The following is a 57304-nucleotide window of genomic DNA, read 5'->3' on the forward strand; positions in this document are numbered from 1 at the left end:
CGCACCGCCCCGTTGGGCGGTCTGGGCCGCGCACCTGACCACGTTGCTGGTCCTGCCGAGCGGGCTATGGCGTATCGCCATGGTGCTCGGCCACCCCTCCGGCTATACAGAGGCGGGCTTCGTGCCGTTCGATACACCCGGTGCCAAGGTGTGGATGCTGACGCTCAGCGTGGTCTGCGAGCTGGTCGCGTTCCTGACGCTCGGCTTGGTACGGCCGTGGGGCGAGGTCGTGCCCCGCTGGATACCGCTGATCGGAGGGCGAGCTGTCCGGCCGCTGGCCGCCGTGATCCCTGCCGCACTCGGCTCGGCGGCCCTCACCCTGATCTGGACCAACTTCCTCTTGTGGTGGACGTATCCGCACGACGACATGACACAGACCGGAAGGCTTGTCGTCGGCATCCTCTACCAGCCATTGGTGCTCTGGGGCCCGCTCGCCGCAGCCGTAACCGTTTCCTACTACCGCCGCCATCGAGCCGCGCAGCATCGGATCTCGGCGGGCTGAAAGCCCAACCTTGCGGCGGGCGGCTCAGTGCGGTGAGGGCACGGTCCTCCTCTCGTCCGCGGACAACTCTCGTTGTCCGGCGCTTTGACCCGTCTGACCTGGGCGGATCGCATTGGGGTCGCGCGGACAACGCTCCCTACCGGCAGTGTCAGGGCCGCGGAGCCCAGCCGGGGAACACTCGACGCCCCGCGAAGACACAAGTCCGGCCTGCCAGATGGCCGGTGCATGCCAGTACCCATGCCCGCGAAGCCTTCGACGGCATGGCCGTGAACAGAGGAGACGTCATGCTCAAACGCATTCTCGCCACATCGGCCGCTCTCGGTGCCGCCCTGGTCGGCACCCTGTCCCTGGCCCCCGCCGCCTCCGCCCAGGAGTCCGGATACGCGTGCCGGTCCGACAACACGCCGAACCATTCATGGGCGAACTGGGGAGGCGCCAACATAGACGCCTGCATCGCCCGCAACGGCTCCCAGATCATCGCGGGGATCGGAGTCAACAACGTGTTCGCGTCCGATCCCTGTGCCCAGCTCGTGGACGCGGATACCGGAAGATGGCTGTACGACTTCGGGTGCGTCGACAAGCGGACCGGCAGCTGGGTCCCGGCCTTCTCCGGAAACCACTACTTCAACTACCCCTCGATCGACCTCGCCAAGACCGGTCGACAGGTGGTGGTGCAGGTCGGCTTCTGGGCCGATTTCGGCTCTGGGGCGCAGTACTACATGAACGTGCAGAGCCCGCGGATCATCTTCTGACACCCGTGAGAACGTCGACGGAGGCCGATCCCCACGCGCTCCCGTTCCCGTACGGGGACGACCGGGCGGCACGATAACAACGGTACGGCCCTGGACGTCACCAGCGCCTCCGTCGTACAGCAGACAACAGTGCGCTGGCCCCGGGCTGATACACGGGGCCAGCGCATCCGTCCTCAACGGGGAACGGGCCCCGGTAGGCGAACGCGGCTCGAACCTTGCGTCAGGGCACAACCGCCCAGCGGGGCCGCGTGCACCCGGAAGGTGTGCTTCTCGGCAAGGCGTCCTGGAGCGGCCACGGAGAGCTAGCCGCTCGGCGGTTACCCGGCCGGGCCGTCGGTGTACTCGTCGCTGATCGTGCGAAGGCCGTGAGTTGGAGCTCCGACCAGGTAGACGGTCGGCTTGGTGACGTCCCGAAGCCGCCTCGCGGGTTTGAGCCGGGTGCCGCGGTTGACGAACCGGGTGACGAGTCGTGTCCTACCGGCTCGTAGCACGGCCAACCGCCCCTGCCACGTCCTATACGTCCTACTCCTCCGGCTCCCAGGCACGGAGCAGGTCCCACAGCCCTGCATCTCCGTCAACGCGCAAGGAGTCGGCCGGGATACGGTCGTACAAGGCAAGGACCAGCTCACTGGCCGTGCCGTGGAGAGAGATACCTGCTGCCTCCGAGTCCTCGCCGGTCGCGGCAGCGGGCGCGGGGATGCGGGTGGAGCGCGCGCCGTCGCCGTCGACCGTGAGGCGCCAGGAGGGGCCCTCGGCGGTGTGGAAGTCGAAGGCCGTGGGCTTGTGCGGCCAGGCGCTGTGCGTCGCGACGCAGGTGAACAGGAACTCCTCGACACCGTCGAGGGCGACCTCGGCCGGAAGCGGCTGCGGGGCGCCCGCGGCGAGCAGGGCGTCGTAGGTGTGCACCGCGCTCTCCTGAACCCGGTGCCGGGCGACTCCGCCAGAGGTACGCGGCGTCTGCAGGCCACTCCACCAAGCCCAGCAACCGCCCTCCGGTCCTGCCTCGCGCAGGGCGCTCAACAGAAGCTGCGTCGACGCGGCCAGCCAGGCCAGCAAGGCCTCACGCTCCTGCGGCACTTCCAGAGCGGCGCGCGCAGCGACGGCCTCGGCCGGGGGAGCGTCGGCGGGCCCCGCGGCGACGATGGCCGCCCAGAAACGGTCTCCCCCACCCAGGTGCTTCACCAGATCGAACAGCGTCCACTCGGGGCAGGTCGGCACCTGCGCGTCGAGACTGGGCGCGGCGGCGACCGCTGCGCGGAAGGCGGTCGACCGTTCATCGATCAGTCGCAGCAGGTCAGGGAACTCAAGATTCTTTTCCACGCCGGATGTCTATCACCGTGCCCCGGCGATCGGACAGCGATTTTCACAAGTCGCCGCCGGTTGGCCATCCGGACGCCGCCCTCGCCTACCACCGCTCGTGTGACAAGCCGCGCACTGCTGCGAGGACCCTGGCGGTGGCGGTACGCCAGGCGTCGTGCCTGTGGGTGCTCCGGCCTCGCCGCGCGGCCGGGCACCTCGGCGTTCTTTCCGGCGCTGCCGCAACAGGGCGCTGGCTGCCCTAGCGGCTGATCTTCCCAGCCCGATCCTCGCTGACGTGAGTGGGATGCACCGTCACACCGCGTTCTGCTGGGTCGCCTACGCTCTACGTGACTGAGACGAGTACCACGCTGCTCGCGGCGAAGTGGAAGCTGAGGGAGGGGAGGACGGAAGACTCACGGCTGAAAGCCTGTGAGCGGTGGCCGATCTGAAGAGGGCCGCTAACCAGCCGACTCCACAGTCAAGTCACCGTTCGTTGTCGACAGATCCAAGCGGTACTTGCCCGACGGGTCGTTCTTGAACGCCACCTTTTTGTCGCCGTGGGAGTTGTTCGCTGAGATCCGGTAGGCGGCGGGCGGGGCCGTGACCGTGAGGCTGCCGCTCGTCGTGCGGGCCCTGATGTTCTGCGCAGTGGCTGTCTCGATCGTCACCTCGCCGTTCGACGTCTGCGTGTCGATGTCGCCGTCCTTGGCGCCCTTGACGTTCACGTCACCGTTGGACGTGCGCAGCTTCACCGGCCCCGTTGTCCTGTTCACCACGATCTCGCCGTTGCTGGTGTGCACGTCGACCATACCGACAGCGGTCAGCGTCACACTGCCGTTGGAGGTTCCTCCCGTCACCGCAAGACCGGCGGGGACCTTGACGACGTAGTCGACGCCGCAGTGCTTGCCGCAGCCGGCGAGCGTCAGGACGCCGTTCTCGACGCTGAACGAGGTACCACTCGGCTTGTCACCACGGTAGTTGACCTTGCGGTGCACAGAGGTCGTTGAAACACCTGCTGAGGCGTCCACCTTCACCCCGCCGTTCCCGGTGTCGAGACGGATCGAGGTGATCTTCTGGGGCACCTTGGCGTCGTCCTCGAAGGTCTTGTCCTGGTCGAGGGTCGAGCACGCGGAGAGCCCTCCGGTAGTGAGAGCGGCCATAGCCACTGCTGCAAGGAGAGGCGTCTGCCGACGTCGCATGAAGTTCCCCCGTTTGGAGCGAGTTGGATCGATGAACGGTCACCGCGACTGTACGCAGCCACGGTCCGGCCCACACTGGGGGAAACCCCCCAATGCGCCGGGCGGGCTGACCTGCACGGTAACCACAGCCGCCGCGCGGAGATCGCCTGAACTCATTGTCGCGCTCCACCGGAAGAGGCTGCGGCGCCCAGCTCACCAGGGCTGCGCAAAGCGGGGGCGATGCGCTCGGCCCGCGCCAAGTCGTCCACTCCTTCAGGAGGTTGGTGCCTGGCTTTGTCACCGGTCTGAAGGGGCGGCCCCTGGGAGAGGGTTTGGTCGGTGAGCGTCTGGAGGCTGTAGCGGCGCGTGGGGCGGAACTTTGGGCCGTGGGGGAGGAGCTGGCGGATGTGCCGGTCGGCGGCTTGCAACAGGGCTGCCACAAGGTTTCAAGATTGCTTGACCTTGCCCCGGCAGCGAAGGCGACAGTGTCTTGACAGATCACGTGGGCGAGTGATGGGTGCTCGCCAACCGGCAGGACGAACAGGTGAGGAGTTCGGGTGACGGCGGCCTGCGTCATTTTTGATATCGGTGGCGTGCTGGAGATCACGCCGACAACCGGATGGGTGCAGCGGTGGGAAGAGCGGCTGGCGTTACCGCGGGGCACCGTGGATGAGCGGATGCGTGATGTGTGGCAGGCCGGGAGTGTCGGCCACATCAGCGAACACGACGTGCAGTGGGAGGCGGCAAGCCGTTTGGGGCTTGACGTGCCGCAGGTGGAGGCCTTCATGGCTGATCTCTGGGCGGAGTATCTGGGCACGCCCAACGAGGAACTCATCGCCTATGTACAGGGGCTGCGGGGAAGCTGCCGACTGGGCATCTTGAGTAACAGCTTCGTGGGTGCCCGGGAGCGGGAGACGGCGCTGTACCGCTTCGATGAACTGGTCGAGCAGATCGTGTACTCGCACGAGATCGGCATCGAGAAGCCGGATCCAGGTGCCTTCGAGGCCGCATGTGCCAGCCTGGAAGTACGGCCGGAGGATTGTCTCTTCATCGACGATTTCGCCGTGAACGTTGAGGCTGCCCGGGCGGCGGGCATGCAGGCGCATCTGTTCGAGGACAACGCCGGCACGATCACGCGGATCACAGCTCATCTGGACGCTGGCGCCCGGGGGGCAGGGCGTGTCCCGCTCGGTTGACGTCGGTCTGGCCGGCGTTGATCGGTTGGGGTCAGGTAGCGTGTGGCTGTGGAGCGTGGACAGGTACCAGGTGGCCCGCTGAGCGATGATGAGTTCGAGGACTTCAAGGCGTTGCTTCGCCGGTATTGCGCGTACGAGCTGGACCAGTGGGACTGTCTTCAGACCCCGACCCCGTACGGCCCTGCGTACGTGATGTTCAGCAGGGCGCTGCCGCCTGGCGTCACGGATGAGGTGTTCCATGAGTTCTAGCCTCACTGGGCAGGGGCTGAGGAAGGATCCTTCCGCGACCGTCGTACCGGGAGAGTGGCGGGCCTCGTCCCGGATCGTCGTCGACGCCGAGCGCCCAATGCTCTTGGTCAGTCCTGACGCTGAGCGTCCGTGTCTGCGTCCGCGAAGGAATCGGCTTGTGACTTGACTTCCTCGGAGCTTTCCGGCTCGCCGGTAGTGAGCTTCTTGGCCTTGCGGGTGGTGTCGTCGACGGCGTCGCCGAGGAGGTGGAGGGGATCGTTGCCGGGCTGCGGCGCCATGGTGACTCCTGCGTCGTGGCTGCGTAGGGACAGTGATGCCGGGTGCCAGCTCAGCACAACCGGGGGCTCAATTGTGGGATGTGACCGTTTCTGCAGGGAGTGCATCGCCAGGTCATGCCACGCGGGCCAACAATGAGCGCAACGACTACACCCGGGGCGACGGCGTCAACGCCCCCGCGCCGACCTCGATGCCTCGCTGTTCCTGCGCGGCTACCACTCCTGACCCCGGGCGCCGAGCCACCGGGATCGGCGATGGCCGGATGTACGGGAATCCCACGCAGCGGGCCAGAGTTACTGACTGTGACAGCTATGCCGACGGGCTGATCCGGGGCCCGCCGCCGGGAAGGGACGGGCATGAGTCTTCGTCAGTTCGAGTACGCCCTGGCCGTCGCCGATGCGGGCTCGGTGACTGCGGCGGCCGAGCGGCTGCACGTCGCCCAGCCGTCGGTGTCCCAGCAGATCCGCGGCCTGGAGCGGGACCTCGGCGTGGAGCTGTTCGCCCGTACGCCGAGCGGATTGGTCCCCACCGTGGTCGGGCGCGCCTTCCTGCGGGAGGCGGAGGTTGCGGTGAGCGCGTCGCGGCGGGCCAGGGCTACCGCGCGGGCCGGTGCCGACGAGCTGGTGGGCGAGTTGGTGGTCTCGGTGCAGATGGGTTTCGGCACCCGGCAGTTGCCGGGCGCCCTGAGGGCGCTGCGCCGCCGTTTCCCGAGGCTTGAGGTCACCGTCTTCGAGGAGCCCAGCTCCGCCGAGCTGGACCGGCTGTGCCGCCGGGGCGTGCTGGACCTCGCCTTGATGGCGGCGTGCGAGCAGAGCCCCGACGACGCCCACAAGCTCGGTGGCGAGGAGTTCGTCGTGGTCCTGGGTGCCGGGCACCGGCTGCTCGCCGCGGACCGGGTCGAGCCGCGCGACCTGGAGGGGGAGCCGTGGGTGAGGTTCGACCGCGACAGTGCGCTCGACGCCGTGCTCCTGAACGCGCTGAGGGACAACGAGCTCGCCCCGGTCACGGCCGCCCGCGTGTCGCAGGCCGCGACCGCCGTGCGCTGGGCCGCCCACGGACTGGGGGCGACGCTTGTCCCCGCCTCGGCCGTGCCCCGGGGGCATGAACACCTGGTGCGGCCGGTGTTCCCGGCCGTCACACAGCCCGTGATCGCGGTGCTCCGGCCCGGGGCCGGGCCGGCAGAGACGGCCCTGCTCGCATTCCTGCGACAGGAGAATTGGTCCCCGCTGATTTCTCATTGACGGATGCCCGGAAGTGGCGTTCCCGTAATTCCGTCGGACGTCAGCTCCTGGGGAATTCACCGCCGTCCACGTAGAGATTGCTGCCGGTCAGCCAGCTCGCCTGGTTGGAGACGAGGAACAGAACCGTGTGGGCGATGTCCTCGGGGCGGCCGTCCCGTCCCAGCGGGGTGGTGGTCTCCGCGCCATTCCGGCCCGAGGCCGAGTTCAGCCCTGCCCACTGCTCCCGCGTCGCCTCGCCGCCGGGGGTGGCGACCCTGCCGGGAGAGACGGTGTTGACGCGGATGCCGAGCGGGGCCAGTTCCAGGGCCAGACCCCGGCTGTAGTTCTCCAGGGCCGCCTTGGCCGCTGTGTAGTGCAGGAACGATCCGAGCGGGGCGAGGGTCGCGGCCGAGGAGACATGGACGATCGCCCCCGAGCGCTGCTCTCGCATACCCGGCACCAGCAAGGCGTCCAGTCGCACCGAGGCGAGGAAGTTCAGGTCCAGCGCGTCCTGCCACACCTCGTCGGGGATGTCCGACGCTCCCTCGTACGGCTGCGCTCCACCCGCGTTGTGGATCAGGATGTCCACACCGCCCAGGCTTGTCCGCGCGGCCGCGGCGATTGCTTGGGCTCCGGCCGGGGTCCGTACGTCGGCCTCCACGAAGGCGGCCCCTTCCGGCACCGGGGCCGTCGCCGACCTGGCGGTCGTGAGTACTTGGGCGCCGACGTCCAGCAGCTGGCGGACGACCGCCGCTCCGATTCCTCGGGTTCCGCCCGTCACCAGCGCCCGCTTTCCCTTGAGTTCCCGCGTCGTCGATTCGTTTTCGATGCTGGTCATCTCGCCGTTCCTTTTCTTCGCGTCGTGAACTGGTTTCACGGTAGGTCCGGAAAGGAACGAGAGGCAAAGACGAAATATCAGCAGGGCCTATAGGCAACTCCTATGGCAGCGAGGTCACTTGAGGGCTGTTGCTGTTCCGCGCTCGGCGGGCTCCTTACCCGGCTCTGCGTCTACTGGTACGTACGAGCGGAGTGGAACGCTGTTGGTTCCGTAGTTGGGGACGCATACCGCTCTACGTATCGGCGTGCTGGGCCGTGACATGGGGTGTGCCTGGCGGCCCTGGCAGGGGTTATGCGCGAGGCGTTGGGGGAGGTATGCGGCAGGGGAGTTGGTGGAGGCCGAGGCGGGGCGCGCCGACCCCCATTTCGCTTCGGACACGTCGGCGATCATGCCATCCGGTGATCTGGCGCGGTCATAATTCGCGATCGTCTGGCGGACGGGCGTCGTGGGATCGCGCCGCACCTGGCCGCATCCGCGGACCCCGGATCGACGTGCCGCTTGTCCTCCCGCGGGCGAGTGCTCGCCGGTTGCGATGGGGCGGGTGGGGCCTGCGCCGACAGGGGGTGTTGCTGCGCTGGGCGCTGTCGATCGCCCAAGGGGCGGCGTAAATACCTTGAAGCGAGACGGTCCGTCTTGCTAGGGTGGGTTCATGGCTTTTCTCTACTTCTTCGTCTGAGTCCGGGCACGGCCGATGCCGCCGTTTCTGCTGCCCGTAGACCCTTCGTACGCCCAGGGAAAGTCACATGCGCGACCGCGCCCATACCGTCATGCCCACCGCTGCCCCCGCCGTCGTGGCGCAGCTATCCGTCAAGGAAGTCACCAAGTCCTACGGCACCCGAACCATCCTCGACCTGGTGTCCTTCACCATCCGCCCGGGTGAGAAGGCGGCCGTCATCGGCGAGAACGGCTCCGGCAAGTCCACCCTGCTGCGTCTGCTCGCCGCAGCCGAGACGCCGGACAGCGGGCAGATCACCGTCAGCTTCCCTGGCGGCACGGGCCACCTTGCCCAAACCCTCGTCCTTGGCGCGCACTGCACCGTGCAGGACGCCGTCGACCACGCTCTCGCCGATCTGCGGTCCATGGAAGCCCGGTTGCGGGAGGCCGAGGAGAGTCTCGGTGAGGCGACGGACGGCGAACTCGCCGCCTACGGTGACCTGTTGACCGCGTACGAGGAGCGCGGCGGATACGAGGCCGACGCCCGGGTGGATGCCGCGATGCACGGACTCGGGCTGGCCGCGATCACCCGTGACCGGCTGCTCGGCTCCCTGTCCGGCGGCGAGCAGTCCCGGCTCGCCCTCGCCTGCGTTCTGGCCGCCGCTCCCGAACTCCTGCTTCTGGACGAACCGACGAACCACCTGGACGCGACGGCCGTACGCTGGCTGGAGGACCACCTGCGCGCACACCGCGGCACCGTCGTCGCGGTCACCCACGACCGCGGCTTCCTGGAACGCGTCGCCACCACCATCCTGGAGGTCGACCGCGACGAACGCACCGTGCACCGATACGGCGACGGCTGGGCCGGCTACCAGGCCGCGAAGGCCGCCGCCCGGCGCGGCGCGGCACAGCGCTACGCGGACTGGGCCGAGGAAGTGGCCTCTATACAGGCCCTGCTGGAAGCCGCGGGACGGCGGCTGGCCACCACCGGTCACGACCCCAAGCAGGGCTTCGGCAAGCACCGCCGCTCCAGCGAGGCCAAGCTCGGCGGGCAGGTGCGCTCCGCCCGCCAGGCCCTGGCCCAGCTGCAAAGCCACCCGGTGGCCAAACCACCGGCACCGCTCCACTTCACGGCAGCGTTTTCGGCGGCAGACGGATCCGCCGCGGGCCCCCTCGCCGAGTTCGAGGACGTCAGTGTCGGCGAGCGGCTGCACCTGGCCGGGCGCCTCACCCTCGCACCCGGCCAGCGGCTGCTGGTCACCGGTGACAACGGCGCGGGCAAGACGACACTCCTGCGCATCATCGCAGGCGACCTGGAGCCCGACGAAGGCACCGCGCGCCGCCCCGCCCACATCGGCTACCTCGCACAGGAACTACCCACGTACACCACGGGGCTCCCGCTGCTCGCCGCATACGCCGCCGGGCGGCCCGGGGCGCCTGACGAGTACGCTGAACAGCTGCTGGCCCTGGGCCTGTTCCACGAGCAGGATCTGCACGTCCCGGTCACCGCGCTGTCCGCGGGCCAGCGGCGGAGGCTGCAGATCGCCCGCCTGGTGACCCGGCCCGCTGACCTCCTCGTCCTGGACGAGCCCACCAACCACATCGCCCTCGACCTTGCCGAAGACCTGCAGGCGGCGCTCAGCGCGTATCCGGGAGCCGTGGTCGTGGTCTCGCACGACCGCGACTTCCGCGCCCGCTTCGAGGGCGAGGTACTGGAACTGCATGCCGGCCGCAGGAGCTGACCCTCGCCCCCGTTGACCAGTCGAAGACCGGCTCCGGACTGAAGCGGCGATGGGCCGATGCCTCTGCTGCACAGCAGCCGCCAGTTCGGCACCGCACGGCTGCCACCCTGCCTGAGAGCTGGTCTTTGAACCCTGGCGGTCTTGTGCTCCTGCACCACGAGCTGGTGGCCTGCCAAGGATGCGACTAGGTTCTGCCCGGTTTCCATGATGACGGTCGGGATACTCCACTATGTTTGGTTACCTGCTGGGAGGCACGTCTCGAGGGGAATCCGATGCCCACGCTGCTCTACTACCCTCTCGTCAGGCCGCCTCAAGAGGTCCTTCACCAGGCGCTGTTGTACTGGGACGGCATAGCGTCGCTCGTGCCGAGTGATCCAGAGATCTACGACGATGCGGTCTCGGAGGAGCTGAAGAGCCTCAAGGAGCTCGGGCTCTACCATCCCGTTGCGCTCGGCTTGGGCCATCGCCGCCCACCGCATGGCGATGTGCTTCATGAGGGGCGCTTGGTATGGGAACTTCGCGAGCTGGCAGCCAACCCGACAGGCGCTCAGAATTGTGGCGCGGATGCCCTCATCTACGCCTCAAAGTTCGGCCTCAATTTAGAGCAGGAAATCGTCCGCCTTGGCCTGGGGCGATGGCTGGGAAGCCCGGCAAGGCGGCGTCTGGTCGTGTCCAGGGAGGTTCATCTCCTGTTGCTCGGCACAGTCGCTCAGGAGGTGGCTTTGACGACCGACACTCGCGCATACACGCCCTACACCGATCAATGCTCCGCCCATGGTGTGTCGATGCGGCCGACGCCTCCTGGTCCCTGGAGTTTGGGGGCCTGGCGAGTTGAGCTTGGCCGTCTTCTGCCCATGCCGGCACCGGGCACTCCGACATCAGAGGTTCTGGCGTTTCGTGACCGGTATGCCGCCGAGCGGGAACGCTTGATGGGCGCCACCCAGACCATGCTCTACGATCTGCGCCGCGAGTGGGAACATCCCGCAGACGTGCTGGAACGTATGCGAGTGGAGTTGAAGGAGGCGCGCGAGGACTACCACGCGGCCGCCCGGACCAGTCGTATGGCATGGGTACAGAGATCTATCTCCGTCACGGTGGCAGTGGCTACCGCCGCTGCCGGTGCCCTAGTTGTCCCGGATCTCGCCTGGGTTGCCGGCATAGCGGGCAGTATCGGATTCAACATCGCCACCCGTGAAGTAGTCCCGCTTTTCCGTGCGAGGGATGAGCACCCATTCAGTTACCTGCATCAGGTCGACCGCGAGTTGGCGTAACGACGACTTTTATCGGCAGCGCATGCCTATCCGAACCCGTCTCGGAACCTCCGTCTAGGGGTTCGGATAGGCGTGCGCCCCGTGGATGGCTGTTCCTCACCGACCGAAGGGCCCCGCCCGGGGACACCGACGGCGGATGTATGCCCAAAGACCGACCGGGTCCGGCTCTCCTACCCCGGGCCGAGGAGATCTTCCAGGAGAACACCCGGCCGGTGGCCAACCGGCTCGGCTCGTTCTCGAGCGTCATGCCGTGACGGCTGGTCGTGCAGGGGGGAAATTGCGATGCGCTTCCGCGGCAGGCTCGTCAGACTCATGGCATGACAGCGAAGATCACCCGCTTCAACCCCGACCAGTTGCATGAGACGCCGGGCTATCACCACATCACCGTTGTGGAGGCTGGCCGAACGGCTTACCTGGCGGGGCAGTGCCCGCTCGATCAGCACGGCTCCCTCGTTGGCCCGGGTGCCCTTGAGACGCAAGTCGACCAGGTCGTCGCGAACGCACTCGCCGCGCTCGCGGCGGTGAATGCCCAGCCACAGCACGTGGTGCGTTCAGTGATCTATGTGCGGAGCGACGCCAGGGAGGACCTGGGCAGCGTCTGGGCTCGGCTTACCGCTTCCGCCCTCGGACCGGCGTTCACGTCCGCCAGCACGCTCTTGGGGGTTGCGCAGTTGGGCTTCGCCGGGCAACTGGTCGAGGCGGACCTCACCGTCGCGTTGCCCGACTGAGCGGCGCCCGACGCCTCGCACAGGGTCTCGAACTGCTTCGCCCGGATGGTCACGTGCCGGTTGTCGGCGTACAGATGATCGTGTGCTCCGGAAAGAAGCAGTGGAGCCCGCCACCGTCACACTTGCCCCTTGTCCTGTCCCCGCGCCCCTCGACAGCGAGTGGATTTCCAGGTGGATTTGGCTGCAGGTGGACGTCAACCGCCTCAGTAGCAGGAGCAGGTATGCCCGAGCGTGAACACAAACCCGACAGCACACCCCGCCCGCCTCACACCGTGCTGGGAGAGGACACAGCCTCGCGTCCGCCACAAACAGCCCTGGCCATGCCTGCCCACGACCTGTCCCACTACGTGACCCATCCGTCTGCGCCGGAGATGCACGTCATGCAGCGCGCCGCGGGCAACGGCGCACTGGCCAAGGCCCTCGCCGCCCGCCGCTCCGCATCCGCGCCTGGCGCTCCCACCTCACCAACCGTCCAGCGGGCCGAGGCCGACACGATGGCGGCCGGTCCGTCGGACGCCATCACCTACCGGCTCCAGATTCAGGTCAAGAAGCAGCGCCGGATGACCGAAGCGAATACTGGGACGGCAACGACATCGGCCACGCCTGGGTCGTCCTCTACACCAAGGCCGGTGGCTCCACCTCCTACAAGTCCAACGATTTCTTCCCGTCCAGGTCCCTCGATGGGCGCCGCGAGGCATTCACCACGGTGCCCGGCGTCGTGAAGAGGAACTGGGACCTGCCCGAGGGGGCGACCTCCGCGTTCGAGGCGGACCTGACGCAGGAACAGGTCCTCAAGTTCAAGGAGTACGTGGAGCAGCACGAGAACGAGAAGCAGGGCAAGCCGAGGGCGGGCGAGCGGGTCGCGGACGCGTACGCGGGCGACCCGAGCCCCACCAGGTCCGAACGCATGGCGCAGGAGGCCGCCAACGCAGCCAACTCGGACTCCGGCGGGGAGTGGGTCAGGGGTGACGAATCACCGGGCTCCGGCGCGGACGCTGCCGCCCGTCAGCCCGAGCAGCGCACGCCCGGGCGGATGCTGCTCGAATCCGACAGCGATTCCGAGGAATCGGCCCGGGGCCGACCGGCCGCTCCTCCCGCACAGCCCCCAGGGAGGCGTTTCTCCTTGGACTGACCGATTGAGCGATTGACCGAATGGCCGACTGCTTGAGGGCCGCTGCCGCAGTGCCCGCGCAGATGTGGCGCCGGCCGGGCAGAGGCGGGGGCCTCAGTCACGCCGTGGGGGATGGGGGCCGCGCCCGCTGCTGCCTGGGTGGCTCGGTCGGCCAGGCTTTGCCACGGACGCGGAGCGATGGCTGGGAGGCCAGCGGCCCATGCCTGCTGGCTAGTGCGGAGGAAGCCGGAGGCCAGGAAGGCGCCGAGGTCCTCGCACGGCAGGCCGCCGACCACGTCCACACTTACGGCCTGGTCCGCCTGGCCGTGATGCGGAGGGAGGCCGGAGTCAGGGAAGGCGCCGCTACCCTGTTCCGCGAGGCCGCGGATCAGGGCAACATCGAATCCTCGGGCACGCGGCTACTCAGCAGGCTGCGGTCGTACGGATTGAACCCAGGCGATACACGGACCCCGCCATGGCAAGCCTCGGTGCCAGCATCACTCAACTGACATCCGCCGCCAGCCACGTCATAAGAACCGCGCGAACGAGGAGGCGTCCCCGCGCCCCGCCCGTCGGTCCGGACTGGCGGCGAGGGGTTCGGCGTCCAAGGCCCCGTCCGCGATGCGATGCACAGGCCGCAGGCGCTGACCTCGGGGCCGGGCCTCGTATGTTCTCCGCCTGGCCGGTCCCGCCCGTAGGCCCCCTCGCTGGTCGGGCCCCTCTGCCCGGCTGCTCTCAGCTCGTAATCAGGTCCTGGTCACGGCCTTCGCGTTCGTTGACGCCGGTTCCGCCACTTCCGCCCCTCCTGTGGCGCACGTTGACGTACAGGACAAGCAGCGACGCCATCCCCGTGAAGGCCAACGTGATGATCACCGACCAGGTCGCGACGTGCCCGTAGCCGCCCGGCTCGCGGGGGTCGAGGAAGTCGTACGGGTACCAGCCCGCGTGCGGCCCGCGCAGCAGCGAGTAGGCGAGGTAGAGCAGCGGGAAGGCCAGCCACGGCAGAGACTGTGTCCAGGAGATGCGGCGCGGCGGAGGACGCAGTAGCCAGTCGGCGAGGAACGCGGCCGGGATGACGCCGTGCACCACGCTGTTGGCCCAGATGATCGTGTTCGCGTCGATGGTTCCGGCCAGCAGGGTCCAGTACACCGCTCCTGTGATCACCAGATAGAGGGTGGCGGCACCGCGCAACAGGTCAGGGACGGGGCGGGTGCCGCGCAACAGGGCCAGCCCACTGGTCAGCAGGACGGCGGCGCCGAGCAGGTTGGAGAGATTGGTGAAGTACGAGATCCAGTTCGCTGCGCCCTCGTCGGTGTGCGTTGCCCGGTTGAGCGAGGTGGCCAAGGCTGCGACGCCCAGCAGCGCCAGTCCTATTTTGGCCGAACCTTCCAGCCTGGTGCTTAGAGACATGACCTGGATATTACTTGCGTGCAGATCGGCGGAACCCCTGCGTCGCTCCGCCCCTGTCCAGTGGCCTCCAGGGTTGCGACCCAGCCCCCCTGTCCCACATCCGGCACCCGCACTGCGGGCAAATCGTCCAGGCGGATCAGCTTGGCGAGCCGAAGAGCATCACGCCTGTGCGTCTTGCCGCGGTCGCCGGACGGCCGTAGTGCTCTTGGGCGCCCAGGTAGGTCGTTGTGGGGGCCTCGTTGCCTTCGAGCGAGTACCGACGGACAACGGCCTTCGACAGAGATGCGGCTCGTGACCAGCCCAGGCGGTCGATCAGCCGGTTCGACAGGAACAAGCAGAGGGTCCCGAAGGCGGCCAGGACGGCGAGGCCCACTCAGAGGATCGTCATTTGTTCCGGGTAGAGGCTCACCGGCTACGCCCGGGAAGGCGCGCGCGATTGGCGGCGAGGGCGAGGGCGAGGGCGACGGCGAGGGCGAGGCCGAAGGCGCGACGGAGCCGGGCGTAGGGGCGGTGGGCCCGAACTCCACTGCGTCACCGGCGGATCTAGTGGCCCATGCGTTCCAATACGTAAGGATCAGTCCGAGCTGAGGCATGGCCGCGGGTGGGCTGTGCGTGTCGGCGCTGGTGTGCTGAACCAGTGGCGCAGGGCACGGTGAGGGTTGTCCTCCTCCAACGCGCAGGGCAGGGCCATGCCTTGCAGGAACTCGGATGTGGCCCGTGCGGGGCTGGGCCGGGCCCGGGCGAGAGCCTGTCTCTGGACTCCGTTCGGATCAGCGCGACGAGTGCGACGTCGGCAGTAGCGAGGAGTCGTCCGGCGGGCTAGTCGGAACGGACGGCCCCTTCGACGGTGTAGTCCAGCCCTGGCTTGAACTCCAGTCGGGGACGGCGGCCAGCACGTGGTGTTGCAGGTCATGGGTCACTTCGTAGGCCGCGCAGGCAAGCCACTCGTCCTCCACTGCCGGGGGCAGGCGGCGGTCGAAGAGGTCTCGGATGCGCACGATCTCCTCCCGGCTGAGTTCGGTGACGTGAGCTGGGCGGTCGTCGATGCCCCACCCGGTCAGTTCCCAGGAGAGTCGGTCATGGGTCGAGTCGTTCACACCAGAACGATAGACGCGCAGGTGAGGGGCGTGCCAGCTTCCAGTCCTGGGTGGCCGCCGGGCTCGAAGAGCCCTCGACTAACCAGGGTTTAGACAGAGGCTCTCAGTGCTGCACGGTGCGGGGGAGAGCGCGGCCCCGGCCCGGGTCGCAGTGCGGGCTCGCGTTCGGATCGGACAGGCACAGGCTCCACGTGGAGTCGGCTCCTCGTACACCACAGACGCTGTCGCGGCGGATCATCTGCTGCTCCCTCCCGTCGCGCGCCCGGCTGGGCGCGGCTTCCGTAGCCGTAACGAGGCGGTGATCTTGTGTCGCGGGCACCGGCTGCCCACTCCGCACAGTGCGATCACTCTCCGATGACGCAGGAGCTCTGCGACCGCGGCATCGACCCCGCTGACCGTTTGGGACAGCGGCCACTCAAATGGCTGGAGTTGCTGGCCGGGCACGTGGTGGAGTTGCCGGTATGAGCTTGTTGGTGCATGTGTTCGTGGACGGTGCCGACGGCGCCCGGTACTTTCTGGACGCTCCCGACGGTGTCTCGGACACGGCTGGTTTCGAGCGGTGGCGTACGAGCGTGTGGGGATCGCCCATGGTCTGCTCGCTGGGCGCGCAGTTCTTTCCCCGTCTTGCCGATGGCGACCTGTACGTCGAGGCGGACGAGGTCGGTGCCTTTCTCGACGAGTGCGCACTGCTCGCCTCCCATGTGGCGCTGATCGTCACGGGCATGGACCCCAGCCGTTCGCCTGAGGAGCACACGCACCACCTGGCCTCGAAGCTGGCGAACATCAGCCATGCCACCCGCCGCGCTGTGGAGGCCGGTGGCGGGGTCGTGATCTGGTAGGGACCAGGGGAGTTCCTGCGCGTGGCCAGGTTGGGTGCGCCGATGGTGGTGAAGGCGAGCCTCAGGGAAGGGGCCTCTCCCTGGGGAAGGGAAGTAGCCCGGCACTTCAGCACCGGTCCGGCCGGGTGCCCCTAGGAGACCCGTCCCCCCCCCCGCCGCGCCCCTCCTTCCTCATACTGCGCTCGCCGCCGGGGCTCTGCGTCCCCGCCGTCCGTGCCCGTGGCATGTCGGCTGCGGGAGCCCCGGGGGTCGAGGTGCTTGGAGGATGTGGATATAGCTGCGCAGGTCCTCCAGGGAGGGCGCTTGAGGACGCGCTACAGCTGTCCGGTGCCGGTCAGGACCAGAGCGAAGCGGGCAGTCGTCCATGTCGGCGGCCCGTCAGCGCTCGACAGCAGCGTGCCGCAGGCGCTCCCAGTCAGGTACGAGCCGGCAGCCCCGTCTGCGGGATGGGGAGGCACGTAGTCGAGGCGCACGGCAGCGGCTCGTCTGATGCATCCCGCGCCGACAAAGCCGCAGTAGTAGCCCGGGCGTTGGCCGCGGAAGCAGACAAGGCGGCCAGGGCCGCTCAGAAGGCCGACGATAACGCTCAGAAGTACGTCACAGAAGCTGGCACCGACGCCTACTACGCGGGAATAGCCGCTAACGATGCTCAAACGGCAGCAACCCAGGCTGACAACGACGCCACCGCAGCCGAAACGGATGCCGACAGCGCCAACACCGCCGCCACTGCAGACTACCTGGTGGGAACGGCGCGGAGATCCTCATCGATGTCGCTGTCGGGGGCATTGTGGAGTGCGTCGATGATCCCGATATTCCCACGTGTCTGTGGGCGATCATCAGTAGCCTCTCTCCGGCGAAGCTCATCAAGATCGGCGGGAAACTTCCGAAGATCTCGAAGGCTATTTGGGGGATCAATAGGTTCCTCGACAAGGTGGACGAGGCCCGTAAGAAACTCGAAAGGTACGAGGACGCCCTGGAAAGGGCCTGGAAGAAGCTCCCCGCCTGTGTGCGAAAGTCCGTCACGACCGTCAGTTTCGTAGAGGGCGGCGCTCAGTCTGGTGGCCTACGGGCGGCTGGGGGTGACGATGCGGGCAAGCTAGGGGATACCCGCGAGGAGTACATTGCCAAGCTCCTTGGCGGTAAAGTCGCCAAGGATGCCAACGGTCAGGACCTCAAACTGGTGATGCCGAACGTGGGATCGACCGGCCTTGGCGTCCTCGGCCCCAACGGCGAGTTCATCTTTGGGGGAGGTTCGCGAGCGCAGAGCCGTGGCACTTGATCTTCCGTTGCTGCCGCACGAGGAGAATGTCATCCGTGTGCCGAACTGATGGCCCGACTTGACCGCCAGGTTCAGGAGCGGCAGCACGGTGGTCATCCAGGTCAGCCCGTCCGCGCACCCCAGGAGCCCGGTGGGCGCGGGATGCGTGGCGATGCCGGGCACCTGGCGATCGCTTGGATGGCCCTTCTGAACGACCACGAAGGCAACCCGCCGCACCCTCGTCTCAGGGGCGCGGCGGGGGATCAACTCGACTCGGCTACCGCGTAGGCTGCGGCGTCGAGAGGAATGAGTATTAGCCTGGCTCCCAGTTCCGCCAAGCGCGGCCTCTTGCTCTGCTTCAGGAAGTTCTTGTCGTTTGTTACGAAGACGTCCGCCTTCGCCATGATGTGGGTGTGCAGGACCAAGACGTCGAGTTGCTGGTTGCGCCACTTGCGCTCGGCGAGTTGTCGCGCCTCGTCGCCCAGGTTCTCGGGGACCGCGTCTAGATAGCCGAAGGGTGAGGTAGGGAACAGCACTTCATGCAGTTTGATGGCCTCCGCTTCGGCTTCGTCATGCGCGAGCACGCACCAGTCGAGGTAGGTAAGGTCACACGCCGCCACGGGCGCGAGAATCTCCAACACTCCAAGGCCGAGCCCGTTGATACGTCGCTGGAAGTGGGAGAAGCTGTCCAGAACGGTGCCGTCTCGCTGATTCTCGGCGGCCATGGTGGCGACCAGCCGCACTGTTGCCCGGCTGGCGCCCTGCTGTGCCACAAGTTCACGAACAGCTTCAGCCTCGGGGCGTTCCTCCTCGACTGCGATGAGGCAGTTGGTGTCGAGCGTGAATGAAAGCACCGTGCCTCCTGAGGTTCCCTGACACGCTAGTCGGTCGGAAGAGAGAGCCGCACGTGGCTATACCGACCGATTGCTCACCGGCCGGTGTCGATGGTCGTCGCCTCATTCTTCCATCTCAGCCGCCGAGCCGACGGATCGTTAAGGTAGCCGTTCAGCAGGTCGCAGGTCTGGAGCTGCACCGGAAGCGACTCGTACTAGGTGACTCCCCGGATTTTGCAGTCGCTGCAGAGAATCCCCCGAACACGCTCGCCACAGGTTGTGTCGTGGGGACAACACACGTGGTCGTGGTCGATGTGCCACCCATTGTACTTTCCGCGAGGCTCACCAGAGGTGCTCTCCTTGTGCTCGTCGCCGTGCAGAATCGCTGCCTTGGCTGCCCAAGCCAGAGTGCTCTGCCTCGCATGGACAGCCTGAGCCGGTTCCAGTAGAAAGTTCGCGTGGTAGCTGAGCACCTGTCGCAGCCTGCGATCTGACCCGCCCTGGACGCCGTGGGCGAGTGCTTGGGCGGTACTGCGGAAGGCGGCGGCCCACTCGGAGACGGGTTCCAGCGGGCCTTCAGAGCGCAGCAGGGCTTGGCTGGCGGCGAGAAGGAGAGGGCGGATCTCGCGGGCGGGCTGGCGGGAAACCCACTGTCTGATCCCGCTGTCATAGGTGGGTCATGCAGGCTCTGTTTGTCATCAGTCGGGGTACACGCCCTCCTAAACGTGCGTACCAGCCCACTGTGCGGTCCGGCCTTTTGGGTCTGGGTCTCCTATGCCTCCATGGCGAATGCCGCCTCGTATACGTCGCCGATCTTGATGTCCTCGTAAACGACGGTCTGGCACAGTCGGTTCCATCGATTGCCCAGTAGAACAGCAAGGCCCATCGGGCAGGCGAGAAAGAGGTGCATGCGCTGAACTCGGCGGGTGGAGCGGCGGAGGTGATCGCGGATGCCCACTGCCAAAGCGTTGGCGGCGGTGCTGCCGGGGACCGAGCCGTCGTTCGCTTTGCCACTCGGCGGGGCGAGGACGATGAGCTTACCGACCGGAAGGTTCTGTTTGCGTAGGTACTCCAGGACGTCCTTGCTGATCTCCGTCGCGACCGCGATGGCGACAGCGATCTCGTCGCCTTGACCGATCTCGTACTCAGCGACTTCCGGGACCAAGGCGTTCTCAAAGGAGTCGTTGGTAGACCAGAGCTGGCTGCCGGTCCTCCCCCGCTGCAGTACTGCGAGGTCGGTTCCGGTGACCATGCGGAAGGTGGTACCAACCAGGAAGGCTGGTGCGAGACGGATGCTGCCCGTGATGGAGACAGCGGTCGTGCCGGCGGGGAGATGCCCAGGCACGGCCTCAATGTCCGCCTGTAGCTGGGCCCAGGTATTGGGCGACGAGGGGCGGCGCTTGGTGTATTCGGAGTCGCTTTCGAAGCGGTCGACCCAGTCAATGGCGTGGTCGGCGTCTGGTGCCATCGGGTCCGGCTTAAGGGTGGCGATCGATAGGACGGCGCGAGCGGGGCCGGCTTTCAGGGCCAACTCGGCGACGGCGGCCTCGACCATTGCCAGCGTGAGCTTGCGCTGGCCGTTCCGGACCATCTTGGCGACCCATCCGGCCCCCGCCTCCAACGCCTGCTGGTCATGGCGCATTCCCGCGACGGCCATCAATAACTGCAGGTGTTCCTGGTACTTGACCATGTTCACTGACAGGTCGAAGTGCAGAACCGAGAGTAGGTCGAGGAGCTCGGCCTCGGTCAGACCTGCTTCTTCAGCCCACCTGACACGGGCCTTGCCGCGATCCGACTTGTCTCCGCCGATGGCTGCCTTGGGCATCAGCAGTCCGGTGCGGGCATCGCAGACCTTCACCAGATCATCGACGGGGTCGGCCGCCCGGTTGGTGACCAAGTACAGTTCGACGCTGCCGCCGTCCGCGGTCAATTGTTTCCACGTCCTGGCGATCTTCTTGAGAATCGACGGGCCGCCGCTGCCGGTGGGCTTGGTCAGGTATTCCGCATTGACCGGTGTGGCGCTGTCGACCGCGTACTTGACCTGCTTGTAGGTGTTCGGGGGGACATCGCGCAGCAGGACCACATCGTCGAGATTGCCGACGCCGTCAAGTTCGACGCTGACGGCAGTCACAGGGTTGTGCGAACGGGCGGCGTTTTCACGCAGGAGGGTCAGGCATGCCTCCCAGGCGACGAGCCATTGGTAGTAGTCGCCGGTGATGCGGACACTGGTGGGGCCAGGGGCAGGTAGGTGGGCCATCAGCGCTCTTCGGTAAAGACGGGGGTGGGCTCCAGCTCCTCTGCAAGAGCGAGGAGGTCCTCGTCCATGACCGGTCGGTCGGGGAAGGCGCGGAAGACGGCCGCCGGGACCAGGCGCTGGGTGAGGTCGGAGAAGGTGTAGCCGGGGCGGCCCTCGGTTGGGCCGGTGAGCTCGACGATCTTGTGGATGGTCTCCGGTCGGATGCCAAGTCCGTCGAGTGCTCGGGTGAGGACTGCGCGGCGTTGCTCTTCGCCGGGGCGGATGAAAGTGAACGTGGCCGCAGCACGGCGCATGATGGCCGGGTCGAGGGCGGTGACCCGGTTGGTACACAGGACGATGATGACAGGGAGCGCGGCGTCAGCCAAGCTATCGATGCCGGCCAAGAACGCGTCGACGCCGGCCCGATCCTCATGGTGCATCTGCCGTGCTTCACGGGACTGCACCAGGGCGTCGGCCTCATCGACGATGAGGATCTGCACTGCGCGTGCTCCCTCAGAGCCCGAAGCGCGCTTACCCGCCGTGTGCATGTGGGTAAAGGCGTCTCCAATGAGGGAAGTCATCTCGCCGACCAGACCGCTGCCGCGCGTGGCGAGCTTGAGCCGGTACAGGTACACCGGCAGATCGAGCCAGTCGGCGAGGTCGCAGCCGAAAGATTCGGCCAGCGCGGACTTGCCGGAGCCGACGTCGCCAGCGAAAACGAACAGTGGTGCTCTGTCTGCGAACAGGGCGAGAGCGGCGACGTCGCCGCCGTGGAACTGCGCGGCCCAGGAACGAAGCCGACGCGGGTCCGCGAGGAGCGCGGCCTCTTTGCGTAGGCGCAGCTTCGTTTCGTCGAGGCCGAACAGACGGTCGTACCGGGCGCGTCGGGTGGGCTCGGGCAGCTCGATGACCGGGTGGAACAGGTCGTCCTGGCTGGTCACGTGCTCGTTCCTCCTGCGGATGGTGCTGGACTAGCAGGCAACGTAGACGTCGCGTGAGACGCCAGTGCCGTTGCGGGCGTAACCGTGCCCCGTAGTGCTGGTGCCTGCGGCGGCGCTCGGGGCGGTGCCGGTCGTCCGAGAGATCGGCAGTGCCTCCTTGACCCCCGCCTGCTGGCTGCTGGTCAAGAGCCAGAAGGCGGCGCTGTAATTCAGGAAGCTGTGAAAGACGTAGCCAGTGAGGTCGACTGGGTCCGGGAAGCTGCCGGGGCGTGAGTCGAAGAGCTGGCCGCCGACCGTGGCCTTGTAGCGCAGGCGGAGCTTCCAGGCGTTGGTGGCGGTGTCGCGGAAGCCGTAGTCGACGGTGTCGAGATAGCTGTCTCGCAGAAGCAGGGCGACCTCCTCGGCGAACTCGACGATCCTCTCGTGGGAGGGCTCGCCGTAGAGGTTGTGCAGCAGGCGCAGGTCGGCGGCGACTCTGCCTCCGACGTAGCGGGCATCGGTGATCGTGAACGAACCGGAAGCGGATCTGGAGCACGAGCCGGTCATGGTCACTCTCCCGGGAAGGTGGGGCCGAACAGCTCGCGCCAAAGGTCGAGCGCCTCACTCTTCGTAGCCGCGTAGGCGGCCGTCGTGAGGGTGTCGAGGGTGGTCTTGGCGTGATTGACCAACCGCTGGCGGTCGAACTCGGTGTAGCCACGAGCGACATTGTTTTCCGGGTTGACCGGGTCCCAGACCTGGATAGGGTCCGTGGTCGCGCTCACCTCGTCGGCCGTGTAGTAGTCGGTGAAGACGATCGGTGTCTTCAGGCCGGTGCGGACGATGTAGGAGAGGACCTGCTCGATCGCCTGCGGATAGTCGTCGACCTGCTTTCCTTTCCAGCCGACGTCCCAGAGGTGCGCGACCAAGAGTTCGATCAGGAAGGACTTGCAGCGCAGCTGCGGATCTCCCTCCTTGCTCTCGCGGATCCACGCTTTCAGCAGGCGGATCAGCTCCCGGTAGCCGTCGCCGGCCTTCCCCTTGCGCTTTTCCATGAAGCGCAGGTGCAGCGTGACCGAGGTGAGTACCTTGATGCCGCCGCTGGTGACCAGGTAGCCCCGGTCGTCCGGCTCGCCGGTGTAGAGCACGGGCACCACGTCGATCTTCAAGCCGGAGCCCCGCATCGTGATGCCGACCGCGTGGTCGGAGGGCTTGAAATCCTCCGCGACCTTCGTCTTGCCGTAGACCTCTTTGCAGCGCTCCTCTAGCCAGGCCAGTACCGTCGAGACGTCGATGTCGGGGTCACCGACACGCAGGTACGCGGCAACATCAGCGTCAGACCCTGTGCCACGCCTGCGACGGATCGCGGTGTGCTTGGCCGTGCTGCCGGACGCGCGGAGCTTCACCAGGTCGAAGTCTGGGTGGGCGGCGATGTAGTCCTCCAGCCGCTCCCGCAGGTAGTTCACTTGGCGACGGCGTTCCTTGGCCTCTTCCTTCGGCACGTTCACCTTGTTCTTCGCGAACGCCTCGAGGGTCTCGTGGCCGATGTAACTCTCTCCCGCCATCGTTGATCACCCTTCACCCGAGGAACCGATCGGTAGGAGAACAGGCTTACCACGCACCACTGACAGCACAGGTCGAAGTTGCCTGGGATGCCCGGTGCCCGATACGAGACCGTCTGTCAGGTCCTCCGGCTGCTCCCGCAATACAAACTGCAACCCTCAACATCGAAGGGCCTCACCGCGAAGAGTCAGGTCCTTCGATATCGTGCCCGGTGAGACACTCGCGGAGTTCGCGGGCAGTATGCGGAGTGATGGTCCTTCCTGCAGGTCTGGGAGTCGGTCGACGATGCCCGCTTCCATCGCTTGCGGTGGATGAATCGGATGAGGAATTCATGCACGGGAGGCAGCGTCGGCGTAGCGTGCCGGGCGTGACGGATGCGACCCAAGAAGACGATCTCCTGGCGGCTCTGCCGACCTTGTCCCAGGTCTTCGGGCTAGGCGATGTGTGCGACCGGCAGTTCCTCGCCCATGGCCTGATGAATCGGAACTGGCGGCTGGAGACGGCTGCCGGTACGTACGCGGTGAAGGAGATCGTCGACGTTCCTCTGCCGAGGGTCCGCAGGAACCTCGCGGTCTTGGTGGACTTGGCTCGCGAGGGGATCCCGGTCCCGGCGCCGCTGCCAGCTGAGGGCGGGGATGTCGTGGTGGAGGTCGGCGGGCACGGCTACTGCGTTCTGCCCTGGGTGGACGGTGAGCACGTGCAGGGGACGGACCTCTCACTCGACCAGGTTCGCGATCTCGGCGCTCTCCTGGCCCGTCTGCATGAGGGGCTGCGTCGGCACGGTCCCGGACCGGTCCCGGAGTCGGCACCGGCGGCGAAGGTCCGCGACGTGGCCGAGGCCGATCAGGCGGCCGCCGCTCTCCTGGTCCGTCTGCCCCCTGAGCCGGTGACCGACTTCGACAAGGCTGCCATTGAGGCCCTGCACGATCGGCGTGCCCTCCTCGCCCGGTACGCCGTTGCCCGGCCGGAGAGCGAAGTCCCGGCCGGGCCGTACGGGTGGACGCACGGTGATTTCCAGTACCGCAACCTGCTGCGGCGGGACGGCCGGGTCGTTGCCGTCCTGGACTGGGACCGGCTCGGGATCCGCCCGTACGGGGAGGAGGTCGCGCGGACGGCTCAGGTGCAGTTCGGGGTCGGCGGCGTCTTCGACCTCGACCGTGTCGCCGCGTTCTGCTCCGGCTACCGGTCTGTGATCGACCTGTCGGAGGGGGGCCTTGCCGACGCCGTGAAGCGGCTGTGGTGGAAGCGGCTGACCGACTTCTGGCAGCTGGAGTTCTACCTCGACCGCCAGGACCCCGCCTTCGGCGAGATGTTCCTGGCGGACGAGGCGCTGCTGCACTGGTGGACCGATCGCGCTGACGAGGTCCAGACCGCCTTCGCGGCCCGCTAGCCGGTGGCTGCCGCCGGGATCAGCCCGGCGGCAGCCAGCTCGGGCAGGCACGACCGGACCAGCGGCATGGCCCGCGTGCGGGCCTTCGCGCCGAGGCTGGCCCGGTCGACAGATTCGATCGCCCGCACCCAGGCGTCCACGTCGTCCGGGTGGAGGATCACCCCGCCGCCCCCGATCGCCTCGGGGATGCCGCCTCGGGACGAGCCGACCGTGGGAATGCCGTGGAGCCCGGCCTCCACGATCACTCGGGGAAAGGCGTCCTCGACCTGGGAGGGTACGAGCAGCAGGTTGTTCGCGGCGTAGAGCGGTCCCATGGCGTAGGTACGGGGCGCCCACTGGACGTTGGGGTACCCGGTGAACTCGTGGGCGGCGTCCCACCATCCCTCGACGAGGGTGAACCGGCGGCCGGGGAGCCGGTGGATCAGCTGGTGCAGGAGGGCCGCTCCCTTGGCGGGGACAGGGTTGACCATCAGCACGCCACTGGGGAGATGACCGGCCCTGCCGTGTCCGGCGGGGAGGTTGTGCTCGTCACCGCCGGTCGGCGTGAAGGGCGGGTAGAAGACGACCGGCTTCGTATGGGCCTGGGTCTGGGTCTGGACACGTTCGGCGACGAACTTCGACGTGGCGAGGGCGACGTGCGGCTCGCCGTGGAGGACGTCCATGCTGTTGGCGGAGACCGAATGCAGCCATCCGGCAACCCGCGAGGACCGGCGGGCAAGGGCGGCGAGGTCGGCCGCCCCCTCCTGTGAGGTCACCACCAGCTCCGCCCGTACCGTGCCCAGGACTTCCCGCAGGGCTTTCTCCACCCGGTCCTGGGGCACGGCCCGGCAACGGACCCCGTTCCACGTGTAGCGGACCTCCCCGCCGGCCTCCTCCCACTCGGTGTCGTGGGCCTGGAGGTGGGCGCGGAGGTGCCCGATCTGCGCAGACCCGTCCCACGGGGCCTCGTGGCTGCCGAGGTAGATCACCTGCCACCCGGCACGGGCGAACTCCTCCGCGAGCAGCTGCTGGGAGACCTCCGCGCCGCCGATCAGCAGCGGCGGTGGGGTCCGTCGCCAGGCGAACACCACCGTCGGCCCCGTCACCGGCCCGCCCAGTAGGTGAAGAGCGCCTGGACGACGGCGGCGGTCTCCTGGCGGTCGCCATCGCCGTCGGCCACGGCCGTCTCCCTGGCCACGGGCCTGTCGGCGGGGCGACAGAAGTAGTCCCGGAAGTGACTGAGGAAGGCGGGGTCGTGGAGGAAGTACTCCGGCTCCACCTCGTGGTGCCCGGCCGCCTTGCGCCGCAAGTGCAGCAACTCGGGCGCCACGTCCAGGTACAGGGTGTGGTCCGGCCGCAGGTGAGGCAGGTCCTGCACTCGGCGCCTGAGCTCGGGCAGGACCTCGAAGCCGTACATCTCGTCCATGGCGTGGGCGTGGGCCAGAAGGGTGTCGACGGTTCGGTCCAGGACGATCAGCCCGCCGTGCTGGCGAGCTGCGTGAACGCGGTTCGCCTCGATCTCCATGAACTTCATGAACGCCTCCACCTGTTCGTCTGCCGACCGAGTGGAAGGGGTGGGGATGTCCTCGCGGCGGATGAACGACTTCACATAGCAGGGAAAAAACATCGCGCCCCGCATCGCCGGCACCCACCGAAGTTGCCCCAGTGCGGAGGTCTTGCCCCCGTACGAGGGCCCTTCCAGACCGAGGATCATCGTGTCCCCCCGAGCCGGTAGAACCGCTCCGCGTACTGACCCTGCGTCCGCCCCTCGGCGTCCGGCAGCATGTCGGCGGCCACCGTGTGCGCGTGCCGGATCGGCCGGTACATTTTCCGCGCCGGACGCATCTGGGAGCCGTGCATGTGCAGCAGGGTCACCTTGTCCAGGACGGTGCTGGTGATGTCCTTCACCTCCGGCCTGAGCTCGTCCCCGACCCGCTCCCGGAACAACTGTCGATCGCAGCCGGATAGCGCGTAGGTCGACCAGAACGCGACGTCTTCCCAGAACCAGCGGCAGCCCAGGCGGCGGGCAGCCTCGTGGACGGCGAGATGGTCGGGGTGGCGCGTGACGGCGGCCGGGGCGATCAGCTCGGCCTCCTCCATCCCATCCAGCACTTCGGCGAGCTGGGTGGTGATCTGGTCCACCTGTGCGGGCTCGGGAGGCCGGTAGGGCTTCTCGGCGTCCTTGAACCTGAGCCCTACTCGGGCGGCTCCGAGAGGTAATAAGGACTGGGCGGCCTCGCGGTCACGGAGGTCGGAGACCGATTCCACGCTGCTGTAGGTGCTTTCGAGGGAGGGGTGGACGCTGCGGGAGCGGGTAAAGGTGGTGACGACGGTCAGCGGCCGGGGATGGGCGAGGAAGTACCCGGAGGCGGACAGGATGAAGTCGTCGTGGTGGGGCTCGATGACGACGACCGGCCGTCCGGACGGCTCGCGTCGCTCGATCCAGTACGGCGAGAGGGGCAGCGGCGAGGTCAGCGTCATGATCTCCTTCGCCTCGCTCAGGGAGTCCATCCACTCCCGGTGGGCGGCTATGAGGTCGGTGGGGAAGGTGTAGATGCCGTCGGCGTCCGGCAGGGGAAGGCGAGTCACCTCAAGGTCTCCGATCATCGGACGGTGGTGGCGTACCAGTGGCGCCACAGGCGCGGGGAGGTCAGGCCGAACCGGACGATCAGCGGGTTCTGCCACCGCAGCATCCGGGCCGTGGACCAGGTGTCGTAGCGGCGCGTGGAGGGCCGCACCCGCAAATCCTCCAGGACCGCGACCGGGCCGGCCGTGCGGCCGTGGGCCGTCAGGCGGGCGAAGAACTCCATGTCCTCGCCCATGAAGTAGTCCGGTCGGTACCCGTGCACAGCCTTGAAGGCGTCGAGGGTGCAGAACTGGGTGACTCCTTGGGCCCCTCCGTGGCGGGAGCGGTGGTGATCCCAGTAGGCACACAGCAGACGGGCGCCGAGCCGGGCGGGGGTGTAGAGCGGCGGGATCGCTCCGCCGACGGCCCCGTCTTCCATCGCGGCGACTGCGGCCGAGATCGCCTCCAGCGGCAGGGCCACGTCGGCGTCCGCGAAGAACAGCATCCGGCCCTCGGCAGCCCGGGCTCCGGTGTTGCGGACCAGACCGATGCTCCGGACCAGCTCCGTCACCACGCGGGAGCCCAACTCCTTCGCGATGGTGGTGGTGTCGTCAGTGGAGGCGTTATCCACGACGATCACTTCTCCGCGCTGGCCGGAGGCGGCTTCCCAAAAGCGCAGGGACGCGAAGACGGTGGGCAGGTAGCGGGGAAGGTAGTCGGCTTCGTTGTAGGCGGGGATGATCACCGACAGGTCGGGATCGCGGTCGGTCACAGCGTGATCCTTTCTCCAGTTCGAAGAGGTACGGCTTGGTGGAGGCGGGCTGACCACAGGTCGCGGTCGCGGCCCTCTTGATGGGCGGCGTAGGTCCAGCCGCGTACGGCCTGAAAGGCGATGTAGGCGTCCAGGAGGCGGGTGTCGACGGGCCTTCCGTAGGCGGCGGCCGTGAACACGCGGTCGGAGGGTCCCAGGGCGTCGCAGGTCACGAGAGTCTGGGCGAGGTCGTATTCGGGGACCTCCACGGTCGTGGCCTCGAAGTCCACGACGTACTCCGGCAGGTGGGACTCGCCATCGGAGGTGGCGATGGGCTGTCGGTCCCCTCCGCAGATCACGTTCTCCAGGTGGAGGTCTCCGTGGCACCACACCAGGCGTGTCCGGCGGGCCCCCGCCGCGATGATCTCCAGAGCGGGCGCGAGCCGGGTGAAGACTTGTTTGGGGCAGTGGGTGGATAGATCCGTGACTTGTCGATCGATGCCGGCAGCTTGCGAGATCCCGGCTGGGGTCGGGATGGAGTGGAAGGCGGCCATCAATAAGGCGAGCCGCAGCAGGGCTGCTGGACGCGGCATCTGCTCTACCCGAAGGGCGTCGCCCAGTGTCTTCGTTCCGGCGTCGGCGGTGATCAGGGCGGAGACGGTAAGGCCGGGAACAGGGCCGTGCCCGATCACGGTGGGCACCTGAACCCGTCCGGACTCGGCGACGGCCGCCAAGAGGCGGGCCTCGTCGGCCGCGCCGTGGGAGGCGTCGGCTGCGAACAGCTTCACTACCACCCGGCGTTCGTCGGCGAGCAGGACTCGGAAGACAGCCGTCTTTGGCGCGCTGCGGATGTGGGCGGTCTGGGCCGGAGGCCCCCCGGCTAGTTGCGTGCAGGCCCGCTCCACCGCCAAGACCGTGCCGCCGTTCACCGGGCACCCGCCCGGCCCAGGTGCGCGAGCGTGCGGCGCATCTGCCGCCGGTAGACCCGCACGTCCTCCGTGCCGGGACACGAGCGCATCCACGGTTTCTGGTCTCCGACGAAGTGCACGGCGTGCCCGTCGTGGCGGGTGGCCGGGCGGCGCAGGACTCGGCGGACCCAGTCCCCGCGTTCGAGGAACCGGTCCACCTCGAACCGGTTGAAGGCCGGCTCGACGGGGTGGGCGGCCCCGGAGGACAGCAGCCACAGGTTCAGCGCGCACTGGTCATTGTGCTTGATGTATCGCCGCCCGCCGATCAGCGCCCGCTGTACCCCCGCGCGCATGGGGAGGAGCATTGGCGCGGGGACCCAGAGCATCCCGGCGTTGAAGTACGGGCGCCCGACCAGGTGTGGCCAGCGCTCGGCGACACCCGGCAGGGCCGGACATTGCCCGATGGCCGGATTGAACTCGTCCTGCACCACGCCGATCCGGTCTGTTGGCAGTGCGTTCAGGGGCGCCAAGACATTGCCGCGTACGTGCACGTCGGCGTCCACGTAGATCAGGAACGGTCGGCCGAGGAAGCCGGGGGTGAACCCGAACCGCAGGTAGGTGGCGACGGAGATGTAGGCGGTGTCCGCCATCACGCTCTCGGGCACCGGGGCCTGCCAGCGCAGGTCGAAAGAGCCGAACCCGCAGCGGCGGGCGAAGGACTCCATCACGGCGGCCTGCCCCGGAGACAGGCCGTTGGTCAGCACCCGTACCGCAGCCTCACGACGGTCGGCCACCGGCAGGTGGTCGGCGACCGACCCGAGCGTGACCAGGGCGGGCAGCAGGTAGCGGGCATCGACGCACATGCCGATCGCGTACACGAGGGTCCCTCCAGAGCGAGGCTCGACGCGGCCTGACGGCGGCCGGGCAGGCGGAGAGCTTCCGGTACCGGCGCCCCAGACAGGCCGGTACCGGAAGCAGTTCGGGCAGGCCGCAGGCGTCTGTGGTCCTGGCGAGCCGTCTAGGTTTCCGGCTCGGCGGTGTCCGGCACGGATATGGCCGCGGGCCGGTCGGCGGAGAGAAGATCGGCGGCTTGGTCGCGCAGGGTCCACGCGGGTCCGGCGAGGCCGAGCACGGCCAGGACGGTCAGGGCGACGCCGCCGGAGTCGCAGCGGGCCGGGGTGGCTCGCCAGAGGTCGGGGACGCGGTGCCGCCCGTGCGGCATCACGGTGCCCCTCCCGGTAACCACTCGTGGTCGGCGAGGAAGCGCCCGGTGTGGGCGTGTAGCTGTTCCATGTCGGACGGCGTGAGGATCAGCGCGGCCTCGCTGCTGTCGCCGTCCTCGTGATGCACGAGGATGGCCAGCGAAACCTGCTTGGCTCGCGGGTCGTAAACCGCGTCGGTGACGAGCAAGGTCGCGTGGGTCACCTTGGCAGGGACCGGCTTCAACGTGCTGGCGTCGGCCGGCGCGGACCATTCCGCACCGCCGCCCGGCGGGCGCAGGTGGTAGGTCGCGGCGCCTGCGCCGGGGAGGGTGACGACGACCCCGACGCGGCCATCCTTGGCGGTGTCGGCGGCGAGTTCGCCGAGCTGCGGGTAGAAGGGGGCCGCCGTGCCTAACTCGGCCCCCTGCGAAGGCAGATGGGGAGTTGGTCGTCCGCTCATGCCCCTGACGTTAGGGAGGGGCCAGGGGGCGAATATGAATCAGAGGAATACGACCCTTATCCGTCCAGGTGGAAGCGGTCGGACATGCGCCGCAACTTCTCTCGCGTGGAAGCCCGTTCGGCGTAGACGATGCCGCGCAGGGTGGAGCGGGCGATGGGGTGGTTGCGGATGAGCTGGGGTGCGATCCGCTCCGCCTTCTCCAGCTCGCCCAGCGCCTTGTCGCGGTTCCCGTCCCACAGCCAGGCGCGCGCGAGATCCATGTGGTGATGCCCTTGACGGGAGTTGGGCAGTGAAGCGACCAGCTCCGGGCTGGTGCGGTGGTTCAGCGACAGCGCCTTGCGCTGCTGGCCCATCTCCAGAGCCACGCTGATGGCATGGATCTGAACGTTGCCGGGGGAGAACGTCAGCGAGTGCCGGTCGTACACCGGGGCACCGGTGTACTCGCCCATGCGGTCGGCCGCCGCCTTGGCGAGACCGATGCGGTCCTCGGTCTCCGACGATCGGCCGCCTCGCGCGGCGGAGACGGCGGCTCGGAGCTGGAGCGTGCCCCACGCCCGTACGGCCAGGGGCTCGCCCCGCTCGTAGCCCTGCTGAACGGTGCTGATGGCCTTGTCGGACAAGGCGATGGCGTCCTCCCAGTCCGCGCTCGCCCACATGTCCCAGACCCGCATCCAGTCGGCGACCGCCGGCAGGACGGGGTCCCCGGACAGCCGTGCGGACCAGGCCGCCCGGTCGCAGGCCATGGCGACCAGCTCGGGGTGGCCCAGAGAGTGGGCGGCGGTGTGTGCGAACTTGCAGCACAGCGCGTAGATGGCGTACGCCTCCTCCCGCTCGTGACCGGTGGCCACCTCGGCAAGGGCGCGCGATTCGCGGAGCAGGTCCGGCAGGATGCGCATGATGGCCACGTTTGCGGCGGCATCCCGCAGCCGGTGCAGCCGCGTCATCTCCCGCCACAGCCTCGCCGCCGGACGCGGGGTGCCGTCGAAGACCGGTGCCAGGTCGTAGCGGCGCAGCTCCCGCAGGATCGAGGTCGCGGCGACCTGCCACTGGTTCTCGTCGGGAGAGCTGGTGTAAGGGCGGCCGATCAAGTCGTTGGGATGGACGTGCAGTTCGGCCGCCAGCAGGTTCAGTACCCCGACCCTGTCCAGCTCGATCAGGCCGCGTTCCATCTTGGAGACCCAGCCCTGAGATTTACCCAGTGCGGCGGCAAGGTCGGCCTGCGGCATGCCCAGGCGCAGGCGGGCACGACGAGCCCGGCGGCCGATCTCCTCGGCTTCTTCCAGCATCAGCTCGCCCCCGACCTGTTGATGGGCCGGATTGGCTCAAGCGTTCGGCAGGGCATGGTGCCTCCGTCCGTTCAGGCGTCTCCCCCAGAACGGTACCTATGCCGGCTCTGCGGCGAGTCCGCTCAGACAAGGCGGGCCGCCCGCGCTGGGCGACGCGCAGTGATCAGCGAGCCCGGCGGAGACCGCCGACGGTCAGCGACCGACGTGTCTCCGTGTCGTTGCTGGCCACTGCGCAGGAAGCGGCTGTCCCTGGACAGCGAGGTCTGTTTGGGCACCCGGGGCCGTCCGGTATCGGACGGCTCGTGCTCGGCTGGCCGGGGTGGGCTCCTGGGAGAGGCGTTGGATGCGCCAGGTGAGCGCGCCTTCTGGGGAGGGGGCGTCGTCCAGTGGCCGTTGGTTGACTGCCTGCTTCAGCAGAGTGGCGGGCTCGTGTCCGGCGGCTTCGGCGTTGGAGAGGGCGGTGGTGAGGGCTGCCCAGGCGTGGTCGTCGATGATTTCCGGGCCAGGACGGTGCGGGAGATCAGCTTCGCCATGTCCACCGAGCCCCGGCCCGGCGCAATGCCGGGATCAAGGAAGCCGGGGGCCGCACTGGGGCCGTTGGGGTAGACGATGTGTTCGGGCTTGAAGTCGCCGTAGATGAGCGGCCGGGGACCGGTGGCGGTGGCCTGCCCGAGGCGCCGCAGACGTGCCACGACCTCCCGCAGCACCGGCCCGAACTCGCCAGCCTGCCCCAGGTAGGCGCGCCCACTGATCCGGTTGAACTTCCGGCCGAACGTGGCGGGGATGCCGCGTTCGGTGATCTGCACGCTCTCGGCACGGGCGGCAACATGCCGCAGGGCCGCGTCCATCTCGCGCAACGCCCGGGTGGCCAGCTCCTCGGTGCGGTCGGGCTCCTTCGCGATCAGCTCGCCGAACGTGGGCCCGTGCAGCGGCCTGGTGAACAGCACGTCGTCGCGGTACCCGGCGGCCTCGGCCGCCCGCACGCCGGACAGCGAGAGCAGCTTGAGCTGTTCGGCTTCCCGTTCCAGCAGCGTGCCGCTTGAGGCGATGTAGGCGGCCTGCGCCGCGCGGACGGCTGCCCAGGAGCCGCATGTCCCGCGCACCACGGACACTAAGGACAGCCCCAGGAAGGAGTACTTGGCGAACAGCTCCTCGCCGTCCACGGCGATGCCGCGTACATAGCCGGTCACGCTGGGGACGTGGGCGCCGAGCCGGACCTCGTCGGCGCGGGGCCACACCCGGGTGGCCGCCTCCAGGATCTTCCGGTCCGCGTACCGGAACAACTCGGCAGCGGTGTACAGGACTTCCACGGTTCCTCCCAGGGGGAAGGTCCGCCCGCCGCCGACGGCGGTCGGACCGCTTGTAGGAGATGGCCGCTGGCCGCGTCGGCTGGTTTCACCCCCGTAGGGCAGTGGCCAAGCCCCGACGCACGCTGGACCTCGTGCGAGACGTACGCCGGGGCGCTTGCCCATGCCCCAGCACGGTGGGAAGGGCCGGGGCACAGAAAGCTCAGGCGAGCGGAGGCAGCGCGTCAGGGGCCGCTATTCGTGCGGCGGGCTGCGCGGGGCCCGCCAGGTCAGCTACCTGGTGACGCAGCCACCAGGCCGGGGGTGCAAGCCCGATCAGGGCGGGCAAGAGGATCGCCTTCAGGGAGCCGTCGCGGATCTTGTCCTTGCGGTGAGTGGTGCGGTGCTGCCCTGTGCTGGCCACAGTGGCCTCCGTCCCGTTCCGGTCACGTGGTGTGGCAGCGGGCGGCCGGGCGGCATGGGGGTTGCTCCGGCGGCCCGCTGCTCGTCGACACCGCACTTGGGCGCCCAATGGCCCCTGGTTTCTGTGCGGTTGATGTTCAGTCAACGCGTGGTCGCGGGCGCGGAACAGGTGGGAGGCTGTAACCCCGGGTAGTTCCGCGTAACCCCACCCGGAAGGAGCGGATGAGGATGGAGAGGGCCCAGAGCATCGCGGAGCTGATCCAGAAGACGTGCGCGGAACGCGGCTGGGGACCGTCCAAACTCGCCCGTGAACTGGGCATCGCCGAAAGCCGTGGACCCACCGCCATGCCCCGGCAAGTACGCCCGCAAGCTGATGGGCGGCGAGCGTAACCCCGAGTAGTGGCTCCCCTACGTGATCCAGGTCTTAGGGATCGACGCATCCCAGGTCAGCGACATGCCCGCGCCGATCCCCGAACCCGCGGATACCGTGGCCTCAGTCCTGGCCTTAGGGAGGAGTGACGTGGACGGTCGGAGCTTCCTGACCGCCTCCGGCGGTGCGACCCTGTCCCTGCTCGGCGTGCCGGACGCCGAGGCCGTGACCCGGCGCGTGCGCGCCGCCTCCGCAGGGGCCGTACGGGTGGGCCAGGGCGAAGTGGACGCCGTCCTGGCCATGGTCAAGACCCTGGGCGACTCGGCCGCCGAGTACGGCGGCAGCCATACGGGGCCTTCACACGCCCCACGCTGGGGTTCCCTCGTGTTTGCGCCGGGCCGCACAGCCTTACTCATCGTCAAGCGACGGGTGACGCCTCCGCGAGCAGACGCTTCACCTCTTTGGGAGGGGCGTCAGTGGCCGTGGCGATGTCGCCGCGATCGACCCTGTCCTGCGTCAGGGAGGCGACTGCGTGGGCCAAGGCCTGCGCGTAGGCGTCCCTGGCGGCTCGCAGCTTCTCCGGTTCTGGCGTCACCGGCGTGACGGTGACTTCACTGGTCACGCCGATGAGCGCAGGCCCCTAGCGGACGCCTTCCCGGACTGCCGCCAGGGTCCGCCCGTGCCCGTACACCCTGTGCTCGGGAAAGTGGCCACTCACGTCCGGCCAAGCCGTTTGGCTTGGCATTCGCTCGCCTCAAAGTAGTGGTTCCAAGTCTTCAAGGAAGAAGGCGGGTGTGGAGACCGCCCCCAGTACCCCTTCCCGTACCAAAAGAACGAGTGGATCAAGGACGTCCTCGCGCCGGGGTCATCGCCCGCAGCGGTGCACCGGTCAGGTCCCCGCCGAACGCGAGGGGGAGGAGGAAGACGGCCGAGCGCTGCTCGCTTGGTGGTTCAGCCGGAAGCGAAGGGCTGGCCGAGGTCGACTACTCCGCCGATTCTGGCGGCGATGCCGGATCCGGTGTGTCTCGCGATGGCGGAAATCGATGACGGTCTCCCGAGTGTGTCACCCAGGTGGACTTCGATGTCGCCGTGGCCGGATGTGTCGAGTAGGTGGGCGGCGAGGCAGCCGACACTGTTGGCGTTCGCGATGTCCTCGGTGACGCCGATTGCGGGGGCGAACATGCGGGCTGCGGCCGTTCCTGCGGTTGGCGAGAGGGTGTAGGCGAAGCAGCCGAGATACCCGAGTCGGCGACACTCGGTTGCCAGCCGGTCGAAGTCGGGCTGCAGGGACAGCAGTGTCGGGTGATCCCGGACGGGGACGAGAAGGCGTGGCGTGCCGGGCGAAGCGACCCGTACGCCGGCGGCGATGTCCGCCCGTTGCAGGCCGAGGGCCGCAATGACGCCACCGCCGGTGACGTCGGCGTGGTCCGCCAAGGCGATGATGCCTTGGTCAAACCAGACTTCGACGCCGTCGCGACGGCGGATGGCGGTCGTGGCGAAGGTGCGGCCTGCGGTGCGCTGGCGCCCGTGGAGCTCGGTGGCGCCGCTGCGGTGCAGCAGAACGGCTTGCGCGGCGATGGTGCCATGGCCGCAGTTCGTGAGTTCTCTGGCGCTGGTGAAGAAGCGCACCGTGGGGGTGACCGCTGTGCTGGTGTCGATGAACGCGGTGTGGGAGGTGCCGGTCCTGCGGGCGGTGGCGTGCCGGTGGGCGTCGGTGAGCGTGGCGTCGTCGATCGCGACCGCGGTGGGGCTGCCGCCTTGCCCGTTGCGGGTGCAGGCGTTCACCACCACCATCGGTGGGTCGGCCATCAGGCGGCCGTGATGTCGGCGAAGCGGGGAGCGCCGGGCTCGAGGTCGACGCGAGCGGTGCGCGCGGCGAAGCAGATCGCGTGGTACCAGCCGCACAGCAGCAGCACGTCGAGCAGTTCCCGCTCGTCGAGCAACTCCTGTGCGGATCGCCATAGTTCGTCGTCGGCATCGCACGAGTCGCGCAGGGCGTCCACCAACCGGATGAGCATGGCTTCGCGGCCGGTCGTCCAGCAGGGATCGTCAGGGGAGCCGCAGGTGAGTGAGGTGACCTCGGCCGGGGAGAGTTCGGCGCGCTCGGCGAAGACCATCACGTGGACGCCCCACTCGTATTCGCAGCCGCAGCGCGCGCAGGTGCGCAGGATGACGACCTCCCGCTCACGGAGTGTCAGGCTCAGGTCGCGACCGAGTTCGTACCTGCCCCAGTTGCTCATCGCGACGGTCATCGGCAAGTTCTTGGCGAACGTCCGGAACAGGCCGATCGGAGGCTTTCCGGCGGGCATCATCGTGGCGAGTTGTGCCGCCACGTCCGGCGTGAACGGCGGTTCGAGCGCTGGGATGCGAGCCATGACCCCTCCAGGTGATTCGGATTCAGAAGCACGGTAGCGATTCGGTTTCCGAAGCGCCAGAGGTGGTGCTTCACGGGGTCGGTTTTTCGCCGTCCTCGTCCAGGGCGGAGGCCCACGTGTCGGACCAACGGGCGAGCGGGCGCAATGCCTGGCCGGCGCTGCGGCCCAGATCGGTGAGCGTGTAGGTCGTGTCCGGCTGCTGGGTGACGAGGTGGGCGTCAAGAAGCTCGGTCAGCCGTTGCCGCAGGACGCTGGAGGACATGTTGTCGCAGCGCTGCTGCAACGCGCGGAACCCGACCGGCCCGTGTTGCAGCTCCCACACGATGCGCAGGTTCCAGCGGCGGCCGAACAGGTCGAGGGCGGCCATGAGGGGTCGCCCGGTACTCGATCCGCGTACCGGCCGGCCCGGCCTGGGCATCGTCATCGCCTGCTCCACCCCTCTTGATGCTTCGATCTCCGGTACAGTACCGTCCCGCCCATTGATTCTATTTCCGAAGCGACAGGGGTGGCATCGTGAGGCGTTTACGCAGTGCGCTGTACGCCAAAAGGGGCATCGATCTGTGGATCGGGCGGACCCCAGCCGTCCACGCGGTCGGCCCACTGCAGAGCCCGGCGGCGTGATGGCCCTCCCGCCCTTGCCGGAAGAGAGCCGCCACGGTGAATCGTGTGGTCTGCGATACGGCGGCCTGACCCCGATGGCAGCCCTCGGGCTGATCCGCGGCCATACCGCGCGGTCGCGGCGCCGGCTGCTGCACCTGCCTATCGACGTCCTGCGTCGGCGGCCGACGCCCGGAGTCTGGTCGGCGCTGGAGTACTCCTGCAATGTCCGCGACGTCTACGACGTCTACGGCACCCGAGTCCGCCGCACACTGACCGATCCCGCTCGCGAGGGCGGCGAACCGCTCACCGTTGCGTTCGAGACCCAGCGGTACGCCCCTCATCACCGACTGGCTGGACAGGACGCACCGATGACGGCCGCGCCGCGCCAGAGGCGTCTTCGGAGTGTCTTGCCCGCCCACTGTTCAACGGAGGTCTGTCATGCACAAGCTGGTGGTCCTGTACCCCGAACCCGTCGATCGCGATCACTTCCGCGAGTACTACGTGACCAACCACCTCCCGCTGGTCACGCGTCTGCCCGGCCTGCTCGCGTGGCGCTACAGCTTCGACGTGGCAGCGACGCAGGGACAGACGCCGTACTTCGCGGTCTTCGAAGCCGAGTTCGCTGACGCTGCGGCAATGACCGCGGCGAGAGCGTCGCCGCAGGGCCGCCAGGTGGCCGCCGATGTCGCCAACTACGCCACCGGCGGTGCGGTCGTCATCCACTATCCGGTGCAACAGGGCACCGGCTGAGCCTGCTGGGGAGGGTTCCCGGGCGGATCGCGTGACCGCCGAAGTGGGCCCGGGCCTGGTCGGCGGCGCGCTCGATACGGCGCGCCGCTTGCCGCCCGCCCGGTCCAGGAGCAGCTGTTGGACGGCGGCTTGGGCAGCCCGTCGCCCGGGTGTCCGCGAGGACCTGCGTCACCGCGAGGAAGTACGCCTCATCTCCCAGGCGTTCGATCGCCCACCCGCTCGCGGAGCCGGCCAGCAGCAGACGCAGTGCGACAGTGGGCCTTGAAGTCCGCTGGTCGGCCCTGAGCGTGATGGTTGGCCCGCGAGGTAGCGTCTGGATCATGGATACGAGGGCGGGTTGCTGCACAAGGCTGCGGGTCGCCATGCTGGGGGAGGGGCAGGACTGTGAGCTGGTACGTCTTGGTGGAAAAGGTCCAGTACGGGGAGACGAGTCTGTCGAGCAAGATCCCTGTCGAAGGTGGAAGGGAAGCGGCCATCACCCGTGCTGAGGAGGTCGCCCGCTCCAGCACCCCCGCCATGCACCTGACCGGCACCCCGGTCGGTCGAATGGTGTTCCAGACGTCACCGACAAGCTGGTTCGTCGAGCTGACCAAGTCGTACTGGTCCAAGGGCGACAAGGGACCGACGACGGCTGTCGAGCACTTGACTATCCGGGCGGCCGAGCTTGTCCATTTCCAGGAGCTGATCCCTGCTCAGCCTCCCCAGAAGAGGCGCTTCGGCAAGTGAGCGCACGCCGCCGTCCCGCTGACCGCCCGTCAGCGCATGTCGCCTCCAGACCCGTTCACGTCGCTGATACGGACCCCCTCATCAATAGTGAGCGCTGTAGTTGTCCTTCAGGGTCAACTACAGCGCTCGGTGTGCGACACGAAGTCGCTCCATGTAAGTAAGGACAGCCGCGTGAAGGAGGTATCGATCGGCTGAGCTTCGGGCCAGTGTCCAGGGCCCGTCCCCGCGCTCGCATGCGTCGCTGGTAACGGCGGGTGTGAAGCCGAGCGTTCAAGCCCAAGCGCGCTCCGGCCATTCAGCGAGGAGATCAAGGTCGGCTACTACGCGGACGCGGCCATCGAGCTCACCGACCCGCACGGTGGCCTCTTCCATGGGCTGGTGGACGCCCTGAGCGGATTTGCGGAGCAGCTCGACCTCCGCCCTGCCAAGCCCGGCATCCACCAGTAGGCCCCGCAGGCGCCCCGGCCCAGAATGCGCTGGCCTGAGCGATGCCGGAGATCGAGAGGGCCGCGCCCGCGAGCGAGATAGTTACCAGAGTGCGTGCGAGGAGTATGCGTCTTCGGAGGAGGTCGAAGCTGGCCCGGTCGTAGTGCTGGCGCTTGAGGAGCTTGACTCTCGCAACATTGCCTTCGATGGCGCCGGAGTTCAGCGGGAGCGTGAGCCCGGCGGTGACGGCGGCGAGGTCCTTGCGGAGCCCGTTGGCGAAGGTGCGGATTCCCTTGACCTGGGACTCGACTGCCTGGGTGAGCCAGTCGTCGGCGCGGTGTCCGTCGCGGCAGCAGAGGACGGTGGCCAAGCCTTTGGCGAGGTGGCAGGCTTCGGCGATCTCCGTGCAGTGGCCGCAGACGTCCTTGAGGTCCCGGCGGGTTTGGTCGCTCTGGTTCTCGGGCTGGCCGAACTGGTCTGTGCCCCTGCGTGTGTGGGTCTTCGATCGGGGGCGCTGGTCGGGGTACTCAGGGTGGGTTGAGTAGGTGTGCGGTGTTGCTGTGGTGGCCTGGGGGGTTTGATCGTCCGTATGCCGACCGACATGTTTTCTTTGCCACGCCGTGCCCGCCGGGCAATCATCGTGGGGTTCCCGCTGCTGCTGGCGGTGTCCCTCACCAGCGCTTGCACGTCGATGGGGGGCCGGGTGCACTCGGCGGCGGACTACCGTGCGCACGACGTACGTACCAAGCAGGCCGGTATGGACACGGTCGTGCGGCTGCGGCCCGCCGCGCAGCTGGCGGGTACCGGGCCCGGTGCCACGCCGGAGGACGCGGCACACGAGGAACACAGCAGCTCCTGCGTCGATGACTTCGGTTTCGACAAGGACAACGTCACGCGCGGCGAGCCGAGCTACAGCTGGACGCTGCGGTACGCGACCCGCGCCGACTACCTCACGGCCCTGGCCCATCTCCGCGCAGGCTGGAAGGCCGAGGGCCTGACGGTAACGGACCTGCCGGCCGGGGACGGCCGGCCCGGCCGCCCGGGCCTGCCGGGGATCCAGACGACCGATCACGGCATCGAGCTCTCCCTCCAGCAGGCCTGGTACACGGATGACCCCACGGTCTACGCGAGCGGGGAGTGCATGCGCTACCACGCGGAGCAGTGAGCCGTAGTCCGAGCTACTCGGGCGGGTCGTGGGCGGCCAGCTATGAGTTCGCCTGACGCCAGGCGCGCTATGCCCTTTCGGTAGTGACCCCGGTGTGATCAGGCTGCGTTGTCGCCGCGGATCTCGGGTGGGGCGGTGGCGGTGGCCGGGTCGAGTCGGGCGAAGTAGTCGCGGAAGAGGGCGTGGGGGAAGCGGTAGCCCTCGTGATCGCGGATCAGCAGGTGGTGGTCTGTGGCCTGGCGGAGAAAGCGGCGCAGCCGCAGGGGGGTACGGCCCCGGGCCACATGTCGGCCGAAGGTGATGAACCCCGTCACCGCGTAGCCGAGGTAGGCGGTTGCCGGTTTCAAGGGAAACCGTAGGGCCAGGAGCGGGAGGGCAAGGATCGCACCGGCGATCAGGGTGGGGATTGCCATGGCGAGTCCTGCTTCCCAGTAGCCGCGGAACGGCCCCACAACGGGTACGTGGTCGGTCAGCGCGATGACGAATGGTGCGACCGAAATGAGGGGACAGACGAGGAAATTCCGCCCGGATCCGGTGTCCCCATCCCTGTTTCCCCAGAAAAAGCAGGCGTATGTGACCATGACGGCGATCACTCCGGGGGCGAATACCGTCATGAAGTCTCTGAACTGGTCGTCCGTAATCCACTTATGGAGATCCACGACCTGGCCGCCGACACCGGTCGTGGGATCGCCCCCCTGTTCGTACTTCATCATCCAGCCCACGGATATCGAACGGAAGCCATTGCGGAACCATGGGATGGCTGCCTGCTCGGCACGGACGATGAGCAGACCCAATGCAACACCGATACCGGAGAAGACGATCGGGCTGTCTTCTACCCTTGCTGATCGGTACAGGAGAAAGCTCAGCGGGACTACGCCGAGGCAGAGTGTGGTGACCAGCCCGTAGGAGCGGGTGAGGGGGAGAGACAGGGCCGCTGCAGCAACAGTGTTCACCGCCGCCACACCAGTGGACGCCCAGGCATCGTCGGCGTTGCGAGACCTCAGGAACAAGCGGCTGAGCCTGAGATCCCATCGGCTGAGCCGGGCCAGTTGTGCCAGCCAGCGGACCGTCTGGTCGGGCGAGAACCGGTCGGCAGGGCGGCGCCGGTGCACGACTGCCGCTACGAAGTTATCGAGGAGCTGCTGCCTGCCTGCCTCGACGGAGCTGGCAGCCCCTCTCACGGCAGCCCCTCGGCGGGTCAAGGTGATGATCAGCAGCCAGATTGGGGCGTTGAGTAGTTCCCAGAGTCTTGGATCACCACGGAGGGCGGCAGAAATCGGTTCCGCTGTGGCCCCCGCACCAGCCAGGTAGGACTCGACCTTCTCGCGGGTCAGGGGCTGGATCTCCGCCACTGTCACGATGTGGCGCAGTGGCCGCTGGAGGCGGACGAATTCGTTCGTGCGGCTGACGATGGTGATCGGGACGGTCTCGCGTCTGTCGCACAGAGCGTTGAGCCAGCTGACACACGCCGCGCGGTGATGATCGGGTACCTCGTCGAGACCATCGAAGAGAAGGGCCAGGCTGTCGTTCTCCAGCCATTGACGGGCCACTCCTTGCCGGATCCTGTAGTGCACGCGGAGCCAAGTGACCAGCCACTTCAGCGGATCCCGCTCTGCGGGGACCACTGTCTCCCCACGATGACGGCCGACGAGATGCCGTCTTCCTTGCCGCAGACGCGGTGGGCGCCAGTCGGTGAGGTCCACCACGATCGGAATCGGTTTCGCCTCAGCCGACGGGCTTTCGTCGCGATGCGTAGGCGCCGCGAGTGAGGCGTGGGCGGTGGACGAGAGAGCGGACGCCAATTCCAGCAGCATGGTGCTTTTGCCGGCCCCTGGGGCGCCCAACAGGAGAAGAGAATGCTGGGACTCTCGCCACGCTTCGATGACGCCGCCAGGAAGCGGAGTTCCGCCCCGGCCTTCTCGCCTCAGAAGCACCTGCGGGCGCAGAGCCGGATCATCGGCAAGATGAACCAGATCAAGTTCGATCCGCACCAGCTCTCGCAGCGATGTGCGCAGGCGTTGCGCGATCACAGCGTCCACCTGGTTCAAAACCGTCACATAGTGGAGTCGCGCTGATCGCTCAGTCCCTGTTCCTTCTTCGGAAGCGACGGAGAGGTACGCCAGAAAAATGCTGAGGATGCCGAACAATCCAGTAAGAGGCCAGGCCAGAAACAGGTAGGGTTCTGCGGCCCTGGGAAGATTGCTCGTCGCAATACTCCCGACGAGGCCGAACAGGACCGCTACCACGGCTGTACATCCAGCGAGGACGCGCCCGCCAGCCCTCACGGCCGCTCCCATCCCCGAAGCCAGTTCACCAGGACGAGTTTTCCACGAACCCGACGGAAGACAGGGGGAGATGGCGTAATGGCTCCCAGTGGCCAGCCGCGGGCAAACGCCGTCTGTACTTCGCTGACGTCAACAAGGACGCCAAAGCCGACCTCGTCGTGCAGGGTCCGGACGGAAAGATCGGTACCCGGACGAACACAGGCACATACTTCGCCGTCGCTCCCGGCGACGACCAGATCTGATCGTGCATCCCCCCGGTTCCCCCCGGTTCCCCGCCGGTTGGTCGGGGATCGGGGACCAGATGGCGTCGGTTGAGGTGCTGCCGCCGGTGTCGCTGAGGGCGATTCAGTCGACATCCGGCGGCACATGGCCTGAGTGGCACCTTCGTGTGACCGGGCCGGGCCGCTCCCTACTGCTGGTTCCTTAGGTGCTCGGCGATCAGGTCGTAGGCCGGGTCGTCGGGGTCGGTGGCCTCGGCTTCCTCGGGGTTCTGGGTTTGGGCGCTGCGGGGGAACAGGTCCTTTTCGTAGGCGCTGAGGGCGGTTTCGGGGGCGTCCGGGTGGGCGGCGAGGGACAGGGCGAGTTCGGCGGCGTCGAGCATGGCGAGGTTGGCTCCTTCGCCGTTGGGAGGTGAGAGGTGGGCGGCGTCGCCGAGGAGGGTGACGCCCGGGATGCGGGGCCACCGGTGGGCGGCCGGCAGTGCGTAGAGGGGCCGAAGAGTCGGGGGTAGGTCGGCTTCGGTGAGCAGGGCGGTCAGTTCCGGGGCCCAGTGGGCGAACTCCCGCATGATGTGTGCCGTGGCGGCGGCGTCGGAGAAGTCGATGGTGTCGAACCACTCGCGGGGTTTGTGCAGGCCCACGTAGGCATGCAGGGTGTCGCCCTTCTCGCGGTGGGCGAAGATCTCCCGGCCTGGCTCCACCGCCATCATGGACCCGGCGCCGACCGTCTTCGAGACGGCCGGGTGCCGGGTGTCGGCGTCGTAGAGGTACGTCTCGATGACCGACCTGCCGGTGTACTCGGGTACGTCGGGGGAGAGCATCGGCCGGACCTTCGACCAGGCCCCGTCCGCGCCGACCAGGAGATCGGTGGTGATGCTGCTGCCGTTGGCGAAGGTGACTTCGTGGCGTCCGGCGCCGAGGCTTCGTACAGCGTTGACCTTGTGTCCCCATCGGACGGTGCCGTCCGGGAGCGAGTCGAGCAGCAGCTGTCGCAGGTCGCCGCGTTGCACCTCGGGCCGGCTGCCTGTGCCGTCGTCGGCCTTGTCGACCAGCAGGTTGCCGTTCGGGGCCAGGATGCGCATGGCCTGTCGGCCCTCAAGGATCAGGCCGCGGAACTCGTCCATCAAGTCGGCTGCTTGCAGGGCCATTTGCCCGTTGTAATCGTGAATGTCGAGCATTCCGCCTTGGGGCCGCGCGGTCGGGGAGGGTTCTGCTTCATAGACCGTGGCGTGTATGGAGTGCAGGTGGAGGACGCGGGCGAGGGTGAGGCCGCCGAGTCCGGCGCCGATGACGGTGACATGAAGGGGCATGGGGTTCCCTTTCAAGGAAGAGGACGTGGAAGAGGAAGTGGCTGCCGGGTGAGCTCCCGGCTGCTTGCCTGCCACACCAATCTGCCGTCATCCGCCGACAGCTCACCTACAGCCCGCCGACAGCTCCATCGCGATCACCGACACCGGCCGACTGGCGGAGACGGCGGCCCTGGCGTTCGCAGATCCTGAGGATGCGGTGGGTGCGGGCCGCGGTGCGGTCAGGGCACCGGCCGGGCAGGGCTGGTGGGATCTACCGCCCCGCCGAAGCGACGCGTTGCCGTACAAGCGTACGGACAGCCGGGAGTTCCCCGTCGAGGCCCGTCGAGGTCAGCAACCAGTTCACTGGGTAGTGCCCGGGCGTCACCTCTTGGGCGGAAGCCGCCCGCGCTCTTGACGCTGTAGGGATCCGGCGGCCATCCGGTTTCACCCACGAGGTGGTGTTCCGGCGGTGTCCCGACTGCCAGGAGGGCGACATCGTCCGTGAGGACGACTTTGTCTGCGGCTTCTGCGGCAGCGATCTGCCCGCGGCGTGGAACGTGGATCCCGTCGCGTGATGGCCAAGGGCCACAGCCACTCGCTGATGACAGCGATGAGAACGGTCGCCTCGCATTGTGGCCGTGGAATGGCCGGGGAATGGCCGGGGCCCCGGCACACTGTGCCGGGGCCCTGCCCTTTTCCGTGAAGCGTTAGGGGGTGGGGGAGAGCTTCTGCCAGGCATCGCTGTTGCCGGGCTCGTCAGTCCCCTTGTTCCACCACTTGGTGCGCCAGTAGTAGCCCTTCCAGGACACCGTGGAGGCCCAGGCGCCGTTCAGGTCTCCCGCGATGATCTTCGTGCCGGGGGAGGTGCCGGAGTCCTGGGGAGCGGCGAGGTAGGCCGGATTCTCGTACCAGTTGGCGCCGTCTGCATACCCGACGAGTGCGTAGGTGCCCTTGTGCGCGGGGCCGCCGGTGACGGTCTGACCCAGTAGCGGCTTGCCCTCCGTTTCTTTGTCGGTGCTGGGCGGTGCGAGGCGCCACCACTGGTCGACCTTGCCGTCGCAGTCGCGCACGCTCAAGGTGGCGCGTGCGGTGGGTGCGCCGAGGCACTGATCGTGGCCGCTGCTGTTGGACTTGATGCGGTACCAGCCGCTGTTGCTGCCGCCGTCCTCGGCGACGGTCCACAGTTGGTTCTTGTTGCCGTCCTGCTTTTCCACCAGGTGGGCGTCGGTCCAGGAAGCGGGGTGGTCGAGGACGTTGCCGCTGTTGCGGTCCTCGATGATCCACTGGCTGCCGGTCTGCCAGAACGCGAACGAGGGATTGGGGTTGTAGGCGTGCTTGCCCCATTCGGTGGCTCGGCACTGATTGCTGGTGTCCGCGGCCGGCGGATCGACCAGGTTCACCTCGCGGCGCTGGTCGCCGGTGCTGCCGAACGTCTTGTCTCCGATTTTGAAGGTGATGTTCGACGGCCCGGTGATGGGCAGGTAGTACTTGATGTCGATGTCTTTCGACTTGCCTGCCGGGATGTCCTCGCAGTAGCCGAGTGTGACGGTCACCCGGTGGAAGTCGCCCTTCAGCCCGCCCGCGTTGGGCCCGGTGTGGCCCGCGGTGACGCTGTCCAGTTTCTTCCAGGACCCGTCCTTGACGAGCGGCGAGGTGCTGGTGGGGATGTCGAAGCTGATCTCGGTGCCTTGTGCGAGGGTCACCTTGGAGTTGTTGGTGATCCGCAGCGTGGGCTGCTGGGGCCAAAGGTCGTTGAGACTGGTGGGGAACTCGACGAGCTGGGCTTTGACGTCGAGTTGTTCCTTCGGGAGGGTGGCCGTCGATCCCTGCGCGCGCTCGGCGCCGTAGGGCTCTGCGGAGCGCAGGGCGTTGTCGAGCGCGGTGGTCAGGGTGTAGCCGGGGCGGCACTCTCCCTCGGCGGGGCAGTCGTAGTCCCCGGCGAGTTCCCAGAGCATCACGCCGCCCGTTCCCTTGTCCTTGACGTACTGGGCCTTGGCAGCCACGGCCTGCTCGTCCTCGGTCGACAGGAACGTCTTCTTGTCCTCGTTCCACAGCCAGGACGCCTTGAGGGTGTCGTCCCAGTGGCGGGTGTATCCTCCGGTCGCATTCGCCGGGTCGTCGGGGTCGAGGCCGAAGCGTTCGAGGTAGCCGGGGTTGACACCGCGTTCGAGGTTCTTGGCGTGCCACATCGGGTTGGACCCGGCGCCTACCTCGCTGCCGTCGGGGTTGGTGTCGTGCCACAGGTTGGCAACGCCCTTGGCGCCCGAACCACAGGCGATGCGGCCCCCGTTGGGACCGGTCCCGGGCGGGCAGGACTTCTGGTCGGGCAAGTCGGAGGTGCCCCACAGTCCGCTGCCGACACCGCCGCTGACATGGTCCCAACCCCGCGTGTAGTACGGGACGCCCAGGTTGATACGCCCGGCCTGCATCGCGCCCCGGAAGTAGTGGTAGGACCAGTCGGTGTTGAAGTAGCCCTCCTGGTCGTACTCCGGGTTCTTGTCCTTGTCGTACATTCCGGCCGCCGACAGCTCGTTGTCGCGTCCGTCGTCGTAGAGCGGGGCCTGCGGACCGACGAAACGGTTCCACGAGCCGTGCAGGTCGTACGACATGGCGTTGACGAAGTCGAGATACTGCAGCGCGGAGTAGTCCTCCATCCCGCGCACCAGGTAGCCGGACGCGGAGGCGGCGGTGGTGAGCTGGTAGTAGCGGCCGTCCGCGGCGCCGGCGCGGTCGAGGCGCTCGCGCAGGGTCTTCATCAGTGCGGTGTATCCGGCGGTGAGCCCCTTGCGCCGTGGGTTGGACACCGGCCAGTCCAGCGGGTTTCCGGCGTCCGGGAGCGCGGTGGGGTACTCGTAGTCGATGTCCGCGCCGTCGAAGCCGTAGCGGCGCAGGAACTCCACGGTGGAGTCGGCGAACGTGTCGATGGCCTGCTGGTTGACGCTGCCGTCCTCCTTGGTCGCCAGCGAGTAGAAGCCGCCGTCGGAGGTGCGGGTGCCGTCCGGGTTGAGGTGCCCGCCGGTCTCGGCCCAGCCGCCCACCGAGATCAGGGTCTTCACCCGGGGGTGCTGCCTTTTGTACTGGGTGAGTAGGTTGAACTGCCCCTGGTAGGGCAGGCTGGCGTCCATCTCCGCACCTGGAACACCCGGCCAGGTCATCCGCAGCGCCGGGTTGTCGGGGTCGTTGGGGTCACCGACGGAGATCTTTTTGTCCTGGATATGGGCGAAGGCGTAGTTGACGTGGCTGACCTGCCCCCAAGGGATGCTGTTCGGCAGATACAGGGGCTGCCCGTTCGTGCCGGTACGCCAGCCCGTGAAGTAGCCGACGACGCGGCGCGGGTGCCGCTGCCCCATCAGCTCGCGGCCCTTGTCGTCGTAGATCTGGCAGTAGGGAGTGTTAGCGTCCTTGGTCGCCGTCATGCCGTCGGGGCGGCATTTGGGCTGGTCGGCGGGATTGGTGGAGAAGGGCGCCGGCCGGTTGGGCTCGGGGTCGGCGGAAGGGGTGGGGCCAGTGCGCGGGGAGCGGCGAGGTGAAGCCTGTTCCCCGGAGAAGATCGAGCCCTTCAGGGACGGCCACATCTCGGTGATGGGCACCGGGCCCACCTCGATCTGGCTCTTCGCCAGTTCCTCGTCGAGATACAGGCGCAGGGCCCGGGGGCCGGAGACCAGGTCGACGACAGAGCCGTTCGGCTCCGGGGCGAAGGTAGTTTTCTGCATGGCCGTGTCGATGCCGTGCTCGAATCCCGTGCCCTGGAGGACGGGAAGCCCCTCGGAGATGGCCCGGGGTGTCATCATCCATCTGTCGCCGGTGCCGTCGATGTCCAGCTTGAAGATGGCCATCTGGTTGCGCTTGAACAGCATGATCCGGTCGTCGCCGATCTCCATGGCCGCGTCCACACCGCGGGCGAAGGGCGTGCCTTCGAAGAGCTGGAAGCCGGTGGTGATGGGCAACGGCCCCTTGGCGAGGGTGTCGTCGGTGCCGTTCATCGGGATCTCGACGCGGACGTACTGGTCGCCACGGAAGAGGATGATCTGGCGTTTGCCGTACTTCTCCGCCTCGACGGCGGCGTCGAATCCGTTCGCGAACTGCGTGCCGCGCAGGCTGGACCACCCCGAAGCGATGTCCTTCACCTCGCCCAGCGGCTTGTCGGCACCGTCCTCGAGGCGGGCGTAGCGGTGGCCGCGGAAGAGGTACTGGTTCGCTGGCTTGCTGTCGGCGGTGCGGACGGCGGCTTCGATCGCCGGGTTACCGGAGACGTCGACGTCACCGGGCTTGGTGCCGCGCTCGCCCCGGCAGGTGTACGTCCAGGGGGCGGTGCTGCCGCCCGTGGCCTGGGCGAACTTGGTCAGACAGGTGCTCAGGGCGCGCTGGCCATAGGCGTTGGGGTGGATCGCCTCGACGCTGTCGCCGGGTGCGGTCAGGCCGGTGGGGATGAAGCGCACCCACTCCGCGTCGGAGGCCGGAACGGGCTTGCTCAGGGTGTCGTCGGACGACGCCTGCCTCGTCGACTTGGAGCACAGTTCATGCCCCGCGAAGGCGTCGCGCAGGTCGAGGAAGGACACCCCCGACTCCTCGGCGGCGCCGCGCAGCATGTCGCTGATGTCGGGGATGGCACCCTCGCGGGTCCAGTTAATGTCGGGGTCGTAGAAGGGACACCCTCCCTTCTTGGACCGGTCATTGTTCTCGCTGCTGTACCGCATGTTGGCGGGCGCAGGCAGCGGGGAAGGGTAGGACTGGAGCACCAGACGGTAGCTGCCTGGCCTCTGGCCCGCCTTGGTCATGGTGGTGCGGATAGCGTCGATCGACTTGATGACGTTCGCGCGCGCCTCCCCCAGGCGGCGCCGGATCGCCTCGCCCGCGTCCTTGCTGCAGTTTGTGCTGTTCGTGATGAAGGCAATCACACAGCTCTTGACCACGGTGGAGAAGACGAGGTCGTTGCCGCCGATGGAGAGCGCGATGGTGTCGACGTCGTACTGTGCCGCGATGTCAGCGAGCTGTTGGACCTGGGGTCTCTGTTTGCCCTGCGACTCGCTGATCACATGTTTGGTCTCCGCGCCGGAACAGGCGATGTTGAACCGCCGCTCTTGGGGGATGCCGGGGATGTCGGCGCCCTTGATCTCGGCTACGTCGGAGCGGTGACAGGCGTCGTCGCCGTCCTTGTCCTTCTCGTAGACCGTCGTGCCGTCGGCGGCACGGTCGGTGCCCCAGGAACCCGTTGCCCCGGTGTTGGCGTTGCCCTGCCAGCGGCCGGCCTCACCGGAGATGTAGCTGTCGCCCATGGAGACGGTGGCTGGTCGCTTGATGCATGCCTTGCCGAGGGTGACGGAACGGCTCACAGTGTTCTCATTGCCGCACCCGTTATATCTACCGAACCACACCGCATGGTGGTCGGAGTAGAGGTCTTCGAGGCGCCAGGCCGCGTACCCGGCTGGGGGCGCGGCGCTGCTGATCGCGTAGTCCAGGTTTTTGCCGTCAGGGAGGGTAGGGAGCGGGGCCTTGTGCGTTAACTGCCCGGAATGAAGGAGGTGTGCCCCGCCCAGGTCGGCCGGCGTCCACGACTCAGCTCTTCTGTTGAAGTCGCCGAGGATGGTCCAACTGTTGTTGCCCGCGTCCTCCCTGGCCGCTGCCAGGCGGTTGGCGGTGTCGCCAAGGTCGTTCTGGTTGTTCGCGCCATGCACGCTGTAGAACCACGTGCCGTCGCCCATCCTGATGCCGAGCATGGGTTTGGGACTGTCCCCGATCGGGGCTCCTCGGTCAGTGACGGCCGCTCCGATGACGTGAACGTTGTCCCTGTTGAGGGGGACGCTCACGCCGTTTTGGTTTCGTTTGACCGCGAAGCCGACGTTCCTGGTCTGGTTCCCGTTGCGGATGTTGAGGAAGAACAGGTCGTAGTTCGTCGCGAGAGTGAACGGCTGCAGGCACTTGGTCACCCTGTATTGCGTCCGGATGTCGGTGCCCGCCACGCTACGGGGCCAGGTTTCGAGACGTTCGGAGTCTTCCTCTCGGCTGCCGCAAGGAGCCTTGCTGCCTAGTTCCTGGAGCGCCACGACGTCAGGCGAGCCGACGGTGTACAGGAGGCCAGCCTCCAGATTTCCGCTCTCCCTGTCCGTCCAATGGCCGTCCCAGCGATCCTGGTTCCACATGTTGAAGGTGGCGACCGTGTATGAGTCCATGGCGGCGGCAGCGGGCACCGACTGGGCGACCGCGAGGACCTGTAACAGTGTCGTAAGCAGGGCCAGCGTCACGGCTCCCACCAACCCCTGCCGGGCTGGGTTGGATCCTGGTCTGAAGCGATAGGGACGTCTCATCCCCGCAAGCTACGATCACTCACTCAATAGGCCATAAACAACCGCTGGCGGAGGATCAGAGTGAGGCCGCGCCGGGCGCGGGCAGGGATGTGGCGCGGCGAGGGCGAGTGCCAGGAGGAGAGCTTGTTCCTGGGTACCCTCACGAAGTACCCGTGAGCCCGGAGTCTCGCCAGGTTGGCGATCGCCACCGCGGACGGAGACACCACTGTGGCCACCGCCGCCCGCGCCTCCGCCTGGCGCTCAGCGACGCCCCCTGTCTATCGAGATCTCGCACCAAGTAGCGCCGTGAGCCGGTTGAGCAGTTCGCGGGGTCGTTTCGCCACTGTGGCGGCGCCTGCGGGTAACGCCAGCTCGCTTCCGCCTCACTGCCTCGGCAGGAGAGTCCGCTGGACCCGCTCCGGCACCGGCTCGATGAGGATCCAGCGCCCTCCGTGCAGCGCGGGTGCAGGCAACTCTCGCTGCCTGCACCCGCGCTGCACGGTCGTCGGCATCACCCCACACGGACGGTGACCTCGGCGACCGTGAGCCCCTGGGGCGGGCACTCCTATGATCCGCACCAGCACAACAGCGGGCCGCCCGCTGCTACCACTCGGGGATGGGGATCATGAGTGGCGACACCCGCGCGGAAGGTCGGCTGGACGTGGCAGAGGCGGGGCGCCCGCTTGCCTTGGTGACAGGGGCGGGACGTTCGGCGGGGATCGCGACGTCCGTGGCACTGAATCTGGCCCAGGCCGGCTGGGACGTGGCTTTCACGTATTGGACCCCTTATGACGCGCGGATGCAGTGGGGCGTGGAGCCCGGGGCGCCTGGAGAGTTGAAGAAGCGGGTGGCGTCCCTTGGGGCGAGAACACTTGCGATGGAGGCGGACCTGAGCGACCCAGCTGCGCCGACTCAGCTCTTCGAGAGCGTTGAGCGCGAACTGGGAAATGTCACCGCGCTGGTGCTCTGCCATTGTGAATCGGTCGACTCCGGCCTGTTGGACACCACTGTGGAGAGCTTCGACCTGCACTTTGCCGTCAACGCGGGTGCAACGTGGTTACTGATCCGGGAGTACGGACTGCGATTCCGCGGGCAGCACGGAAGCGGGCGAGTAGTCAGCCTCACTAGTGATCACACTGCTGGCAACCTGCCCTATGGGGCGAGCAAGGGGGCGATGGACCGGATCACGCTGGCCGCCGCCCGCGAGCTCGCCCATCTGGGGGTGACCTGTAACGCGATCAATCCCGGGCCGACCGACACCGGGTGGATGACCGAAGAGCAGAAGGCGGACATGATCCGCTTCACGCCCCTGGGACGTCTCGGTGTGCCGCAGGACTGCGCGAATCTGGTCACGTTCCTCTGTTCGGCAGAGGGCGGGTGGATCAACGCCCAGCTCCTCCAGAGCAACGGTGGTCTCGGGTAGCCAAGCCCAGGGGGCAAGACTCAAGGGCATTTCCGGCTGCTGACGTCGGCGGTGTAGGCGGCCCTCATCGCCGAAGCTGAACTTTGCCGTCCTCGTCAGCGCCTTCGTGTTCCATAACGGAGAACTATCCCGGCCCTGTGATGAGCGCCGGGGCTCGCAAACAGTTTCTGATGCCTGGAGGGGTTAACCTCGGGCAATTGCGTGGGATACAGGCCGCATGAAAATCCATGAAATCACCACGTTTTTCCATGTTGCTGGGGTAGCGATCGGTTTGGGGGCCGCTGTGGTCTCCGACTACCTCTTCGTCCGCTTCGCCAAGGACGGAGTCCTGGACCGGGGCGAGTTGAGGGCGTTGCGATTCGTGTCGCTCCTCGTCGTCGTCGGCCTGGCCTTGATCGTGCCCACCGGATTGCTGTTCGCTGTGGCGTCCCCCGCACAGTGGCATGACGGAAAGTTCTGGGCGATCATGACCGTGACCGCCTTCATCTGCGTTAACGGGGCCGTGATTCACCGCAAGGTGATCCCCGTCTTCGAAGCGCACGCCGACCGTCCACTCGCCGACGAGGACGTGGAGGGATCGGCGGCGCTCATCCTCACCACGGGAGCCGTCTCCACGGTCTCGTGGTGGACCGCGGCGCTGCTCGGCGTGTGGGTCTCGGCCGACTTCCGGTACCCCTATATGTATTTCTCTCCGTGTACGCGGTGCTGCTGCTCGGTGGCGTCATCGCCGCCAGGTTGATGGGGACACGGGTTCTGCGAGTTCTCCGCCACGCTGGCGGTCGATGACCGCCGGTCACGTCATGAGGGCGGCTGTGACGGATGAAGCGGGGGCCGCAAGCGCCGCGCGCTGGGGCGCGGGCCGCGGGCCGGGGCAGCGGTGGTCGTCGGGGTGGCCCTGCATCCAGGTGTTGATCCTCTCCCGGGTACCGATCAGCTCGCGGCGGTGAGCGACCCGGCAATCATGAGGATTGACCGAGGGGCGGAGTCTGCGCGTGCGCAGACCCTCCCCGCAGGTCCAGACCGTCCGCGGGCTCAGTCGATGCTCGCCTTGGCGGCCGGGGAGATGGGGGGTACGTCCGGGTAGGGGCGGGGGTAGCGGGCGCCGATGCCGAAGTGGTCGGCGAGGGTGTCGGCGAAGGCGGCGGCGATGCGGATCTCGCCGTTGGGGTTGGGGTGGGTTCCGTCCCAAGTGTGCTCCGCCGCGACGAACTCCGCCGCGGTCTCGGCGATGACCACCGGGGAGGACGCGGTGGTGAGGTTCTCGGCGGTGGCGCGCAGCCGGTCGTTGCAGGCGTCGACTCGGGCGCCGAAGTCCGGGTCGTCGACTGCTTTGCGGCACTGCAGCACGGTGCCGAGCACGCACGTGAGTTCCGGGTGGGCCCGGCGGGCCCCGGCCAGGAACTCCCGCAGGTTCGCCTCGAACTGCGGGGGTTCGACCCCGTACCAGAACAGGTCGTTGATGCCGAGCAGCACCAGCAGGCAGTCGGGCCGGTGCTCACGGACCTTGGCCTCGATCTCGTCCTTCTCGGTGAGATACGGGCGGCCCCACTGGGCGTCGTGGTCGGGGTCGAACTCCGCATCGGCGTAGGTGGCGTCGTCGTCGCCGACTTCGGCGGTGCGGATGTTGTCGAGCGTGTCCTTGGGACCGACGAGGTCGATACTGACACCGTGCTCGCGCAGGTGCTTCCAGAGCCGGTAGCGCCAGGTCCAGTCACCGCTGCTGCCATGGCTGATGGAGTCGCCGACGATCATGATGTTGATCATCTCGGGGGTACGGACGGGGCGGGCCAGGGACATGATCCTCCCTAGGGAACACGGAGCTGTCATCGCCGGAGCGCGGACCGGGCCTCCAGGTCCTCGGCCGACGGGCGGCTCCAGCCCGCCACGGGGTCGTGGTGCCGCAGGATCCGGGCGGGCACACCGCCGATGAGGCAGTGGTCGGGGAACTCTCCGCATACGACGGCGCCGCCGGCCACCGCGACGTTCCGCCCGAGGCTGGCACCGGGCAGCACCACGGCGCCGGCGCCGATCCAGCAGCCCGCGCCGATGACCACCGGGCGGTTTCGCGGGGGCTGACAGCCGATGGGGCGGTCGAGTTCGGTGTAGGTGTGGTTCTGGTCGGTGATGTACGCGTACGGAGCGACGAACACATGGTCGCCGATCGTCACGGACTGGTGCGCCACGATGTGGCTTCCCCGGCCGATCAGGCAGCCCTTGCCGATCCGCAGGACCGGATCCGGCCCCAGGTCGAGCCCGGGCAGCAGGCCCGCGGTGAGCGTGACCTGCTCCCCGATCAAAGTGCCGTCCCCGATCTCCATCCACGGCTCGCCGTAGAGCGAACCGACCGGGAAGCCGATGCACACGCCTGCGCCGAGGTGGCCGAAGCGCAGGCCGCCCGGTGTCTCGGGGGTGATCCGCCCGTTCCGCTCCACCCACGACCACACGCTGCGGGCCACGGCGGCTCGCAGCCGGCGGGCTTCCAGAGCGAGACGGCCGGGGCACCGAGCGGCTGTCCGGGACATGCCCTCACGCTATGCGGACCAGCAGGGCCGCGCCCCCGGACACGGCCGCCCGGGTGACGGCGCGGAGTCGGAAGTCGCGGGTGAACGGTGTGGTGTCGACGGCGGACATGCCGGAGAAGGTGTGGTCGAGACTGACGCGACCCCTGGGGCGCACCGGCATCCTCACCCTCTATACCTGCACAAACGGTCGCTGCTCCGCCTGGATCAGAACGGGCGTGATCGGGTAGCCCGGCGGGTGTGATGACGTCACGATGAGGGGGAAGGAGCCGATCCCGCATGCGGCTGCCCCTCCCCGGCAGCCAGGGCATCGGCCCAGCGTGCAGGACGCCTACGGAGAGGACGCCCATGGACGTCACGGTCAAGTGGGACCTGCTCGTCTCGGGGCCGGCCGATGCGCAGCAGACGGTACTGCTGCTCCCCGGTGGGCTGAACTCCGCCCGGTCGTACGCCGAGGTGATGGCCGAGCCCGCGCTCGCCCGGTGCCGACTGGTTGCCGCGACGCTGCCGGGACACTGCGGGACGGCACCACCGGAGGACTTCACGATCGCCACCCTGGCCCGGCACACCGCCCGTCTGGTCGAGGAGCAGGCTTGTGACGTGGTGGTGGGGTTCAGCATGGGCGCTACGGTCGCGCACGAGATGGTGGCGACAGGCGCGTTCACGGGCCCGACCGTGTTGATGGGCAGCAGCATGTCGCCTGCGGACGAACCCGCTTTCTTCCGGGCCATCTGTCGGCTGGGCGATGTTCTTGGCTCGCTTCCCGCCGCCGCCCTGCTGAAGCTCATGGGCCCGGCCTCGAAAGGCATGCGGGTGTCGCCCGAGCGCCGGGCCGAGCTGCTCGGCGACCTGCGAAGCAACGATCCGCACACGGTGCGCCGGATTCTCCGCGGCTACCTGGACTATCTCGGCGAGCATGAGCAGCCGGCCACCCGCCTGTGTGCGGCCGGAGTGCCGGTGTGGGTCGCGCACGCAGAGAAGGGCGATGGCGGGCTCACCGCGGATGAGCGGCGCACGTTGGAGGCGTGTCCGCACGCGACCGTGGTCACGATCCCCGGAACCAGCTACTCCTTCCCAACGAGGAACCGCGACGGATCGCGGAACTCGTAGTGGATGCGCTGGCCGCCGCGGGACCGCGGCCTCGCTGAGGAGAACTCTTTTCGTGTGCGCGGAGCACACCGATCATCCCTGGCACAGTGGTCAGGAGCCCCGGCAGACCCCTGTCTTCGCGGCCACGCCCGCCGCACGGCGTCCCGATCAGTACACCTCACCCGCGCAGTGCGCGAGCCCGGCAGGTCTGAGCACCGCGAGGGCGCGTTCGCTCACCACAAGCCGGTTGTCATTGGTGACGCCGAAGTCCGGCATAGCAACGGGCCGCCCCCGTACGTGCAGTGGCCCCGGAGTTCCCGCACCGATCTCGGTCGTGCAATGACAGAGGAGAGGATGTGCCTGTGCCATGCAGTGCTGCTGGCTCAGCGCAGGGGCAGCAGCATGGCGTGGAACAGGGGTGCCTGGGGGAGGCGGGGCCCCGGAAGTCCGGCCGTTGTGTTCCCGCCTGCGCGGTGGCGGGCTGTCACGCGTACGGGCAGTCCTCCGAGGACATGCTCCTGTGTATGAAACGGAGCCGGACGCGTGCACTGCTGCTTGCGCTGCTGGCCGCCGCGTTCGTCGGCTACATCCTGCTGTTGTGGCAGGGCCCGTGGTGGCTGGATGGCGATCGGCTACGCCGACGGGATCTCCAGCCGGCCGACAGCGTGGTGATCACAGGGTTCCGCACGACGCTGGTCGCCCTCGGCGCTGGTGCGGTGGCCGGGGCCGGCCTCTACTACACCGACCGTACGTTGCGACACACTCGCGACCGGGACCGCGAGCAGGCCGAGATCGCCCGGGACGGTCAGGTGACCGCCCGCTATGTGGAAGCCATCAAGCTGCTTGCGTCGAAGCGTACGGTCGAGCGTCTGGGCGGCATCTATGCGCTGGAGCGGATCATGCGGGACTCGGCCAAGGACCACCTCACCGTGGTCGAGGTCCTCGCTGCGTTCGTCCGGGACCAGGTGCCGGTGGTGCCCGACGCGGAGTTGTCCCCCAGAGTGCAGCTGGAAGAGTCCGTCCAGGCCGCCTTGACGGTTCTGGGGCGACGGCCGCCGGTGGAGGAGCCGTTCCGCATAGACCTACGACGTACCGACCTACGCGGAGCACACCTTCAGGACGCCCGCCTGGAGCGCGCACGCCTCGCCGGTGCGCGTCTGGAGGGAGCCAACCTGATCGGCGCACACCTGGGGGAGGCATGGCTGAGGGAGACCCGACTCGGGGGCGCGTGGCTGGACCGTGCCCACCTTGAAGGGGCCTACCTGAGAGGGGCAGACCTACGCGGTGCCATCCTCAGGGGGACTCATCTCAAGGGAACCCGACTGTTCAACGCGGACCTGTCGACAGCAGTCGGCCTGACTCCGGATCAGGTGGGCGAGGCGGTGCTGGACGTGGAGACGAAGCTGCCTCCCGCGATGGTGTCCAACGACAGCTCTTGATGAAGATCTCTGAATCCGGTCCCGGTCGTTCTTCGTCGCCCGCCGGCATGCGGCCGTCTCGGTTTCAACGACGACGGAGCGGATGACCGCCCCCCGGGTGGTTGGTGATGCATGCGGTCAGCTTGCGGTGTGCTTCGAGGGGAAGTCGGCGCTGAGAGTTACCTCCCGCCAGCCGTCGAAGGCGGTCCTGAGGGAGTCGAGCTTGGCGGTGGCGATGTCGTATGCGGCCTTGCCCAGCAGTAGGCGCAGTGGGGGTTCTTCGGCGGTGACCGCGTCGATGACGGCTTGGGCTGCGCGTGCCGGGTCCCCGGGCTGGTGGCCGTAGGTGGCCAGGGTGCTCGCGCGTCGTGTGCCCGCAGTGGAGGCGTAGTCGGCGATGGTGGCGGCGGACTGACGCATCGAGGGCCCGGACCAGTTGGTGCGGAACGCGGCGGGTTCGACGATCGTGACCTTGATGCCGAGTGGGGCGACCTCGGCGGCGAGGGACTCGGAGAGACCTTCCACCGCGAATTTGGTGGCGTGGTAGTAACCGGTGGCGCCGAAGCCGACCAGGCCGCCGAGGGAGGACATGTTCACGATGTGGCCGGTGCGACGGGCTCGCATGCCGGGCAGGGCGGCCCTGGTGGTGTTGACCAGGCCGAAGACGTTGGTGTCGAACAAGGCGCGAACCTCGTCGTCCTCGCCCTCCTCGACGGCGGCGAGGTACCGTAGCCCGCGTTGTTGACCAGTACGTCGATCTGTCCGAAAGCGGCCTGTGCCTGGGCGACCGCGTGGGCGATCTGTTCGGCGTCGGTGACGTCCAGCGTCAGGACGATGGCGCGCTCCTCGTGCCCGGCGATCACATCGGCGGCCTTGCCGGGATCCCGGGCCGTGACCACCGCCCGCCATCCGTGTTCCAGCACGGCGCGGGCCAACTCCCGGCCCAG

The 57304-nt window shown here is 67.9% G+C and carries 52 protein-coding genes and 3 pseudogenes (2 of these 55 running past the window's edge); 19 read left to right on the forward strand and 36 right to left on the reverse strand.

What is annotated here, in order from left to right:
- Both BX283_RS37355 and BX283_RS37360 read left to right on the forward strand, forming a co-directional pair.
- Positions 1-502, forward strand: the 3' portion of a protein-coding gene (locus tag BX283_RS37355; protein ID WP_101392829.1) for a hypothetical protein. The gene continues 50 nt to the left of window position 1, outside the view; only the last 502 of its 552 coding nucleotides appear in the window; its start codon lies beyond the left edge, outside the window; it ends in the stop codon at positions 500-502.
- Positions 503-786: 284 nt separating this feature from the next.
- Positions 787-1254, forward strand: coding sequence for a hypothetical protein (locus BX283_RS37360; protein ID WP_101391804.1), 468 nt, complete (start codon positions 787-789; stop codon positions 1252-1254).
- 522 nt (positions 1255-1776) lie between these two features.
- Here BX283_RS37360 and BX283_RS37365 read toward each other — a convergent pair.
- Both BX283_RS37365 and BX283_RS37370 read right to left on the reverse strand, forming a co-directional pair.
- On the reverse strand, positions 1777-2574 hold the full coding sequence (locus tag BX283_RS37365; RefSeq protein WP_101391805.1) for a maleylpyruvate isomerase family mycothiol-dependent enzyme: 798 nt from the start codon (positions 2572-2574) through the stop codon (positions 1777-1779).
- Between the two features lie 437 nt (positions 2575-3011).
- Positions 3012-3713, reverse strand: coding sequence for a DUF4097 family beta strand repeat-containing protein (locus BX283_RS37370; protein ID WP_257584154.1), 702 nt, complete (start codon positions 3711-3713; stop codon positions 3012-3014).
- Positions 3714-4288: 575 nt separating this feature from the next.
- Here BX283_RS37370 and BX283_RS37375 point away from each other — a divergent pair.
- Positions 4289-4927, forward strand: coding sequence for an HAD family phosphatase (locus BX283_RS37375; protein ID WP_101391807.1), 639 nt, complete (start codon positions 4289-4291; stop codon positions 4925-4927).
- Positions 4928-5283: 356 nt separating this feature from the next.
- On the opposite strand, the gene BX283_RS40905 is transcribed toward BX283_RS37375, so the two are convergent.
- On the reverse strand, positions 5284-5454 hold the full coding sequence (locus tag BX283_RS40905; RefSeq protein ID WP_180357380.1) for a hypothetical protein: 171 nt from the start codon (positions 5452-5454) through the stop codon (positions 5284-5286).
- Between the two features lie 354 nt (positions 5455-5808).
- Here BX283_RS40905 and BX283_RS37385 point away from each other — a divergent pair, with 354 nt between their 5' ends.
- Positions 5809-6693, forward strand: a complete 885-nt coding sequence (locus BX283_RS37385) for a LysR family transcriptional regulator (RefSeq protein ID WP_101391809.1) — start codon at positions 5809-5811, stop codon at positions 6691-6693.
- A gap of 40 nt (positions 6694-6733) precedes the next feature.
- Here the strand turns inward: BX283_RS37385 and BX283_RS37390 are convergent, their stop codons facing one another.
- The gene (locus tag BX283_RS37390; protein ID WP_101391810.1) at positions 6734-7510 is read right to left on the reverse strand and encodes an oxidoreductase; all 777 of its coding nucleotides are present in this window, start codon (positions 7508-7510) and stop codon (positions 6734-6736) included.
- A 743-nt stretch (positions 7511-8253) separates the two neighbouring features.
- Between BX283_RS37390 and abc-f the strand changes: the two genes are divergently transcribed.
- From abc-f to BX283_RS37410, 4 genes are all read left to right on the forward strand, one after another.
- Entirely contained in the window at positions 8254-9906 is a 1653-nt protein-coding gene (gene abc-f, locus BX283_RS37395) for a ribosomal protection-like ABC-F family protein (protein ID WP_101391811.1), read from the forward strand.
- Positions 9907-10178: 272 nt separating this feature from the next.
- Positions 10179-11177: a hypothetical protein gene (locus BX283_RS37400; RefSeq protein WP_101391812.1), complete on the forward strand. Its 999-nt coding sequence runs from the start codon at positions 10179-10181 to the stop codon at positions 11175-11177.
- Positions 11178-11494: 317 nt separating this feature from the next.
- On the forward strand, positions 11495-11905 hold the full coding sequence (locus BX283_RS37405; protein ID WP_101391813.1) for a RidA family protein: 411 nt from the start codon (positions 11495-11497) through the stop codon (positions 11903-11905).
- A 718-nt stretch (positions 11906-12623) separates the two neighbouring features.
- Positions 12624-13037, forward strand: coding sequence for a hypothetical protein (locus BX283_RS37410; RefSeq protein ID WP_101391814.1), 414 nt, complete (start codon positions 12624-12626; stop codon positions 13035-13037).
- A gap of 714 nt (positions 13038-13751) precedes the next feature.
- On the opposite strand, the gene BX283_RS37415 is transcribed toward BX283_RS37410, so the two are convergent.
- From BX283_RS37415 to BX283_RS37430, 3 genes are all read right to left on the reverse strand, one after another.
- Positions 13752-14426 (reverse strand): Pr6Pr family membrane protein, encoded by a 675-nt coding sequence (locus BX283_RS37415; RefSeq protein ID WP_143676572.1) that lies wholly within the window; start codon positions 14424-14426, stop codon positions 13752-13754.
- A gap of 136 nt (positions 14427-14562) precedes the next feature.
- Positions 14563-14799 (reverse strand): hypothetical protein, encoded by a 237-nt coding sequence (locus BX283_RS37420; RefSeq protein ID WP_101391816.1) that lies wholly within the window; start codon positions 14797-14799, stop codon positions 14563-14565.
- 397 nt (positions 14800-15196) lie between these two features.
- Entirely contained in the window at positions 15197-15523 is a 327-nt protein-coding gene (locus BX283_RS37430; RefSeq protein ID WP_101391817.1) for a hypothetical protein, read from the reverse strand.
- Between the two features lie 461 nt (positions 15524-15984).
- Between BX283_RS37430 and BX283_RS37435 the strand changes: the two genes are divergently transcribed.
- The gene (locus tag BX283_RS37435; RefSeq protein ID WP_101391818.1) at positions 15985-16362 is read left to right on the forward strand and encodes a hypothetical protein; all 378 of its coding nucleotides are present in this window, start codon (positions 15985-15987) and stop codon (positions 16360-16362) included.
- Positions 16363-17149: 787 nt separating this feature from the next.
- On the forward strand, positions 17150-17641 hold the full coding sequence (locus tag BX283_RS37440; RefSeq protein WP_101391819.1) for a hypothetical protein: 492 nt from the start codon (positions 17150-17152) through the stop codon (positions 17639-17641).
- Positions 17642-17883: 242 nt separating this feature from the next.
- On the opposite strand, the gene BX283_RS37445 is transcribed toward BX283_RS37440, so the two are convergent.
- The 6 genes from BX283_RS37445 to BX283_RS37465 all read right to left on the reverse strand — a co-directional run bounded on the left by BX283_RS37445 (position 17884) and on the right by BX283_RS37465 (position 23171).
- A complete protein-coding gene (locus BX283_RS37445; RefSeq protein ID WP_101391820.1) occupies positions 17884-18474 on the reverse strand; it encodes a hypothetical protein in 591 nt (196 codons plus the stop codon).
- A gap of 194 nt (positions 18475-18668) precedes the next feature.
- On the reverse strand, positions 18669-18926 hold the full coding sequence (locus BX283_RS42500; protein ID WP_180357381.1) for an endonuclease domain-containing protein: 258 nt from the start codon (positions 18924-18926) through the stop codon (positions 18669-18671).
- 299 nt (positions 18927-19225) lie between these two features.
- The gene (locus tag BX283_RS37450) at positions 19226-20710 is read right to left on the reverse strand and encodes an SAVED domain-containing protein (protein ID WP_101391821.1); all 1485 of its coding nucleotides are present in this window, start codon (positions 20708-20710) and stop codon (positions 19226-19228) included.
- Positions 20710-21630, reverse strand: coding sequence for an AAA family ATPase (locus BX283_RS37455; protein WP_101391822.1), 921 nt, complete (start codon positions 21628-21630; stop codon positions 20710-20712). Before BX283_RS37455 ends, BX283_RS37450 begins: the two co-directional genes overlap by 1 nt.
- 30 nt (positions 21631-21660) lie before the next feature.
- Positions 21661-22176 carry a hypothetical protein gene (locus BX283_RS37460; protein ID WP_101391823.1) on the reverse strand — a complete coding sequence of 172 codons (516 nt, stop codon included), beginning with the start codon at positions 22174-22176 and terminating at the stop codon, positions 21661-21663.
- Between the two features lie 2 nt (positions 22177-22178).
- Positions 22179-23171, reverse strand: coding sequence for a CBASS oligonucleotide cyclase (locus BX283_RS37465; protein WP_101391824.1), 993 nt, complete (start codon positions 23169-23171; stop codon positions 22179-22181).
- A 356-nt stretch (positions 23172-23527) separates the two neighbouring features.
- Here BX283_RS37465 and BX283_RS37470 point away from each other — a divergent pair, with 356 nt between their 5' ends.
- Entirely contained in the window at positions 23528-24559 is a 1032-nt protein-coding gene (locus BX283_RS37470; protein WP_373979665.1) for a phosphotransferase, read from the forward strand.
- Here BX283_RS37470 and BX283_RS37475 read toward each other — a convergent pair.
- The 16 genes from BX283_RS37475 to BX283_RS37540 all read right to left on the reverse strand — a co-directional run bounded on the left by BX283_RS37475 (position 24556) and on the right by BX283_RS37540 (position 36532).
- Positions 24556-25644, reverse strand: coding sequence for a glycosyltransferase (locus BX283_RS37475; protein WP_257584156.1), 1089 nt, complete (start codon positions 25642-25644; stop codon positions 24556-24558). The genes BX283_RS37470 and BX283_RS37475 overlap by 4 nt on opposite strands.
- On the reverse strand, positions 25641-26252 hold the full coding sequence (locus tag BX283_RS41905) for a hypothetical protein (RefSeq protein ID WP_257584157.1): 612 nt from the start codon (positions 26250-26252) through the stop codon (positions 25641-25643). The genes BX283_RS37475 and BX283_RS41905 overlap by 4 nt, the downstream gene beginning before the upstream one ends.
- Entirely contained in the window at positions 26249-27127 is an 879-nt protein-coding gene (locus BX283_RS37480) for a PIG-L deacetylase family protein (protein WP_257584159.1), read from the reverse strand. The genes BX283_RS41905 and BX283_RS37480 overlap by 4 nt, the downstream gene beginning before the upstream one ends.
- A gap of 14 nt (positions 27128-27141) precedes the next feature.
- A complete protein-coding gene (locus BX283_RS37485) occupies positions 27142-27876 on the reverse strand; it encodes a glycosyltransferase (RefSeq protein WP_101391826.1) in 735 nt (244 codons plus the stop codon).
- A complete protein-coding gene (locus BX283_RS37490) occupies positions 27873-28877 on the reverse strand; it encodes a phosphotransferase (RefSeq protein WP_101391827.1) in 1005 nt (334 codons plus the stop codon). Before BX283_RS37490 ends, BX283_RS37485 begins: the two co-directional genes overlap by 4 nt.
- Entirely contained in the window at positions 28781-29626 is an 846-nt protein-coding gene (locus BX283_RS37495; RefSeq protein ID WP_257584162.1) for a glycosyltransferase, read from the reverse strand. The genes BX283_RS37490 and BX283_RS37495 overlap by 97 nt, the downstream gene beginning before the upstream one ends.
- Before the next feature lie 155 nt (positions 29627-29781).
- On the reverse strand, positions 29782-29985 hold the full coding sequence (locus tag BX283_RS37500; protein ID WP_101391829.1) for a hypothetical protein: 204 nt from the start codon (positions 29983-29985) through the stop codon (positions 29782-29784).
- Complete coding sequence (locus tag BX283_RS41910; RefSeq protein ID WP_257584163.1) at positions 29985-30425, reverse strand: hypothetical protein; 441 nt, start codon at positions 30423-30425, stop codon at positions 29985-29987. Before BX283_RS41910 ends, BX283_RS37500 begins: the two co-directional genes overlap by 1 nt.
- A gap of 56 nt (positions 30426-30481) precedes the next feature.
- The gene (locus BX283_RS37510) at positions 30482-31711 is read right to left on the reverse strand and encodes a helix-turn-helix domain-containing protein (RefSeq protein WP_101391830.1); all 1230 of its coding nucleotides are present in this window, start codon (positions 31709-31711) and stop codon (positions 30482-30484) included.
- A gap of 410 nt (positions 31712-32121) precedes the next feature.
- Positions 32122-33021, reverse strand: coding sequence for a hypothetical protein (locus BX283_RS37515; protein ID WP_101391831.1), 900 nt, complete (start codon positions 33019-33021; stop codon positions 32122-32124).
- Between the two features lie 199 nt (positions 33022-33220).
- Complete coding sequence (locus BX283_RS37520) at positions 33221-33421, reverse strand: hypothetical protein (RefSeq protein ID WP_101391832.1); 201 nt, start codon at positions 33419-33421, stop codon at positions 33221-33223.
- Between the two features lie 504 nt (positions 33422-33925).
- A complete protein-coding gene (locus BX283_RS40185; RefSeq protein WP_143676573.1) occupies positions 33926-34138 on the reverse strand; it encodes a hypothetical protein in 213 nt (70 codons plus the stop codon).
- Between the two features lie 70 nt (positions 34139-34208).
- Positions 34209-34412 carry a hypothetical protein gene (locus BX283_RS37525; RefSeq protein ID WP_101391833.1) on the reverse strand — a complete coding sequence of 68 codons (204 nt, stop codon included), beginning with the start codon at positions 34410-34412 and terminating at the stop codon, positions 34209-34211.
- 329 nt (positions 34413-34741) lie between these two features.
- Positions 34742-35599 (reverse strand): PhzF family phenazine biosynthesis protein, encoded by an 858-nt coding sequence (locus tag BX283_RS37530; protein ID WP_101391834.1) that lies wholly within the window; start codon positions 35597-35599, stop codon positions 34742-34744.
- Positions 35599-36165, reverse strand: a complete 567-nt coding sequence (locus tag BX283_RS37535; RefSeq protein ID WP_101391835.1) for a carboxymuconolactone decarboxylase family protein — start codon at positions 36163-36165, stop codon at positions 35599-35601. Before BX283_RS37535 ends, BX283_RS37530 begins: the two co-directional genes overlap by 1 nt.
- Before the next feature lie 70 nt (positions 36166-36235).
- On the reverse strand, positions 36236-36532 hold the full coding sequence (locus tag BX283_RS37540; RefSeq protein WP_218976551.1) for a helix-turn-helix domain-containing protein: 297 nt from the start codon (positions 36530-36532) through the stop codon (positions 36236-36238).
- 671 nt (positions 36533-37203) lie between these two features.
- Between BX283_RS37540 and BX283_RS37545 the strand changes: the two genes are divergently transcribed.
- The 3 genes from BX283_RS37545 to BX283_RS40190 all read left to right on the forward strand — a co-directional run bounded on the left by BX283_RS37545 (position 37204) and on the right by BX283_RS40190 (position 39832).
- On the forward strand, positions 37204-37515 hold the full coding sequence (locus BX283_RS37545) for an EthD family reductase (RefSeq protein WP_101391836.1): 312 nt from the start codon (positions 37204-37206) through the stop codon (positions 37513-37515).
- A 384-nt stretch (positions 37516-37899) separates the two neighbouring features.
- A complete protein-coding gene (locus tag BX283_RS37550) occupies positions 37900-38241 on the forward strand; it encodes a hypothetical protein (protein ID WP_101391837.1) in 342 nt (113 codons plus the stop codon).
- A gap of 1015 nt (positions 38242-39256) precedes the next feature.
- Positions 39257-39832 carry a hypothetical protein gene (locus tag BX283_RS40190; protein ID WP_180356962.1) on the forward strand — a complete coding sequence of 192 codons (576 nt, stop codon included), beginning with the start codon at positions 39257-39259 and terminating at the stop codon, positions 39830-39832.
- Between the two features lie 98 nt (positions 39833-39930).
- Here BX283_RS40190 and BX283_RS37565 read toward each other — a convergent pair whose 3' ends face one another.
- From BX283_RS37565 to BX283_RS37575, 3 genes and pseudogenes are all read right to left on the reverse strand, one after another.
- Positions 39931-42078, reverse strand: coding sequence for an NACHT domain-containing NTPase (locus BX283_RS37565; protein ID WP_180357384.1), 2148 nt, complete (start codon positions 42076-42078; stop codon positions 39931-39933).
- A 448-nt stretch (positions 42079-42526) separates the two neighbouring features.
- Positions 42527-43645, reverse strand: a complete 1119-nt coding sequence (locus BX283_RS37570) for an NAD(P)/FAD-dependent oxidoreductase (RefSeq protein WP_101391841.1) — start codon at positions 43643-43645, stop codon at positions 42527-42529.
- A 166-nt stretch (positions 43646-43811) separates the two neighbouring features.
- Positions 43812-43895 (reverse strand): annotated as a pseudogene (locus BX283_RS37575) (IS5/IS1182 family transposase); the annotation flags it as partial.
- Between the two features lie 73 nt (positions 43896-43968).
- Here BX283_RS37575 and BX283_RS41915 point away from each other — a divergent pair.
- Positions 43969-44199 (forward strand): annotated as a pseudogene (locus BX283_RS41915) (hypothetical protein); the annotation flags it as partial.
- A 132-nt stretch (positions 44200-44331) separates the two neighbouring features.
- Here the strand turns inward: BX283_RS41915 and BX283_RS37585 are convergent.
- Complete coding sequence (locus tag BX283_RS37585) at positions 44332-49551, reverse strand: glycosyl hydrolase family 18 protein (protein ID WP_180357385.1); 5220 nt, start codon at positions 49549-49551, stop codon at positions 44332-44334.
- Between the two features lie 982 nt (positions 49552-50533).
- On the opposite strand from BX283_RS37585, the gene BX283_RS37590 reads away from it, so the two are divergent.
- Together BX283_RS37590 and BX283_RS37595 are read left to right on the forward strand one after the other, a co-directional pair.
- A complete protein-coding gene (locus BX283_RS37590; protein WP_101391843.1) occupies positions 50534-51331 on the forward strand; it encodes an SDR family oxidoreductase in 798 nt (265 codons plus the stop codon).
- Between the two features lie 271 nt (positions 51332-51602).
- Positions 51603-52070, forward strand: coding sequence for a hypothetical protein (locus BX283_RS37595; protein ID WP_143676578.1), 468 nt, complete (start codon positions 51603-51605; stop codon positions 52068-52070).
- Positions 52071-52363: 293 nt separating this feature from the next.
- Here BX283_RS37595 and BX283_RS37600 read toward each other — a convergent pair whose 3' ends face one another.
- Both BX283_RS37600 and BX283_RS37605 read right to left on the reverse strand, forming a co-directional pair.
- The gene (locus BX283_RS37600; RefSeq protein WP_180357387.1) at positions 52364-53128 is read right to left on the reverse strand and encodes a GDSL-type esterase/lipase family protein; all 765 of its coding nucleotides are present in this window, start codon (positions 53126-53128) and stop codon (positions 52364-52366) included.
- 26 nt (positions 53129-53154) lie between these two features.
- Positions 53155-53853: an acyltransferase gene (locus BX283_RS37605; RefSeq protein WP_101391846.1), complete on the reverse strand. Its 699-nt coding sequence runs from the start codon at positions 53851-53853 to the stop codon at positions 53155-53157.
- A 345-nt stretch (positions 53854-54198) separates the two neighbouring features.
- Between BX283_RS37605 and BX283_RS37610 the strand changes: the two genes are divergently transcribed.
- Both BX283_RS37610 and BX283_RS37615 read left to right on the forward strand, forming a co-directional pair.
- Positions 54199-54960: an alpha/beta fold hydrolase gene (locus tag BX283_RS37610; RefSeq protein ID WP_180357388.1), complete on the forward strand. Its 762-nt coding sequence runs from the start codon at positions 54199-54201 to the stop codon at positions 54958-54960.
- Between the two features lie 503 nt (positions 54961-55463).
- On the forward strand, positions 55464-56378 hold the full coding sequence (locus tag BX283_RS37615; RefSeq protein ID WP_101392834.1) for a pentapeptide repeat-containing protein: 915 nt from the start codon (positions 55464-55466) through the stop codon (positions 56376-56378).
- Positions 56379-56495: 117 nt separating this feature from the next.
- Here the strand turns inward: BX283_RS37615 and BX283_RS42505 are convergent.
- Positions 56496-57304, reverse strand: a pseudogene (locus tag BX283_RS42505) (oxidoreductase); it runs 51 nt beyond the window's last position.

Origin of the sequence: Streptomyces sp. TLI_146, assembly GCF_002846415.1 — a bacterium.
Lineage (GTDB): Bacteria > Actinomycetota > Actinomycetes > Streptomycetales > Streptomycetaceae > Streptomyces.

Coding starts and splice junctions, on each gene's coding strand:
- BX283_RS37600 (WP_180357387.1), bottom strand. CDS start 53,128: ATGTCCCTGGCCCGCCCCGTCCGTACCCCCGAGATGATCAACATCATG.
- BX283_RS37535 (WP_101391835.1), bottom strand. CDS start 36,165: ATGGCTCGCATCCCAGCGCTCGAACCGCCGTTCACGCCGGACGTGGCG.
- BX283_RS37370 (WP_257584154.1), bottom strand. CDS start 3,713: ATGGCCGCTCTCACTACCGGAGGGCTCTCCGCGTGCTCGACCCTCGAC.
- BX283_RS37390 (WP_101391810.1), bottom strand. CDS start 7,510: ATGACCAGCATCGAAAACGAATCGACGACGCGGGAACTCAAGGGAAAG.
- BX283_RS37385 (WP_101391809.1), top strand. CDS start 5,809: ATGAGTCTTCGTCAGTTCGAGTACGCCCTGGCCGTCGCCGATGCGGGC.
- BX283_RS37465 (WP_101391824.1), bottom strand. CDS start 23,171: ATGGCGGGAGAGAGTTACATCGGCCACGAGACCCTCGAGGCGTTCGCG.
- BX283_RS37460 (WP_101391823.1), bottom strand. CDS start 22,176: ATGACCGGCTCGTGCTCCAGATCCGCTTCCGGTTCGTTCACGATCACC.
- BX283_RS37450 (WP_101391821.1), bottom strand. CDS start 20,710: ATGGCCCACCTACCTGCCCCTGGCCCCACCAGTGTCCGCATCACCGGC.
- BX283_RS37360 (WP_101391804.1), top strand. CDS start 787: ATGCTCAAACGCATTCTCGCCACATCGGCCGCTCTCGGTGCCGCCCTG.
- BX283_RS37435 (WP_101391818.1), top strand. CDS start 15,985: ATGAGCTTGTTGGTGCATGTGTTCGTGGACGGTGCCGACGGCGCCCGG.
- BX283_RS37415 (WP_143676572.1), bottom strand. CDS start 14,426: ATGTCTCTAAGCACCAGGCTGGAAGGTTCGGCCAAAATAGGACTGGCG.
- BX283_RS37530 (WP_101391834.1), bottom strand. CDS start 35,599: ATGGCCGACCCACCGATGGTGGTGGTGAACGCCTGCACCCGCAACGGG.
- BX283_RS37545 (WP_101391836.1), top strand. CDS start 37,204: ATGCACAAGCTGGTGGTCCTGTACCCCGAACCCGTCGATCGCGATCAC.
- BX283_RS37605 (WP_101391846.1), bottom strand. CDS start 53,853: ATGTCCCGGACAGCCGCTCGGTGCCCCGGCCGTCTCGCTCTGGAAGCC.
- BX283_RS37610 (WP_180357388.1), top strand. CDS start 54,199: ATGGACGTCACGGTCAAGTGGGACCTGCTCGTCTCGGGGCCGGCCGAT.
- BX283_RS37590 (WP_101391843.1), top strand. CDS start 50,534: ATGAGTGGCGACACCCGCGCGGAAGGTCGGCTGGACGTGGCAGAGGCG.
- BX283_RS37405 (WP_101391813.1), top strand. CDS start 11,495: ATGACAGCGAAGATCACCCGCTTCAACCCCGACCAGTTGCATGAGACG.
- abc-f (WP_101391811.1), top strand. CDS start 8,254: ATGCGCGACCGCGCCCATACCGTCATGCCCACCGCTGCCCCCGCCGTC.
- BX283_RS37495 (WP_257584162.1), bottom strand. CDS start 29,626: ATGTGCGTCGATGCCCGCTACCTGCTGCCCGCCCTGGTCACGCTCGGG.
- BX283_RS37615 (WP_101392834.1), top strand. CDS start 55,464: ATGAAACGGAGCCGGACGCGTGCACTGCTGCTTGCGCTGCTGGCCGCC.
- BX283_RS37510 (WP_101391830.1), bottom strand. CDS start 31,711: ATGCTGGAAGAAGCCGAGGAGATCGGCCGCCGGGCTCGTCGTGCCCGC.
- BX283_RS37500 (WP_101391829.1), bottom strand. CDS start 29,985: ATGCCGCACGGGCGGCACCGCGTCCCCGACCTCTGGCGAGCCACCCCG.
- BX283_RS40185 (WP_143676573.1), bottom strand. CDS start 34,138: ATGGCTGCCGCCGTACTCGGCGGCCGAGTCGCCCAGGGTCTTGACCAT.
- BX283_RS37570 (WP_101391841.1), bottom strand. CDS start 43,645: ATGCCCCTTCATGTCACCGTCATCGGCGCCGGACTCGGCGGCCTCACC.
- BX283_RS37540 (WP_218976551.1), bottom strand. CDS start 36,532: ATGGCCGCCCTCGACCTGTTCGGCCGCCGCTGGAACCTGCGCATCGTG.
- BX283_RS41905 (WP_257584157.1), bottom strand. CDS start 26,252: ATGATCCTCGGTCTGGAAGGGCCCTCGTACGGGGGCAAGACCTCCGCA.
- BX283_RS37400 (WP_101391812.1), top strand. CDS start 10,179: ATGCCCACGCTGCTCTACTACCCTCTCGTCAGGCCGCCTCAAGAGGTC.
- BX283_RS40190 (WP_180356962.1), top strand. CDS start 39,257: ATGCCGACCGACATGTTTTCTTTGCCACGCCGTGCCCGCCGGGCAATC.
- BX283_RS41910 (WP_257584163.1), bottom strand. CDS start 30,425: ATGAGCGGACGACCAACTCCCCATCTGCCTTCGCAGGGGGCCGAGTTA.
- BX283_RS40905 (WP_180357380.1), bottom strand. CDS start 5,454: ATGGCGCCGCAGCCCGGCAACGATCCCCTCCACCTCCTCGGCGACGCC.